This window comes from Rhizobium anhuiense (assembly GCF_003985145.1).
Classification (GTDB): Bacteria; Pseudomonadota; Alphaproteobacteria; order Rhizobiales; family Rhizobiaceae; genus Rhizobium; species Rhizobium anhuiense.
The window spans coordinates 108,628-163,324 of record NZ_ML133523.1; the positions used below are offsets into that span (position 1 = coordinate 108,628).

At 62.0% G+C, this 54,697-nt stretch carries 55 protein-coding genes and 2 pseudogenes (2 of these 57 running past the window's edge); 25 read left to right on the plus strand and 32 right to left on the minus strand.

What is annotated here, in order from left to right; translation table 11 throughout:
* On the plus strand, positions 1-665 hold the end of the coding sequence (zwf, locus tag EEQ99_RS10985; RefSeq protein WP_127430410.1) for a glucose-6-phosphate dehydrogenase. Its footprint begins 853 nt before the window's first position; only the last 665 of its 1,518 coding nucleotides appear in the window; its start codon lies beyond the left edge, outside the window; the stop codon is at positions 663-665.
* A gap of 15 nt (positions 666-680) precedes the next feature.
* Here the strand turns inward: zwf and EEQ99_RS10990 are convergent, their stop codons facing one another.
* From EEQ99_RS10990 to EEQ99_RS11000, 3 genes are all read right to left on the minus strand, one after another.
* Positions 681-1,004 (minus strand): hypothetical protein, encoded by a 324-nt coding sequence (locus EEQ99_RS10990; RefSeq protein WP_025554717.1) that lies wholly within the window; start codon positions 1,002-1,004, stop codon positions 681-683.
* Positions 1,005-1,136: 132 nt separating this feature from the next.
* Positions 1,137-1,592 (minus strand): NUDIX hydrolase, encoded by a 456-nt coding sequence (locus tag EEQ99_RS10995; protein WP_097595749.1) that lies wholly within the window; start codon positions 1,590-1,592, stop codon positions 1,137-1,139.
* A gap of 113 nt (positions 1,593-1,705) precedes the next feature.
* Positions 1,706-2,098, minus strand: a complete 393-nt coding sequence (locus EEQ99_RS11000; RefSeq protein WP_003546502.1) for a hypothetical protein — start codon at positions 2,096-2,098, stop codon at positions 1,706-1,708.
* A 232-nt stretch (positions 2,099-2,330) separates the two neighbouring features.
* Between EEQ99_RS11000 and EEQ99_RS11005 the strand changes: the two genes are divergently transcribed.
* Complete coding sequence (locus EEQ99_RS11005; RefSeq protein WP_097542730.1) at positions 2,331-3,893, plus strand: helicase HerA-like C-terminal domain-containing protein; 1,563 nt, start codon at positions 2,331-2,333, stop codon at positions 3,891-3,893.
* 145 nt (positions 3,894-4,038) lie between these two features.
* Here the strand turns inward: EEQ99_RS11005 and EEQ99_RS34555 are convergent, their stop codons facing one another.
* Positions 4,039-4,227 carry a hypothetical protein gene (locus EEQ99_RS34555; RefSeq protein ID WP_164735921.1) on the minus strand — a complete coding sequence of 63 codons (189 nt, stop codon included), beginning with the start codon at positions 4,225-4,227 and terminating at the stop codon, positions 4,039-4,041.
* Between EEQ99_RS34555 and EEQ99_RS11010 the strand changes: the two genes are divergently transcribed.
* The 5 genes and pseudogenes from EEQ99_RS11010 (at position 4,214) to EEQ99_RS11030 (ending at position 9,791) form a co-directional block, all read left to right on the plus strand.
* Positions 4,214-5,806: an ABC-F family ATP-binding cassette domain-containing protein gene (locus tag EEQ99_RS11010; RefSeq protein WP_127430411.1), complete on the plus strand. Its 1,593-nt coding sequence runs from the start codon at positions 4,214-4,216 to the stop codon at positions 5,804-5,806. The genes EEQ99_RS34555 and EEQ99_RS11010 overlap by 14 nt on opposite strands.
* Before the next feature lie 226 nt (positions 5,807-6,032).
* On the plus strand, positions 6,033-6,635 hold the full coding sequence (locus tag EEQ99_RS11015; protein WP_127430412.1) for a hypothetical protein: 603 nt from the start codon (positions 6,033-6,035) through the stop codon (positions 6,633-6,635).
* A 66-nt stretch (positions 6,636-6,701) separates the two neighbouring features.
* Positions 6,702-6,878 (plus strand): annotated as a pseudogene (locus EEQ99_RS11020) (ABC transporter ATP-binding protein); the annotation flags it as partial.
* A gap of 478 nt (positions 6,879-7,356) precedes the next feature.
* The gene (locus tag EEQ99_RS11025) at positions 7,357-9,315 is read left to right on the plus strand and encodes a methyl-accepting chemotaxis protein (RefSeq protein WP_244604791.1); all 1,959 of its coding nucleotides are present in this window, start codon (positions 7,357-7,359) and stop codon (positions 9,313-9,315) included.
* Entirely contained in the window at positions 9,315-9,791 is a 477-nt protein-coding gene (locus EEQ99_RS11030) for a chemotaxis protein CheW (protein ID WP_127430413.1), read from the plus strand. Before EEQ99_RS11025 ends, EEQ99_RS11030 begins: the two co-directional genes overlap by 1 nt.
* Positions 9,792-9,872: 81 nt before the next feature.
* Here the strand turns inward: EEQ99_RS11030 and EEQ99_RS11035 are convergent, their stop codons facing one another.
* A complete protein-coding gene (locus tag EEQ99_RS11035) occupies positions 9,873-10,865 on the minus strand; it encodes an AraC family transcriptional regulator (RefSeq protein ID WP_127430414.1) in 993 nt (330 codons plus the stop codon).
* On the opposite strand from EEQ99_RS11035, the gene EEQ99_RS34560 reads away from it, so the two are divergent.
* On the plus strand, positions 10,847-11,287 hold the full coding sequence (locus tag EEQ99_RS34560; RefSeq protein ID WP_164735922.1) for a hypothetical protein: 441 nt from the start codon (positions 10,847-10,849) through the stop codon (positions 11,285-11,287). The two genes, EEQ99_RS11035 and EEQ99_RS34560, sit on opposite strands and share 19 nt — an antisense overlap.
* Before the next feature lie 168 nt (positions 11,288-11,455).
* On the plus strand, positions 11,456-12,976 hold the full coding sequence (locus tag EEQ99_RS11045) for an ABC-F family ATP-binding cassette domain-containing protein (protein WP_127430416.1): 1,521 nt from the start codon (positions 11,456-11,458) through the stop codon (positions 12,974-12,976).
* 183 nt (positions 12,977-13,159) lie between these two features.
* Here the strand turns inward: EEQ99_RS11045 and EEQ99_RS11050 are convergent, their stop codons facing one another.
* The 3 genes from EEQ99_RS11050 to EEQ99_RS11060 form a co-directional block, all read right to left on the minus strand.
* The gene (locus tag EEQ99_RS11050; protein WP_029868103.1) at positions 13,160-13,939 is read right to left on the minus strand and encodes a VOC family protein; all 780 of its coding nucleotides are present in this window, start codon (positions 13,937-13,939) and stop codon (positions 13,160-13,162) included.
* 80 nt (positions 13,940-14,019) lie between these two features.
* Positions 14,020-14,484 carry a DUF1579 domain-containing protein gene (locus EEQ99_RS11055; RefSeq protein ID WP_047614219.1) on the minus strand — a complete coding sequence of 155 codons (465 nt, stop codon included), beginning with the start codon at positions 14,482-14,484 and terminating at the stop codon, positions 14,020-14,022.
* 50 nt (positions 14,485-14,534) lie between these two features.
* Positions 14,535-15,263: a DUF899 domain-containing protein gene (locus EEQ99_RS11060; protein WP_127430417.1), complete on the minus strand. Its 729-nt coding sequence runs from the start codon at positions 15,261-15,263 to the stop codon at positions 14,535-14,537.
* A gap of 68 nt (positions 15,264-15,331) precedes the next feature.
* On the opposite strand from EEQ99_RS11060, the gene EEQ99_RS11065 reads away from it, so the two are divergent.
* Together EEQ99_RS11065 and EEQ99_RS11070 are read left to right on the plus strand one after the other, a co-directional pair.
* Complete coding sequence (locus tag EEQ99_RS11065; protein ID WP_063476626.1) at positions 15,332-15,853, plus strand: MarR family winged helix-turn-helix transcriptional regulator; 522 nt, start codon at positions 15,332-15,334, stop codon at positions 15,851-15,853.
* A gap of 7 nt (positions 15,854-15,860) precedes the next feature.
* On the plus strand, positions 15,861-16,454 hold the full coding sequence (locus EEQ99_RS11070) for a LysE family translocator (protein ID WP_127430418.1): 594 nt from the start codon (positions 15,861-15,863) through the stop codon (positions 16,452-16,454).
* An 88-nt stretch (positions 16,455-16,542) separates the two neighbouring features.
* Here EEQ99_RS11070 and EEQ99_RS11075 read toward each other — a convergent pair whose 3' ends face one another.
* Entirely contained in the window at positions 16,543-16,965 is a 423-nt protein-coding gene (locus tag EEQ99_RS11075; RefSeq protein WP_029868108.1) for an organic hydroperoxide resistance protein, read from the minus strand.
* Positions 16,966-17,089: 124 nt separating this feature from the next.
* On the opposite strand from EEQ99_RS11075, the gene EEQ99_RS11080 reads away from it, so the two are divergent.
* Positions 17,090-17,575, plus strand: a complete 486-nt coding sequence (locus EEQ99_RS11080) for a MarR family winged helix-turn-helix transcriptional regulator (protein ID WP_047614211.1) — start codon at positions 17,090-17,092, stop codon at positions 17,573-17,575.
* A gap of 43 nt (positions 17,576-17,618) precedes the next feature.
* Here EEQ99_RS11080 and EEQ99_RS11085 read toward each other — a convergent pair whose 3' ends face one another.
* The 7 genes from EEQ99_RS11085 to EEQ99_RS11115 form a co-directional block, all read right to left on the minus strand.
* Positions 17,619-17,852 (minus strand): hypothetical protein, encoded by a 234-nt coding sequence (locus EEQ99_RS11085; RefSeq protein ID WP_029868110.1) that lies wholly within the window; start codon positions 17,850-17,852, stop codon positions 17,619-17,621.
* Positions 17,853-17,965: 113 nt separating this feature from the next.
* Entirely contained in the window at positions 17,966-18,202 is a 237-nt protein-coding gene (gene rpsU / locus EEQ99_RS11090) for a 30S ribosomal protein S21 (protein ID WP_003569533.1), read from the minus strand.
* A 56-nt stretch (positions 18,203-18,258) separates the two neighbouring features.
* Complete coding sequence (locus tag EEQ99_RS11095) at positions 18,259-18,543, minus strand: hypothetical protein (protein WP_029868111.1); 285 nt, start codon at positions 18,541-18,543, stop codon at positions 18,259-18,261.
* Between the two features lie 235 nt (positions 18,544-18,778).
* Positions 18,779-18,988: a cold-shock protein gene (locus tag EEQ99_RS11100; protein ID WP_003546468.1), complete on the minus strand. Its 210-nt coding sequence runs from the start codon at positions 18,986-18,988 to the stop codon at positions 18,779-18,781.
* Positions 18,989-19,291: 303 nt separating this feature from the next.
* A complete protein-coding gene (locus EEQ99_RS11105) occupies positions 19,292-20,026 on the minus strand; it encodes a L,D-transpeptidase family protein (RefSeq protein WP_029868114.1) in 735 nt (244 codons plus the stop codon).
* A 140-nt stretch (positions 20,027-20,166) separates the two neighbouring features.
* Positions 20,167-20,973, minus strand: coding sequence for a L,D-transpeptidase (locus EEQ99_RS11110; RefSeq protein ID WP_029868115.1), 807 nt, complete (start codon positions 20,971-20,973; stop codon positions 20,167-20,169).
* Between the two features lie 190 nt (positions 20,974-21,163).
* Complete coding sequence (locus EEQ99_RS11115; RefSeq protein ID WP_029868116.1) at positions 21,164-22,084, minus strand: alpha/beta hydrolase family protein; 921 nt, start codon at positions 22,082-22,084, stop codon at positions 21,164-21,166.
* A gap of 28 nt (positions 22,085-22,112) precedes the next feature.
* Here EEQ99_RS11115 and EEQ99_RS11120 point away from each other — a divergent pair, with 28 nt between their 5' ends.
* Positions 22,113-22,838, plus strand: a complete 726-nt coding sequence (locus EEQ99_RS11120; RefSeq protein ID WP_308422504.1) for a nucleotidyltransferase family protein — start codon at positions 22,113-22,115, stop codon at positions 22,836-22,838.
* A 53-nt stretch (positions 22,839-22,891) separates the two neighbouring features.
* On the opposite strand, the gene EEQ99_RS11125 is transcribed toward EEQ99_RS11120, so the two are convergent.
* From EEQ99_RS11125 to EEQ99_RS11135, 3 genes are all read right to left on the minus strand, one after another.
* Positions 22,892-24,517: a cisplatin damage response ATP-dependent DNA ligase gene (locus EEQ99_RS11125; protein WP_127430419.1), complete on the minus strand. Its 1,626-nt coding sequence runs from the start codon at positions 24,515-24,517 to the stop codon at positions 22,892-22,894.
* Between the two features lie 229 nt (positions 24,518-24,746).
* Positions 24,747-25,757 (minus strand): ligase-associated DNA damage response exonuclease, encoded by a 1,011-nt coding sequence (locus EEQ99_RS11130; RefSeq protein WP_048338326.1) that lies wholly within the window; start codon positions 25,755-25,757, stop codon positions 24,747-24,749.
* 70 nt (positions 25,758-25,827) lie between these two features.
* Entirely contained in the window at positions 25,828-26,640 is an 813-nt protein-coding gene (locus EEQ99_RS11135) for an alpha/beta fold hydrolase (protein WP_127430420.1), read from the minus strand.
* A gap of 121 nt (positions 26,641-26,761) precedes the next feature.
* Between EEQ99_RS11135 and EEQ99_RS11140 the strand changes: the two genes are divergently transcribed.
* Positions 26,762-27,733 carry a glycerophosphodiester phosphodiesterase family protein gene (locus EEQ99_RS11140; protein ID WP_063476621.1) on the plus strand — a complete coding sequence of 324 codons (972 nt, stop codon included), beginning with the start codon at positions 26,762-26,764 and terminating at the stop codon, positions 27,731-27,733.
* A gap of 45 nt (positions 27,734-27,778) precedes the next feature.
* Here the strand turns inward: EEQ99_RS11140 and EEQ99_RS11145 are convergent, their stop codons facing one another.
* Positions 27,779-29,647, minus strand: a complete 1,869-nt coding sequence (locus EEQ99_RS11145) for a diguanylate cyclase (protein ID WP_063476620.1) — start codon at positions 29,645-29,647, stop codon at positions 27,779-27,781.
* A 664-nt stretch (positions 29,648-30,311) separates the two neighbouring features.
* On the opposite strand from EEQ99_RS11145, the gene EEQ99_RS11150 reads away from it, so the two are divergent.
* Positions 30,312-31,034: a helix-turn-helix transcriptional regulator gene (locus EEQ99_RS11150; RefSeq protein WP_047614496.1), complete on the plus strand. Its 723-nt coding sequence runs from the start codon at positions 30,312-30,314 to the stop codon at positions 31,032-31,034.
* Between the two features lie 16 nt (positions 31,035-31,050).
* Here the strand turns inward: EEQ99_RS11150 and EEQ99_RS11155 are convergent, their stop codons facing one another.
* Positions 31,051-33,348, minus strand: a complete 2,298-nt coding sequence (locus EEQ99_RS11155; RefSeq protein WP_047614196.1) for a sensor domain-containing protein — start codon at positions 33,346-33,348, stop codon at positions 31,051-31,053.
* Positions 33,349-33,603: 255 nt separating this feature from the next.
* Between EEQ99_RS11155 and EEQ99_RS11160 the strand changes: the two genes are divergently transcribed.
* Positions 33,604-34,971 (plus strand): TIGR03808 family TAT-translocated repetitive protein, encoded by a 1,368-nt coding sequence (locus EEQ99_RS11160; protein WP_127430421.1) that lies wholly within the window; start codon positions 33,604-33,606, stop codon positions 34,969-34,971.
* Positions 34,972-35,147: 176 nt separating this feature from the next.
* Positions 35,148-35,813 (plus strand): glutathione S-transferase family protein, encoded by a 666-nt coding sequence (locus EEQ99_RS11165; protein WP_047614193.1) that lies wholly within the window; start codon positions 35,148-35,150, stop codon positions 35,811-35,813.
* Positions 35,814-35,816: 3 nt separating this feature from the next.
* On the opposite strand, the gene EEQ99_RS11170 is transcribed toward EEQ99_RS11165, so the two are convergent.
* Complete coding sequence (locus tag EEQ99_RS11170) at positions 35,817-36,713, minus strand: LysR substrate-binding domain-containing protein (RefSeq protein ID WP_047614191.1); 897 nt, start codon at positions 36,711-36,713, stop codon at positions 35,817-35,819.
* A 177-nt stretch (positions 36,714-36,890) separates the two neighbouring features.
* Here EEQ99_RS11170 and EEQ99_RS11175 point away from each other — a divergent pair, with 177 nt between their 5' ends.
* Together EEQ99_RS11175 and EEQ99_RS11180 are read left to right on the plus strand one after the other, a co-directional pair.
* Complete coding sequence (locus EEQ99_RS11175) at positions 36,891-37,085, plus strand: hypothetical protein (protein WP_047614189.1); 195 nt, start codon at positions 36,891-36,893, stop codon at positions 37,083-37,085.
* Between the two features lie 38 nt (positions 37,086-37,123).
* On the plus strand, positions 37,124-37,483 hold the full coding sequence (locus tag EEQ99_RS11180; RefSeq protein ID WP_047614187.1) for an MmcQ/YjbR family DNA-binding protein: 360 nt from the start codon (positions 37,124-37,126) through the stop codon (positions 37,481-37,483).
* Here EEQ99_RS11180 and EEQ99_RS11185 read toward each other — a convergent pair.
* On the minus strand, positions 37,468-38,088 hold the full coding sequence (locus EEQ99_RS11185) for a glutathione S-transferase family protein (protein ID WP_047614494.1): 621 nt from the start codon (positions 38,086-38,088) through the stop codon (positions 37,468-37,470). The genes EEQ99_RS11180 and EEQ99_RS11185 overlap by 16 nt on opposite strands.
* A gap of 356 nt (positions 38,089-38,444) precedes the next feature.
* Positions 38,445-38,801 carry an NUDIX hydrolase gene (locus tag EEQ99_RS11190; protein ID WP_047614493.1) on the minus strand — a complete coding sequence of 119 codons (357 nt, stop codon included), beginning with the start codon at positions 38,799-38,801 and terminating at the stop codon, positions 38,445-38,447.
* A 141-nt stretch (positions 38,802-38,942) separates the two neighbouring features.
* Here EEQ99_RS11190 and EEQ99_RS11195 point away from each other — a divergent pair, with 141 nt between their 5' ends.
* Positions 38,943-39,698 (plus strand): DeoR/GlpR family DNA-binding transcription regulator, encoded by a 756-nt coding sequence (locus EEQ99_RS11195; RefSeq protein WP_048338321.1) that lies wholly within the window; start codon positions 38,943-38,945, stop codon positions 39,696-39,698.
* On the opposite strand, the gene EEQ99_RS11200 is transcribed toward EEQ99_RS11195, so the two are convergent.
* Together EEQ99_RS11200 and EEQ99_RS11205 are read right to left on the minus strand one after the other, a co-directional pair.
* Positions 39,673-40,416 (minus strand): hypothetical protein, encoded by a 744-nt coding sequence (locus EEQ99_RS11200; RefSeq protein WP_127430422.1) that lies wholly within the window; start codon positions 40,414-40,416, stop codon positions 39,673-39,675. The two genes, EEQ99_RS11195 and EEQ99_RS11200, sit on opposite strands and share 26 nt — an antisense overlap.
* A 129-nt stretch (positions 40,417-40,545) precedes the next feature.
* Positions 40,546-41,553 (minus strand): asparaginase, encoded by a 1,008-nt coding sequence (locus EEQ99_RS11205; protein WP_127430423.1) that lies wholly within the window; start codon positions 41,551-41,553, stop codon positions 40,546-40,548.
* Between the two features lie 498 nt (positions 41,554-42,051).
* Here EEQ99_RS11205 and EEQ99_RS11215 point away from each other — a divergent pair.
* Positions 42,052-43,262 (plus strand): annotated as a pseudogene (locus tag EEQ99_RS11215) (MFS transporter).
* Positions 43,263-43,287: 25 nt separating this feature from the next.
* Here EEQ99_RS11215 and EEQ99_RS11220 read toward each other — a convergent pair.
* Positions 43,288-43,911, minus strand: a complete 624-nt coding sequence (locus EEQ99_RS11220) for a helix-turn-helix transcriptional regulator (RefSeq protein WP_127430424.1) — start codon at positions 43,909-43,911, stop codon at positions 43,288-43,290.
* Between the two features lie 103 nt (positions 43,912-44,014).
* On the opposite strand from EEQ99_RS11220, the gene EEQ99_RS11225 reads away from it, so the two are divergent.
* Complete coding sequence (locus tag EEQ99_RS11225) at positions 44,015-45,442, plus strand: MFS transporter (protein WP_127430425.1); 1,428 nt, start codon at positions 44,015-44,017, stop codon at positions 45,440-45,442.
* A 56-nt stretch (positions 45,443-45,498) separates the two neighbouring features.
* On the opposite strand, the gene EEQ99_RS11230 is transcribed toward EEQ99_RS11225, so the two are convergent.
* The 4 genes from EEQ99_RS11230 to EEQ99_RS11245 all read right to left on the minus strand — a co-directional run bounded on the left by EEQ99_RS11230 (position 45,499) and on the right by EEQ99_RS11245 (position 49,630).
* Positions 45,499-46,500 carry an NAD(P)H-quinone oxidoreductase gene (locus EEQ99_RS11230; protein ID WP_063476613.1) on the minus strand — a complete coding sequence of 334 codons (1,002 nt, stop codon included), beginning with the start codon at positions 46,498-46,500 and terminating at the stop codon, positions 45,499-45,501.
* A gap of 125 nt (positions 46,501-46,625) precedes the next feature.
* Complete coding sequence (locus EEQ99_RS11235) at positions 46,626-48,464, minus strand: GGDEF domain-containing protein (protein WP_127430426.1); 1,839 nt, start codon at positions 48,462-48,464, stop codon at positions 46,626-46,628.
* Positions 48,465-48,621: 157 nt separating this feature from the next.
* Positions 48,622-48,864, minus strand: coding sequence for a ribbon-helix-helix domain-containing protein (locus EEQ99_RS11240; protein ID WP_047614177.1), 243 nt, complete (start codon positions 48,862-48,864; stop codon positions 48,622-48,624).
* A 169-nt stretch (positions 48,865-49,033) separates the two neighbouring features.
* Positions 49,034-49,630: an HdeD family acid-resistance protein gene (locus EEQ99_RS11245; protein ID WP_127430427.1), complete on the minus strand. Its 597-nt coding sequence runs from the start codon at positions 49,628-49,630 to the stop codon at positions 49,034-49,036.
* Between the two features lie 155 nt (positions 49,631-49,785).
* Here EEQ99_RS11245 and betI point away from each other — a divergent pair, with 155 nt between their 5' ends.
* The 3 genes from betI to betA all read left to right on the plus strand — a co-directional run bounded on the left by betI (position 49,786) and on the right by betA (position 53,727).
* Positions 49,786-50,412 carry a transcriptional regulator BetI gene (gene betI, locus EEQ99_RS11250; protein WP_127430605.1) on the plus strand — a complete coding sequence of 209 codons (627 nt, stop codon included), beginning with the start codon at positions 49,786-49,788 and terminating at the stop codon, positions 50,410-50,412.
* Complete coding sequence (gene betB / locus EEQ99_RS11255) at positions 50,409-51,872, plus strand: betaine-aldehyde dehydrogenase (RefSeq protein ID WP_127430428.1); 1,464 nt, start codon at positions 50,409-50,411, stop codon at positions 51,870-51,872. The genes betI and betB overlap by 4 nt, the downstream gene beginning before the upstream one ends.
* A gap of 202 nt (positions 51,873-52,074) precedes the next feature.
* The gene (gene betA, locus EEQ99_RS11260; RefSeq protein WP_063476608.1) at positions 52,075-53,727 is read left to right on the plus strand and encodes a choline dehydrogenase; all 1,653 of its coding nucleotides are present in this window, start codon (positions 52,075-52,077) and stop codon (positions 53,725-53,727) included.
* 272 nt (positions 53,728-53,999) lie between these two features.
* On the opposite strand, the gene EEQ99_RS11270 is transcribed toward betA, so the two are convergent.
* Positions 54,000-54,697: the 3' portion of an NADH:flavin oxidoreductase/NADH oxidase gene (locus EEQ99_RS11270; protein ID WP_063476607.1), read on the minus strand. Its footprint extends 400 nt past the window's final position; 698 of the gene's 1,098 nt are visible here — the last part of the coding sequence; the start codon falls outside the window, past its right edge; its stop codon occupies positions 54,000-54,002.

The window sequence follows — 54,697 nt, forward strand, 5'->3', positions numbered from 1 at the left end:
CGCATGGCGTGCGCGGCGCCTATGCCGCAGGTCCGCTCAATGGTGCTGAACTTCCGGCCTATCGCGACACCAAGGACGTTTCGTCCGACAGCAGGACCGAGACCTTCGTGGCACTGAAGCTCTATGCCGATACCTGGCGCTGGGCCGGCGTGCCCTTCTATCTGAGAACCGGCAAGGCGCTGACGGCGCGCGACACCGAGATCGTCATCACCTTTCAGCCGGTTCCCTTCGCGCAGTTTCGCGAGACCGACGTCAAGCGCCGCCTGCCGCCGAACCGGCTGGTGATCCAGGTGCAGCCGGACGAAGGCATGAGCATGGAAATCTCGATCAAGTCGCCGGGGCTTTCCGTCGATACCGTGCCGGTCTCTCTCGATTTCCGCTATGCGGACAAATTCGATATCGCCAAGACGACCGGCTATGAATCACTGCTCTACGATCTCTTCATCGGCGACCAGACGCTGTTCCAGCGTGCCGACGGCATCGAGGCAGGATGGGCGGCGGTGCAGCCCTTCCTCGATATCTGGGCTAGGGATCAGAGCGTGCCCGACGCTTACGCGCCGGGCAGCATGGGACCGGCCTCAGCCGACGAATTGATCCAGCGCGACAGGCGAGAGTGGCATGAACTCGGCGTCATTCTGCATCACGACAAGAAGGACGGCAAATAGCGCCCTCCCCTGATGTTACTGATTTCCCTCGTCACGGCATGCGGCGCTGACCGAGGCGCCGCTGTTGCCGCCTTCGGTGGCCAGCGCTCCGCGCGCCTTGCGCGGCGGGCAGCGCGCCCAGTCGACGGGGCCGCTGACTGGCTCATTGTCGATGCTGCCGGTTTCGATTGAGTCGAGCGGGATTATCAGCCCGCTTTGCGTTTCGGCTCCGGGCGCGGTGCCGAGCGGCGGCGTGCCGTCGATCCGGCCGCTGGCATCCATGCCCATGTTCGACTGGGCAAGAACCGGGGCGGAGAGGCTGAGGAGAGCGATCGAGGCTGCTGCAATAAACCTGCGCATGATGCTATTCCTTCTGGTTTCATCGATGCGACAGAAACAGCAGGACGACCTCATTGTTCCCCCCGGAAGCGGGCACTGGCGATCAAAGTTTGGCGATCGGGATATCAGTCCTCTAAACTGGCGATATCAGGCTCAGTCTCGCCAGCGCGACAGCAGTCTTTCGAGACCTGTCGGATAAAGATCGATGCCGGCCTCGCGCAGCCTGTCGCGGCCGAACCAGCGCGCCGTCGCCGCCGTCTCATCGAGTTCGGAATAGCGGATTTCGTCGCGCTCATAGAGGCTTTCATCGGCCAGTTCGATATCGGCGGCGAAGATATATTCGTGGCCGGTCGCGCCATGATGCTCGTAGATGTTTTCAAGCAGATGCCAGGGGCCAACGACGCGGATCGCCGTTTCGAGCTCCTCCTGGAATTCGCGGTGCAGGGCCTCTTCGCGGCTCTCGCCGAATTCGATGGCGCCGCCGAGCGGGCGAACGCCCTTGATACGGCCACTGTCATCCTCCACTTCGGCGGCGAGCAGTTGGTCTTTCCGCCAGGCGAGGCCGATCACCTTCACCCTGATCTGCTGCGACGGGCGCCAGACGGTCATCTGCTCTCCTTCCATTCATTGGGCAGCCAGTGGACAGCGCTTGCTTCAGCCAGTGCTTCCGGCGCAAGAATATAAGCCCCGCGACAACGCGAGGCTCCTGCCGATCAATCGTCTTAGACGAACTGGCTGAGGCCGGGGACGGAAGCGACGACCTCGTCGACCACCTCTTCGCCGGCATATTGCTTGGCGATGGCGATGGTTTCCTTGGCAAGCGAGGTGATCTCGCCCATGCCGAGGCCTTCGCCCATCAGCTGCTGGCCAAGGCCCATGATGCCGCCGCCGCCGAGCGAGCTCATCAGCCCGCCGAGCAGGCCGCCGCCGCCGGCACCTGCCCCATTGAACTGGGCGACGAGATCGGCGCCGCCGGGGATCGCTTCGATCATCTTGGCGACCGGACCATCGGCAGCCTCGCGCTGCAGGAAGCCGAGCATCATGCCGAGCGCCTTTTCGGCCAAGTCGGGCGCAATACCCACGCGATCGGCGATCTGGGTCACAATTTCATTCATCGTCAGCCTCCTGTTATTTTGACGTTAACGTCAACGTTAATGGAAATTCCACAGGAACTCAAGCCGGCCTCTCCGCGGGGGGCACTTTGTCCGGTTTTGCTTTTAATGCAAACAGTTGTCCGCATCCATCTCCCTGCTTATAACAGGGAAACGATGGTTCGATGAAGGCGGCGGGAGAGAACACCGAGCCTTCTGACATAAATGGCGGCAAAGCCCGAAGGGAGCATTCCGAATGATCGAGGAAGGCAAGATTTTCATCGGCGCGAGCCGCAATCCCGATGACAGCATCAACAAGCCGGAATATCTCGACCTGAAGTTCGGCAACCGCCACGGCCTCGTCACCGGCGCCACCGGCACCGGCAAGACGGTGACGCTGCAGGTGCTCGCCGAAGGCTTTTCGCGGGCCGGCGTTCCGGTCTTTGCGGCCGATATCAAGGGCGATCTTTCCGGCATCGCCGCCAAGGGCGAGCCCAAGGATTTCCTGACGAAGCGCGCCGAGCAGATCGGTTTCACCGATTATGAATTCGATCAGTTTCCGGTGATCTTCTGGGATCTGTTCGGCGAGAAGGGCCACCGGGTGCGCACCACCATCGCCGAGATGGGACCGTTGCTGCTCGCCCGCCTGATGGATGCCTCCGAACCGCAGGAAGGCGTCATCAACATCGCCTTCAAGATCGCCGACCAGGGCGGGCTGCCGCTGCTCGACCTCAAGGATTTCAGCTCGCTGCTCAACTATATGGGCGAAAACGCCAGCGAACTTTCCAACCAGTACGGCCTGATCTCCAAGGCCTCGGTCGGCTCGATCCAGCGGGCGCTGCTCGTTCTCGAACAGCAGGGTGCGGAGCACTTCTTCGGCGAACCGGCGCTGAAGATCTCCGACATCATGCGCACCAGCAATAATGGCTATGGCCAAATCTCGGTGCTCGCCGCCGACAAGCTGATGATGAACCCGCGGCTCTACGCCACCTTCCTGCTCTGGCTGCTCTCGGAGCTCTTCGAGGAGTTGCCCGAGGTGGGCGATCCGGAAAAGCCGAAGCTCGTCTTCTTCTTCGACGAGGCGCATCTGCTCTTCAATGACGCACCGAAGGTACTGACCGAACGCGTCGAACAGGTCGTGCGACTGATCCGCTCCAAGGGTGTCGGCGTCTATTTCGTCACGCAGAATCCGCTCGACGTGCCGGAAACGGTGCTCGCCCAACTCGGCAACCGGGCGCAGCATGCATTGCGCGCCTATTCGCCGCGCGAACAGAAGGCGGTGAGGACGGCGGCCGATACCTTCCGTGCGAATCCGGCCTTCGATTGCGCCACCGTCATCACCAATCTCGGCACCGGCGAGGCGCTGGTCTCGACGCTGGAAGCCAAGGGCGCGCCGTCGATCGTCGAGCGCACGCTGATCCGCCCGCCGTCGGGCCGCGTCGGCCCGGTGACGGATGCCGAGCGCCAGCAGATCATGGACAGAAGCCCGGTTCTCGGCGTCTATGACGAGGATATCGACCGCGAATCCGCCTTCGAGCTGCTGGCGGCGCGGGCAAAGAAGGCGGCGGATGCCGATGCTGCCAAGCGGGCGCAGGAAGAGGCGCCTCAGCAGGGCAGCACGACCTCCGGCTGGAGCCTGCCGGGTTTCGGCGGCGGCAATGACGACGATAACCAGGGCCGCGGCCAATCGCGCGGCCGGGCTTCCGGCTACCAGCGCGAAACGGTGGTGGAAGCGGCGATGAAGAGTGTGGCGCGCACGGTGGCGACGCAGGTCGGCCGGGCGCTGGTGCGCGGAATATTGGGGAGCTTGAAGCGGTAGGTTTGCGGCGCGCCGTAAGCCCCTCATCCGCCTGCCGGCACCTTCTCCCCGCTCGCGGGGAGAAGGGGGATGGCCGCAACCTCTCCGTCCCCACCAACCTTTCGCAGGGCACGTCCCCTCGCCCCGTTTACGGGGTGAGGGGTAATCACCCGACGAAGCCGGCCAAGGAAAGCGGGCGGTCAGTTGGCTCTTTGCCTTGAACCTTCCGCCTTTCTTCCCTAAATTCCCCGCCATCGATCATTTCAACAGGATGTGTGCCGCAATGGATTTCAACTCGATCGCAACGCCAGTTCGCCTTGCCAACGAGGAAATCCACATCCATGCCTGCATCCATCACCCTCTCCCAGATTTCATGGTCCGCGCCTGACGGGCGGCCGCTTTTTTCCAATCTCGACCTCAGCATCGGGTCGGAGCGCACCGGTCTTGTCGGGCGCAACGGCGTCGGCAAGACGACGCTGCTGAAGCTCGTCTGCGGCGATATCCAGCCGCACTCGGGGACAATATCCGTCAGCGGCAGCCTCGGCGTGCTGCGGCAGAGCGTTCAGGTGGCGTCTGACGAGACGGTCGGCGATCTCTTCGGCGTCACCGATGCGCTGGCTATTCTGCATCGTGCCGAAGCCGGCGAGGCGACGGTCGACGAGCTGGCATCGGCCGACTGGACGTTGGAGGCGCGCATGGCCGCAGCGCTCAATCGCACCGGCCTCGACGTGGTCGCGCAGACCCCGCTTGCGGCACTCTCGGGCGGGCAGCGCACACGTGCCGGGCTTGCGGCGCTTGTTTTCACCGAACCGGATTTCCTGCTGCTCGACGAACCCACAAACAATCTCGATCGCGATGGCCGCGAGGCGGTGATCGGCCTGATTTCAGGCTGGCGGGCCGGCGCCATCATCGTCAGCCATGACCGGGAATTGCTTGAAAGCGTCGATGCGATCGTCGAACTGACCTCGCTCAGCGCCACGCGCTATGGCGGCAACTGGAGCCATTATCGCGAGCGCAAGGCGCTCGAGCTTGCGGCGGCACAACATGATCTCACTGAAGCCGATAAACGCGTGGCCGAGGTGGCGCGGAAGGCGCAGGCGACGGTGGAGCGTCAGGCGCACAGGGACAGTACCGGGCGGAAGATGGCCGCCAAGGGCGGCATACCGCGCATCATGCTCGGTGGCATGAAGGAGCGGAGCGAAACGACGGGCGGCGACAATGCGCGGCTTGCCGAACGGCGGCGCGCCCAGGCGCTGGAAGAGGCAAAGGCGGCGCGCGAAAAGATCGAGATCCTGCAACCCTTGTCGGTCACCTTGCCGCCGACCGGGCTGCCCGCCAGCAAGATCGTGCTCAGGATGGATGACGTGACATCGGGCTACCAGCCGGGTGATCCCGTCATCCGCGATCTCTCCTTCGACGTGACGGGGCCGGAACGGATCGCCGTCACCGGCCCCAACGGCTCGGGCAAGACCACCTTGCTGGCGCTCATCACCGGCGAACTGGAACCCTGGGCCGGCACCGTCGCCGTCATGACCGCTTTCACGATACTCGATCAGAAGGTCAGCCTGCTCGACCCCTCGGCCTCGATCCGCGACAATTTCCGCCGGATCAATCCGCTTTCCGATGAAAACACTTGCCGGGCGGCCCTTGCCCGCTTCATGTTCAGGGCGGATGCGGCGCTGCAGACCGTCTCGACGCTGAGCGGCGGGCAATTGCTGCGCGCCGGCCTTGCCTGCGTCCTGGGCTCAGCACCGCCGCCGCTCCTGATCCTCGACGAGCCGACCAATCATCTCGACATCGACTCGATTGCTGCGGTTGAGGCCGGACTGCGCGCTTATGACGGGGCGCTGCTGGTGGTCAGCCATGACGAGACGTTTCTCGAGAGTATCGGGATAGAGCAGCGGCTGGAGTTACCGGGTGATGGGGTTAAGTGATTTTAGGGGGGAGCATCGGTGCCTCCCGCCAGCGACGCTCTGACGGCTGCCCTGGGGTATTTTGCCTTTCGGCCTGCCATCAACTCTTCGCTCAATCTCGATTGCTCCACTAGCCCGTTTCGCCATGAAAGGGCTTCCTGTCGCTAGTTCGAAAGCAATACCCTACTTGCAAGATATAACGCATTCAACCTATGACAGTCACCGCCGCGGCTTGGAGGAGAAGGGCATGACTATGGAAGAGGCGATCGGGCATCGTGCAGCCCAAAAGTGGAGCCTTTGGAGAAGCGCCAATATTGGCGTTAGCGTTAGCGCTGTCACCTTGTTACTTCAGGTCGCCAATGGTCGAGGCTTTGAACTAGCAAACTACGCCCACACTCGGAGTGCGGAAACGATTGGCGCTTTAGGTGGGCAGGTTCTCGCCGCACCACTATTATTTGTTGTGATTGCGGCCATACGAAACGTTTTCAAAAGGGGGCAAGCTAAGTCGAACGCAAGTGCCATTCGGGGGGCAATCACGTTCGCGGCGCTCTTTGTCACAATTTTCGCCGGCCTTTTTACCTACGGAGAGTTTGTGTTCTCTCGCGATGAAGCAATCGGTGGCGAAGCGCGAAAATCATTCATAGCTGACACCCAGTTTGCGTGCGTTCAGAAGCAGGCCTCACTCAACCAAGCTATTACCCAGCAGCAAATCCAAACCTATTGCACCTGTTTGACCGAGAAGATGGCCGACATCACGACGTACAAACAATTGGGCACTGAACTGACTGCCAAAGCCCTTGCGGACCTGCAGCAAAAGGTTGGAGCAATAAGTAACCTTTGCCGCCAATGACTTCTGAACGGCCCAATTCTGGTGCAGATATGGTGAGCCATTGCGACACTTCTGGTCACGATGACGCTCCTGATCCTCGACGAGCCGACCAACAATCTCGACATCGACTCGATATCAGCGGTCGAGGCCGCGCTGCGCGCTTATGACGGGGCGCTGCTCCTCGTCAGCCACGACGAGACCTTTCTCAGGAGCATCGGGATAACGCGGCGGCTGGAGCTGACTGCCGCTGGGCTGAGTGGATAAATCAGGAATTGGCGGGTAGACGCGGTGTTAAATCCAGCCCTTTGAAGCACCATCACGACCTCAGCCAAGACAGCCGAGCTTCTGGTTCGCGTGATGTTTGCCTTACAAGATCTGTGTCTTGGCTATCCTGGTCTCCACTCTCCTGTCCAATTCGCGTCGATTAAAGCTGGCGCATTTCTTCACGCAAAATTTTATTAACCAATACAATGGTTTGCTCCAATTGCCAAAAGACGCGATCCACTAGGAGCTTTCTGGTGGCCCGTGAGCGAGGGAACATGTCGGCGAAATGACATCGTCGACAGAGGCGCTCATTTTCACCCGATTGAAGGGCCACCTGAGATCAACGCCGCCCAAGCGTTGGCCGAGAGCATCGCTATTTCACAGGCATGAATGCCTATTCACCGGTTTTCGCCATCCGCGGAAGACGATCCTTTGCGCTTGGCTGCAAGCGAATATTACAGCAATTTAAGGAGTTGATATGCTTTTCTTCAAGAACGCCAGAGTCCGAACAAAGCTTGCCGTATCGTCGGCGGTCGGAATCCTTCTCATCATTTGCATGATCGTCAATCAACAGCTGGCAGGGCGGGATATAGCCCTGGCGAACCAAACCGTTGATCGGGAACAGATCATCCTCAACGGTATCCAGACGGCCTCTCTGTCTCTCGCCGAAATGCGCGTTGCCGCTCGCGATGTCGATTTCGCGATATCTGGTGAGGAATTGCAAGCGGCACTCAATCGAGCCAAAACCGCCAGCCAACAGGCTTGGGATGGCCTCGCCCAACCCATAAGCATTGCCCTGAAGCCCGATGTTCTCAACGATATCCGCAACACCCTCAGAGCCTACGAAGCGTTGATTGCCAAACGTGCCTCTGCGCTGTCTGGCGCCATGGCGAACAAACCAGGGGTGGCACTGAGCCAGACGGACATCTCTGCCGCATTGGCTGTCGTTTCGAACGATGAAATCGGACAGACGATGAATCAAGCCCGCGTCGCAACCGAGGCGTCCATCAAGAATGCGCGCCATTTCACCGAAGAAGCAAAAGCCGCATTGGCTGCGACGGTAGCAAGGGGCGACTCGATTGCGCTGATCGTTGGTGCCTGTGTCGTTCTTGTCCTTCTTGCTTCGGCCATCGGCCTGATGTTCAGCATCGCCAAACCGATCCAGACCATGACGATTGCGATGCGGCGGCTCTCACAAGGCGAGCTCGATGTCGATGTGGCCCAGATCTCGCGTCGAGACGAGATCGGCGAAATGGCAGCGGCAGTCGAAGTCTTTCGCGTAAATGCGCTCACCAACCGGAAGCTGGAACAAGAAGCCGAAGCCAATCGCAACATGTCCGAGGAGGAACGCCGCCGCCAGGCCGATGCGGACCAGCGTCGCGCCGAGGAAATGACGCAGGCGACGGAAGGCCTTGGGGCAGGTCTCAAGCATTTGGCGAGCGGCGACTTGTCGATCCAGCTTTCCGAGCCCTTCGCCTCCGACTTTGAAAGCCTGCGCACCGACTTCAATGCGGCGGTGGCCCAGCTCGCCGGCACGTTGCGTGCTGTTGCTCATGCGACCGGCGCAATCGATACCGGCATACAGGAGATCGGCCAGAGCGCCGAGGATCTGTCGAAGCGCACCGAACAGCAGGCGGCCTCGCTCGAGGAGACGGCAGCGGCCCTCGATCAGATCACCGTCAATGTCAGCTCTTCGACGAAGCGAACCGAAGAGGCGCGTTCGATTGCCACCGAGGCCAATCTGAGTGCGCAGAAATCAGCCCAGGTCGTCTCTCATGCGGAAGAAGCCATGCGCCGCATTGAGGAGAGCTCGCAGCAGATCTCCAACATTATCGGTGTCATCGACGAGATCGCCTTCCAGACCAATCTCCTGGCGCTCAACGCCGGGGTCGAGGCGGCCCGCGCCGGCGAAGCCGGCAAAGGCTTTGCCGTCGTCGCCCAAGAGGTGCGTGAACTGGCGCAGCGCTCCGCTCAGGCCGCCAAGGAAATCAAGGGGCTGATTCAGAATTCGTCGACGGAAGTTGAAAGCGGCGTCAGGCTGGTGCGCGAAACCGGCGAGGCGCTGAACGTGATCGGCGGCTTCATCGGGCAGGTCAACAGCCATATGAACGCGATCGCCACCTCGGCGCGGGAGCAGTCGACAGGGCTGGCCGAGATCAACACCGCGGTCAATTCGATGGACCAGAGCACCCAGCAGAACGCAGCGATGGTGGAACAATCGACCGCGGCAGCCTCAAACCTCGCCCAGGAGGCGGCCAAGTTGCGCGATCTCGTCGCCCGCTTCAGCCTTGAAGGCGCGGCCACCCAGCCACGTGCAGCTGTCTCCGCGAACCGACCGGTGGCTTCGCCCGCCCGCGCGCTCGGAAATAGGCTCGCCAGCGCCTTCGGCAGCAGGACGGCCACAGCTGCAGCTGTGAAAGAATGGGAGGACTTTTGATGCCTGATCAGCATTCCGGCGAGCAGCGCTCAAGCACGGCTCTGGAAATCATCGCCTTCCACCTCGGCGACCAGCAATTCTGCATCAGGACGACCGTGATACGGGAAATCCGGGGATGGGCAGCGGCAACGCCGCTGCCCCATGCGCCGCCGCATGTTCTCGGCGTGATGAACCTGCGTGGCTTGGTCATTCCCGTCATAAACTTGGCAGCGAAGCTCGGTGTGCTCAGTGTCGTCGATACCAGTCGCAGCGCCATCGTCGTCGCCGAGGTCGGCACAAACATCGTTGGCCTGGTCGTTGATCGGGTCTCCGATATCCTGTCGATCAGCGAGAAACTGATCCAGCCTGTGCCTGATCTGGGCGCCGCATTCGATCCTGCCTTCTCACACGGCATCATCCCCCTCGAACAGGGCATGGTTTGCTTCCTGAACCTCGATCATTTGTTCGCAAACCTCGACCTGGCGGACGCCGCCTAGAACAGGATGGTTTTAGGCCGGGTCGGCCTAAAACCTGAATCCTCTTTTAAATTATGCGCATTCACCGGATCGCAGCGCCAGTCAAACAACAAAAGATCGTTTCCTGGTGTCCGATGGATTCTCGCCGTAGGCAGCTCGATAGATGGCGGAAAAGCGACCGAAATGCGAGAAGCCCCACCTCTGGCATATTTCTCTCACCGATTGATGGTTCGACGGATCCAGAAGGTCCTGACGGACCGCCTGCAAGCGCATCGTGCGCAGATAGGCCGCCGGCGTCGTTTGCCTGAAAACGCGGAAGCCGTTTTCAAGTGCGCGAATGGAAACGCCGGCCGCCTCAGCCACCGTCTGCGTTACAATAGGCCGGTCGATATTGGCCTGCATGAAATCGATTGCGCGGCGAACGTGCCGAGGCGCAATCGTCAAAGGCTTCTTGTCCAAAAGCGCCGAGAAGCGATGCGGGATCGTTCGCACCACCAGATCCGCCAGCACTTCCGTCAGGTGCGACATCGCGACCGGCGATTGGAGCAGCAGTCCATTGTCGCGCATCCCAATGGCGAAGGTTTGGACCACCTTGCCGATCAATTGGCCAGATTGGGTGGAAAGATCCATCGCCGGCAACAACTCCAGCGCTCCGGTAAACGGTATTTCAAAGACCGCGGCGATCGTCTTTGAAATTATTTTCCAATCCAGTCGCAGCACGTCTGATAGATGGGGTTCCCCCTTCACGTCAAAACGCTCTGCCTCATGAGAGTTCACCAGGAGCATCCCACCAGGCGTGCCTTCGATTGTTCTTCGGCCAAGCGTTGCAACGACTGCACCGCTGCGAGGTAAAATAATCGATAGCCACTCCGGAGTTTCGGGCGCAGCTTTTAGCTGCCACGGCGACGAATACTGCGCTGAGACCACCGTCACGGTGCCGTCAGATCGGGTATCTGATTTCCAGAGAAATTTTCCTGCCGGGCTAGCGGGCCATGCTTCGAAAGGGCCGAAATTCTCCGTGTGACTCTCAACCATCTGCTCAAAAGTTGACCCTTGGAAGCGGGGCGGGAAGCCAAATGGAGCGTTTTCAGGCATACAAGCTCAATCGAAACGGCCAAGATGTGGCGAAATTGAAAGACAACGCCTCGTCGGCGAAAGACGAGCGATTCTCGCGGGCAGAAAGCAAATCGCGTGCCATATTTTCACAGTGCCCGGACTTAATCTCGTGTTTGTTGTCGCTTCGAATAGACCCAGTTGCTGTGGATCGCCGGGACGGTCGTCAGCTTGAAGGGGGAGCAGCCGAATGGCGCAAGCCAGAGCTCGGGCGACGGTATCTAGACCAGCGGCTTATGGCGGATATCGGCGTCCTTGCGGCTCACTTGCCTCTTTTTGCGGGCAATGTTATTTGGATCCGGCAACCTTTTTTGAGAAAGGAGGATCACGCAATGCAGTATTATTTTCGGTTTAATCGCCAGCGTGGTCCCGTCAACGCCCTGCAAACGCGTTTGCAGGGCTGACCAGAGGCCGTTTCTCGACATCTCTTCCTGGTCTGCCCTTCGTGGCCAATGCGACGCCGTAGCTGACAGCGCGCATTCTTCTCAATTTCCAGGCCCGATACACGCAATCCCGTGATGGCTGAATGCCCCGGATCGCGCGTGATACCCGGTCAAGACCAGAGAACGATCATGACACTCATCAATATCCGCAATCTCGGCGTGACGCTGGGCAATCCGTTGTTTTCCAAGCTCAATCTCGTCGTCAACACAGGCGATCGCATCGGCCTCGTCGCCGCCAACGGGCGGGGCAAATCGACGCTGCTTGCCTGCATCACCGGCGCGCTGGAGCCGAGCGAGGGCGAGATCACCAAGGCGCGCGGGCTGACCGTCGGCCATGTCGCGCAGAATGTGCCGCCGGAGCTTTTCGACACGCCGTTCTATGATGCCGTGCTGCAGGCGCTGCCGGCCGATCAGGCCGAAAGCGAGAGCTGGCGCGTCGACGTGGTGCTGGAATCGCTCGAGGTGCTGGAGGCCATGCGCGCTCGGCCGCTGAAGCAGTTGAGCGGCGGATGGCAGCGGCTGGCCATGCTTGCCCGCACCTGGGTGAGCGAACCCGACGTGCTTCTGCTCGACGAGCCGACCAACCATCTCGACCTTGAAAAGATCGCCCAGCTCGAAGGCTGGTTGAATGCGCTGCCGCGCGACGTGCCGGTGATCCTGTCCAGCCACGACCGCGCCTTCCTCGATGCGACGACCAACCGAACGCTGTTCCTGCGGCCGGAGCAATCGCCGGTCTTCGCCCTGCCCTACACACGAGCGCGCGCCGCCGTGGACGAAGCCGATGCGTCAGAGGCGCGGCGCTACGAGCGCGACATGAAGGTGGCGGAGCAGTTGCGCAAGCAGGCGGCGAAGCTCAACAATATCGGCATCAATTCGGGCAGCGACCTGCTCGTCGTCAAGACGAAGCAGCTCAAGCAGCGGGCGGAGAAGCTGGAGGATGCGGCAAAACCGGCGCATCTCGAGCGCTCGGCCGGCGCCATCCGGCTCGCCAATCGCGGCACGCATGCCAAGGTGCTCGTGACGCTGGAGGATGCGGCCGTGACGACGCCGGATGGGACGCCTCTATTCAAGACCGGCCGGCAATTCATCTGCCAGGGCGACCGCATCGTGCTGCTCGGCCTCAACGGCGCCGGCAAGTCGCGGCTGGTGTCGATGCTGAAGCAGGCGATCGAAAGGCCGGAGACGGCGCGCGACAGCATCAAGGCGACGCCTTCGCTCGTGCTCGGCTATGGCGACCAGGCGCTTGCCGATCTCGCCGACAGCGACACGCCGATTGGCACGATCATCCGCCGCTTCGATGTCGGCGACCAGCGGGCACGGGCCCTGCTGGCCGGCGCCGGCATGACGATCGACATGCAGGCAAAACCGATCGGCCAGCTGTCCGGTGGCCAGAAGGCGCGGCTCGGCATGCTGGTGCTGCGGCTGCCCGAGCCGAACTTCTATCTGCTCGACGAGCCGACCAATCACCTCGACATCGATGGACAGGAAGCGCTGGAGGGCGAACTGATGTCGCATGAAGCGAGCTGCCTGCTGGTCTCACACGACCGCAGTTTCGTGCGGGCGGTGGGCAACCGGTTCTGGCTGATCGAGAAGAAGCGGCTGGTGGAGGTGGAGAGCCCGGAAGGGTTCTTTGCTTCGGTTGCGGGGTGATGGATGGGTGTGATTGGTGTTGGCCGTGTGCCGTGAAGCCACCTCATCCGGCTGCCGCCCTTCTCCCCGCGGGGAGAAGGGACTCGTGGCGACGTCTCGATTCCCCCTTCTCTCCTCGGGGAGAAGGTGCCCGTAGGGCGGATAAGGGGGCTTTACGCCACACCGCCAAAAATGCGGCAAAACCTACCGCTTCGGCGCCACCAGGCAGAAGAAGGCGCCTTGCGGGTCGGTGGCCTGGATGATCCAGCTGCCGCCGGGGACTTCCATCGGGCCGTTGACGACCTTGCCGCCGCCTGAGGTGACGCGTTCGATCGCGGCGTCGATCGCCGGCACGATGAAATAGTAGCACCAGAAGGGCATCGGCATATTGTCCGGCTTGGTCATCATGCCGCCGATCTGCCGGCCACCATGGGCGAAGAGATGGTAGACGCCCATCGGACCCATGTCGAAATCGCTGTGCTTCGTCCAGCCGAACAGCTTGGAATAGAAGGCCAGCGCCTGTTCGCCATTGCCGGCGTAGAGTTCGTGCCAGCCGATATTGCCGGGCGCGTCGAAGGCCAGTTCCGGCCAGGTTTTGTCCATCGGCGCCGGCGTCATGATACAGATCACCGCGCCACCCGGATCGGCGACGACGGCGAAGCGGCCGATGGTCGGGATGTCTTCCGGCGGACGGCGGACCGAACCGCCATTGGCGGCGAAATCCTTGGCCGACTGATCGACGTCGTCGACATCAACATAACCCGTCCAGTTCGGTGGAATGCCCTTGCCCTCGAGTTCGGCCGGAAACTCCATCAGGCCGGCGACGCCGATGCCGTTCGCCTCGAAGATCGTATAGGTCGGCATGCCCTCCATTTTCATCTCGGAGGTCGTCCAGCCGACGACGGAGCTGTAGAATTTCGCAGCAGCCGCTGTGTCGGGGGTCATCAACTCGCACCAGATGAACTTTCCATGCGTCTCGGACATCCTACTCTCCCTTTTTCGACGCTCCTTTCCCGAGGCCTCTTTTTCGAAACCCCTTCTTTCAAGGTCGAGCGCCGTGATTGTCAGATCTTGCGGGCGTAATGTGCTTCCATGAACTGCTTCCAGGAACCGTCAGGCTGCTTGGCGCTGGAGATGAAGGTGCGGTGATCGGCGTCGGTGAAGGTGATCTGCTCGCGGTAATCGGCAAGTCCCTCGCCATTGAAGTCGGGACCTGTCGTATAGAGGTCCAGCACATTGCCGGATGCGTCGAGCTCGCCCTCATAGACCCACATATAGTCCATCATGCTGCCGATCCAGCTGCCGATATATTTGCCTTTTGCGGCGTTGTAGCCAAGCGTCAGGATGCTGGTCGCCTCTTTACCATCCGGCATGCGGCCGGTCCCTTCGGCGACGAACCAGATGCCGTGCAGCGAGCGCACGGTTTCCGTCCAGGGCTCGCTGCCGGTCATATCGGGTGCGGTGACGGTCCATTCGCCGATCAGTCTTTCCAGGAAGGAATGTTCCTTCAGCACTTCAGCGGTCTTCATCGTCCTCTTCTCCCTTGAGTGATGGTGGCGTCGTCTTTCCGCATCCCGGCTCAGTGACAGCAGGATGGCGCCTTCGGGGCCCCCTCATATTCGTCGTGGCGGCGCACGAAATTCATCGTGCTGTCCTCGTTACGGCCCTTCGGGGCGCGGTCGAGGATCATCAAGGTGCCGATCAGTTCTTCCGGGCCGCGGGCATAACTCGAATAGGTATGGAAGACCTCGCCCTTGTCGTTGCGGTAGAAGGCGCTGAGGCCCGGCAGCTCGTCATTGGCATCAGCCGGCGGCATAGGCGTGAAATTGTAAAAGACCTTGTCTTTGGCAAGATCCTCCGGGCTGAAAGAAACGTGATAATCGAAATTGAAATCGCTGCCGAAGGAAGAGACCCAGGGAAATTGCCAGCCCATGCGCCGCTTGTAGGCGGCGATCTTGTCGAGCGGCGCGCGCGAAACGGCGACCCAGGTGACGTCGTGATGGTTCAGATGCGGCAGGGCGCCGTCGACATGATCCGACAGGAAGGAACAGCCGGTGCAGCCGGCATCCCAATCGGGGCCGAGCATGAAATGATAGACCAGCAACTGGCTGCGGCCGTCGAAAAGATCGGCGAGCGATTTCTTTCCCTCCGGCGTGTCGAAGACATAATCCTTGTCGACCTTCACCCAGGGCAGCGCCAGACGGGCGGCGTTGACGCTGTCGCGCAGCCGCGTCGCCTCCTTCTCCTTTACCAGCAGGGCGCGGCGGGCTTCGAGCCATTCTTCTCGGGAAACAACCTCATTCTGCATGGAATGCGCCCTCCTCCGGCACGCTCCTTTTCCTTGACTAATTACATTGATATCAATAGAAATGGAGCATGTCAAATTCGATCGAGATTCCCTTTTCCACGACGCTGATGGTGCGCGACACCTGCCTCTGCCTGCATGTGCAGCGGGCAGCGCGCGCACTTGCCCGGCTGTTCGACGATGCGCTGAGGCCGGCGGGGCTGACCAACGGGCAGTTTTCGCTGATGATGTCGCTGAACCGGCCGGAACCGCCGCCGATGGGACCGGTCGCCGCCCTGCTCGCCATGGACCAGACAACGCTGACGGCGGCGCTGAAGCCGCTGCAGCGCAAGGGCTGGGTCGCAGTGATGGAGAACCCCCGGGATAGGCGCGGCCGGCTGCTGAGCCTCACCGCCGATGGCAAGGCGGCGCTGGCAAAGGCGCTGCCGATCTGGGAAAAAACGCATGCGCTGCTTGACGGCAGGCTCTCGGATGGCGGTTCCGCGCGGCTGCGGCAGGACCTGCAGGCGCTATCATCCATGCCGGCCGAAACGCTGAAGGCCGCTGCGTCGCCGCGGCCGTCCCGTCATAACAGGCGGACAACGGCGGAATAGGCGGGCTATGAGCATCTGGTTCTTCATCATTCCCTTCACACTCGCCGCCGCCCTTCCGGGACCGGCCCAGGGCGCGCTGATCGCGCAGGTGCTTACGCGTGGCGGGCGCTCGACGCTTACCTTCATCCTCGGCATGGTCGCCGGCAATTCGCTCTGGCTGGTGGCAGCGATCTCAGGGCTTTCGGCGCTGGCATTGCGCTTCGAGGCCGCCTTCGTCATCGTCAAATGGCTGGGGGTCGCCTATCTGCTGTTCATAGCCTGGAAGCTCTGGACGAGCGCGCCTGATGGCATCCAGGCGCAGGCGGGCGGCAAGCGCGGCCTGGTCGCCGGCATGCTGCTGACGCTCGGCAATCCGAAGGCGGTGGTGTTTTTCGGGGCGGTGCTGCCACAGGCCTTCGATCTGACGGCGCTGTCGGTATCGCAGATTGCCGTGATCGTCGCTCTCGGCCTTGCGATCGATCTCGGCGTGCAAGTCGCCTATCTCATGGTCGCGGCAAGAGCCCGCGCCTTCATCCGCTCACCACGCCAGATGCGGGCGGTGAACCGGTCGGCGGCAGGGCTGGTGGCGGGTTCGGCGGCGCTGATCGCGATGCGGAGCTGAAATCGAACCGATTTCCCACCAGGTCAATGGCCCTGCCCTGCCGGCAGATTGCGGCAGCCATCGCGGCTGCCGCTTTTCTTAAAGCCGATCAGGCAACCGTGACCGGAACTTCGGTCGAGGTGCGCATGGCGTGGCTGTAGGGGCAGACGATGTGGGCCGCCGCGGCGAGCTTTTCGGCGGTTTCGCGGTCGAGACCGGGGATATTGACCGTCAGCGCCACTTCGATGCCGAAGCCGCCGCCATCTTCACGCGGGCCGATGCCGACCTTGGCGGAAACCGTCGTCTCTTCCGGAATCTTGACCTTCTGCTGGCCCGCGACAAATTTCAAAGCACCGAGGAAGCAGGCGGAGTAACCGGCAGCGAAGAGCTGTTCGGGATTGGTGCCGGTCGCGCCGTCGCCGCCGAGTTCCTTGGGAACGGTCAGCGTCACGTCCAGAACGCCGTTTTCGGAAACGGCGCGGCCTGCGCGGCCGCCGGTGGCAGAGGCTTTGGTCGTATAGAGAATAGGCATGACGATCTCCTTTGATTGGCCCTTCGATCGGGTTGGATTTTCAATATCGCACAATTAAATTGTACGCAAGTGAATTTTGCAAATTGCATTTCGAATTCGAAAAGAGGACAATAAGGCCTCAAGGATGATGGATATGAAAGCGCACACGACGAAGACGATGGAGATACCGCAAGAGGAGAAACGACTGGAAAAGCAGTTGTGCTTCGCGGTCTATGCGACGGCGCATGCTTTCACCCGCGCCTACAAGCCAATCCTCGACCGGGTCGGGCTGACTTATCCGCAATATCTGGTGATGCTGGTGCTCTGGGAACGCAGCGAGTTGCCGGTGAAGACGATCGGCGAGCAGCTCGATCTCGATTCCGGCACGCTGTCGCCGCTGTTGAAACGGCTGGAACAGGGCGGACTGATCAAGCGCATCCGCGACCTGCGCGACGAACGGCAGGTAATCGTGTCACTGACCCCGAGAGGTGAGGCGATGAAGGGGGAGATCGATACGATCATGACGGCGATCGGGCAAGCCGCCGGCTGCACGCTCAAGGAAATGGCCGAGATGCGCGACATGCTGCATCGGCTGCGCGGCAATCTCGCCCACGCCGGCACGGACGGCTGAACGCATCCACCCGGTCAGCCTAAATAAGGGCACCCACCGAGGATTAGGGCCGTCCCGCAGCCGGCTTGGCCGGCGACCGGCGCTTCTTTGCAGGCGGCGCCTTAGGTTCGGCTTCGGCCTCCTGCTGCAGGCGCAGTGCTTTCAGCTTCTCCGTCTTCTTGTCACGAGCCGATGCCTCAGCGGCGATGATGGCGCGCGCCGTATGATCGGTCGCTTCCGCCTTGTCGCGAGACGAGAGCTTGGCGGGATTGAAGAATTCTCCCTTGGTGGCGGTCATGTGCCCCTTTCTCAGGTGATGGCGGCGCTAGAGTCGTGGCTCCGCGGCTGGAACCGCGGCTCCATATTTGGCGCCACGATTCCACGGCAGGCGCCGTGATTCCACGGCTAGGTTTAGCGGGCGCGAAGAACCTTCTTCGGTGCCGGCAGCAGACCTTCGCGCTGCAGCTTCTTGCGGGCAAGCTTGCGCTGGCGGCGAATGGCTTCGGCCTTTTCGCGGGCGCGCTTCTCGGACGGCTTCTCAAAGGCGCTGCGCGCCTTCATTTCCCGGAACAGACCTTCCCGCTGCATCTTCTTCTTGAGCACGCGGAGCGCCTGATCGACGTTGTTATCCCTGACGAGAACCTGCAAAACGATATCCTTCCTGTCGGCGGCAAGGCCGCGCTGTCATAGTAAAAACGGCGGGACTACTTCCCGATCTTGATGCTCGAAAACTTCAGCCATGGCTCGGCGCCATCGGACTTGGCCGCCGCCTCGGGAGAAACCCTGGATGGCGTTTCCCCCGTATCGATATCGGCCTCAGTGATGCGGCGCTCGAAATTCTCCGCATCGAACTGGACCCGATATTGCACATGCCCGTGGTCGTTGGGCAGGATGCTGGAAATCCGGCACCGCTTGTCGGCTTTCGCCGTGCGGGTGAGGCCGGATTTCAGCACGATCATGTCGCCGACTTTATAGTTTGGTCTGCCCATTTCAGCGTCCCTTCGACTCTTCGGCTGCGCAATCGATCAATCAAAGGCCGGGCGATCAAATCAGCAAAGCCAGGCGATCAAAGCAAAAAGGCCGGGCTCGGACCCGACCTCTTCCAGTCACTCAGCCCGCTGCCAATCTTTGGTCAGTTCGCTGCCAGTACATCCGTGGTCAGCTCACTGCCAGCATTTGGTCAGCCCGCCGCCATATTCATGGTCAGCGCAGGCGAATGACAAATCATGCGGCCTGAAGATTATCAGCCGAGTTCTTGCCGGACTTCTTGTCGCGGACGAGATCGTAGCGGATCTTCTGGCCTTCAACGAGTTCGCGCATGCCGGCGCGTTCAACCGCTGAAATGTGAACGAAAACGTCGGTAGAACCATCATCGGGCTGGATGAAGCCAAAGCCCTTGGTGCCATTGAACCACTTGACGACGCCTGAATTCATAACGATCTCCTTTTCAACCGTTTGTGTTCGCCTGCGGAGAGATATCCGACAAGCCGTATCGATGTTGAGAGGATATCTGACGGAGCGCTTCAGCGCGTGGACAAAGGTCGCAAGCAATTCGATACGCACCATGTAGGATATTTATCGAATTAAGCAATGGTATTTCGAAAAATAAAATCCCCTGCCGACGCAAAATGAAAACTCTTGCTCAAGCGAAAGCAGGTGCTTTTGGGCGGAAGCAATGACTTCCTCGGGGAAAAAGATCGATCCGGGGCGGCCGCATTACGGCCGCCCTGGTGATAATTACTGCCAGACGACGATCGGCGCCTTTGTCGGCACGCGGTCGTAGAGATCGATGATATCCTGGTTCATCAGCCGCACGCAGCCCGATGAGACGGCCTTGCCGATCGAGCGCCAGTCGGGATTGCCGTGCAGGCGGTAGAGCGTGTCCTCGCCATTCGAGAAAATATAGAGCGCGCGGGCGCCGAGCGGGTTCTTCAGGCCCGGCTCCATGCCGCCGTTGTCGATCGAATATTTGACGAGTTCCGGCTGGCGGGCGACCATCTCGTTCGGCGGCTTCCAGCGCGGCCATTTCTGCCGCCACTGGATGACGCCCGAGCCCTGCCAGGCAAAACCCTCGCGGCCGATGCCGACCCCGTAACGCATCGCCATGCCATCGCTCTGGACGAGATAGAGGAAACGCGATGGCGTATCGACGACGATGGTGCCCGGCGGCTGGCCGGTGGGATCGACGACGCGCTGGCGATAATAGCGCGGATCGATCTGTTCGTAGGGAACGGCGGGAATGAGAAAGCCGCCGTCCTCGATGGGGCCATACATGACGGCAAGCTCGGCTCCGCTCGGCACGCTCGACGCCCCCGGGGACTGGAACAGGCGCATGGGCGAACGGTAAATGATCGTTGTATCGCCTGATGTCACCGTGTTGGCGCTGGAGGCGCAGCCGGTGAGTGCGGAGGCTGCGGTCAATGCCGAAAAGGAAAGAAAGCTACGGCGGGAAAGATGTCTATCGAAGCTCATGACGCGGGACTGATTTCCTTTGATGCGGGAATCCTGGGATAACGACATCAGTGAATCTATCGGCTTGCGCCAAATAAACCATAGCTTCACGCAGACGTGTCCGGCCTGGGGCAGACGATATGGGTCGCGCTGTTGCAGCGCTACATCACAACGATCTCAGCCTTGGCCGGAACGCGGTCGTAGAGATCGATGACGTCCTGGTTCAGCATGCGCACGCAGCCAGATGAAGTGGCCTTGCCGATCGACTGCCAGTCGGGCGTGCCATGGATGCGGTAGAGCGTGTCCTGCCCGCCCTTGAAGATATACATGGCGCGGGCGCCGAGCGGGTTCATCAGTCCCGGATTCATGCCGCCATTTTCCGCGCCGAAGGGGCGAACCTCAGGCTGGCGCGAGACCATTTCGACTGACGGCGTCCAGCGCGGCCATTTCTGCTTCCACTGGATGGTGCCGCGGCCCGACCAAGCGTAACCGTCGCGGCCGAGGCCGACGCCGTAGCGCATCGCCTTGCCGTTGCCCTCGACGAAATAAAGAAAGCGCGTCTTGGTATCGACGATCACGGTGCCGGGCCGCTCTGTCGTCTGGTAATCGACCTCCTGGCGCAGGAACTGCGGCTGCACGCGGCTGATCGGGATCGCCGGCAGGGTGAAATCCTCGTCGCGAAGCTGGCCATACATCGCCATGTGCACGGGATTGGTGACCGGCAGGCCGTAGGTCTGATGGAACTGGGTCTTGTAGAGTTCGCGCGTCTGCGGCACCGGCTGATCGGGAATGGGCCGCACCCGGCGCGGATCGACGCCGGGCGGCTGATAAAACACCGGCGAGGTTTCCTGGACGAAGCGGGCGGGCGAATCGGCGGCGACATCGGGAATGAGAATGTTGCAGCCGCTCAGCGACGCAACGGCAATCACAAGCCCGGCAATCGGGAAGACCCGGCGCAGAAAATTCATGGAACCACCCTTATCAACGATCGGCAGACAACGACATCTGCCGGGACGATGGCATCTGCGGCTGGCGCGAGGCTGGTGTTGGGGTGGGAAAAGCAAGATCAGCAAACGATGAGCCCGCCACCGTGGGCGGCGGCGGGATCGCAATCAATCATCCGTCACACGTCATCGCTGCTGCCGGTATCGGCAAAACTCAGGCCGCCACCCCGTGGAAGAAGCGGATGCTCTGTTCGATCTCGGCCGGCAGCGCCGAGGTGTGGTTGCCGGCGACGGTATCGGTTTCGATATGGATGCCGGCGGCGCGGGCGCGGCGGGCAAGCAGATCGGCGCGGTCGTTGAAATGGGCCTCTTCGGTGCCGTGGACGACACGGACCGGGCATTTGAAGCTGTGGGCGTAACACAGCGCCGACCGCACCTCGAACTCATGCGCATTGCTGTCGTCGAAGCGGATATCCTGGGGATAGCGGCTGAAGAAGCGGAAAGCATTGGGATTGCCCGAAATCGGCGCCGCGGCACGGAACTTATCGGTGCTCATCGCCGCCAGCATGGTCAGCGTGCCGCCGATGCTGTGGCCGGCGATGAACAGGCGTTCGGGATCGACACCCGGCAGATGCGCCAGGCGCTCGGCGGCGGCGAGCACATCGTCGACCTCGTCATAGAAACCGGAGAAATTGCCCATCTGGCCGTTTTCGCCGCGCAGCGACGGCATCATCACGACATAACCGGCATCCATATAGGGCTTCATCAACTGCCAGTGGCCGATGCCCATGGCATTGCCGCCGTGCAGGAAGAGCACGGCCGGTTTGGCGGCGCGCTCGCGCTTGTATTTCGAAACCCAGGCCGCCAGTTCCAACTCGCCGTAGCCGGAGCGGTAGAAGATCTTGTCTGCATCGGCAGGCGCATTCAGCGGTTCGTATTTGTCGGGCGCCGGGCCCTTCTGCAACAGCTTGGTGCGAAAATGGTGGCGGACTTTGGCATAGTCGCCTTTGGCGAGGCGCGGCTCGTCCGGGACATCGAAGGCGGCCGCCATCCGCGGCAGGACGAATGCACCGGCAAGACCCGCCAGCACGGCACGGCGTTGGAGGAAAAAGGAATTTTGTTCACGCGAGCTCATAACGCAGCACCCAAATCATCTCCCCGGCATGCAAAATCTGCACCGGAAGATCGTTGCCGCCAATACACATGGTGTTGAAAATATTGCCCTGCGTCATTGTTGCGCAGGTTGCCACGCAAACTTTATCGCAACAATCTTATATCGGGAATCGCGTTGGGTAAGCGAAAAGGGGGAATTGACGCTGAATCCGCACATGAAACTCCAGGCGATCATTTCGGACAGTCCGCTTCTCTCGACGGTGCTCGATCACTGGGACCGCATCGGGTTGCCTGATGCGCGATTGGTGGCCGGGGCGATCGCCCAGACAGTATGGAACCACGCCTTTGGCTTTGCCCACGATCACGGCATCAATGACATCGATATTGTTTATTTCGATGGCAATGATCTGTCCGAAAGCGCCGAAGCAGATCACTCTGCCCGTATTCGGGGGCTATTATCCAATCTGCCTGTCTGGATAGACGTGAAGAACCAGGCCAGAGTTCATATTTGGTACAAGGAAAAGTTCGGGCATTCGATAACGCCGTATACATCCACAGATGAGGCGATCACGACCTTTCCGACCACGGCCGCTGCCGTCGGCATTCGCCCCGTGGACAATGGGCTGGATCTGTTTGCGCCCTACGGCCTGAAGGACCTCCTGGCCCCCGTGGTGCGAGCCAACAAGAAGCAGATTACCCGGGAAATCTACGAGAAGAAGATCGCGCGGTGGGGCACGCTGTGGCCGGATCTAGAAATCATCGCCTGGGACCTGTAGGCGGATCGCTTGACGGCTTCTGCCCCAGTCTGCGTCATTCATTATCCATCCAGTCACCCCGGCTTGGCGTCGATCATGGCGATCAGCGTGCGCAGCCGGTCTGCCTCGTAGGAGGGTTTGTCGGGGCGCAGGCGGGCGATGCGGGGAAAACGCATGGCGACACCGGATTTGTGCCGGGTCGAGCGGTTGATGCCCTCGAAAGCCACCTCGACGACGAAGCCGAAATCCCTGTCGGCCCGCACGGCCCGCACCGGGCCGAAACGCTCGGTGGTATTGTTGCGCACGAATTTGTCGAGCACCTCGAGTTCGGCATCGGTAAAGCCGAAATAGGCCTTGCCCACCGGCACCAGTTGCTCGCCGTCCTCGTCGTCGGCCCAGACGCCGAAGGTGAAATCGGAATAATAACTGGAGCGCTTGCCATGGCCGCGCTGGGCATACATCAGCACCGCATCGACATTGTAAGGATTGCGCTTCCACTTGAACCAGGGGCCCTTCATGCGGCCGGCCTGGTAGATGCTGTCGCGGCGCTTGATCATCACGCCTTCGATGACGGGATCGGGCGGGGCGGCGCGCAGGGCGTCGAGTTCCTCCCATGAGGAGAACGGCACGAGCGGCGAGAGGTCGAAACGGTCATGGGGGGCGCGATCGATGATCTCGGTCAGCCGGTCGCGGCGATCGATATAGGAGCGGCCGCGGACATCCTCCTCGCCGTCGAAGAGCAGGTCATAGGTGCGGATGAAGGCGGGATAGTCGCCAAGCATCTTCGCCGTCACCGTCTTACGGTTCAGGCGCTGTTGCAGGTCGGAGAAAGTTCGGGTCGGGCTGTTGGAGCGGGCGGTGCCGCCGACCAGCAGTTCGCCGTCGACGACGCCGGAAAAATTGATCGCGTCGAGAATATCGGGAAAGGCGCCTGAAATGTCGTCGCCGGAACGGGAATAAATCTTGCGCCTGTCGCCCGAGCGGGAGAGCTGGACGCGGATGCCGTCCCATTTCCACTCAGCGGCGTAGCCGGCCGGATCGAGGCCGGCCAGATCGCCCTCCTCCACCGCATTGGCGAGCATGACGGAATGGAAGATCGCCGGTGTGGCCAGCACCGGCTTTTCGCCACCGCCTGCCAGCCATGTGAACAAGGTCTCGTAAGGTGGCTGCAGGCCATGCCAGAGGGTTTCGATCTCGGTCACGTCCTTGCCGCCGAGATCGGCGAGCGCCTGCTTGGCAAGGCGGGCGGAAACGCCGATGCGCATGGCGCCGGTCGCCAGCTTGATGAAGGCGAAACGGCCGGACGAATCCAGCCGGTCGAGCAGGTCGCGGACGAAGCTGCGCACTTCGGTGCGGCCGAGCGCGTTCATGCCGGTGACGACTTCGCCGAGGCGCGGCTGAGCGAGTGCCGAACGGTCGATATCCCTCTCATTGTCCCAGACGAGCGAGATGGTTTCGGCAAGATCGCCGACATAATCATAGGAATAGCGGAACAGCACCTCGTCGATGCGCTCCAGCACCAGTTCGCGCAGCATGGCAGGCTTGACGTTGCGCACCTCCAGCGTGCCGGCAATGGCGGCAAGGCCATAGCCGCGGTCGGGGTCCGGCGTGTCGCGGAAATAATCGGTGAGCAGCTTCAGCTTGCCGTTGCGGCTGGGGGTGAGCACCAGGCGGTCGAGGAGGTCGGCGAAGGCTTTCATGGGCGCCTCCCGGCTCTCGAGGAAAACCCCTCCCCAATGGCGTATGGAAAAGCCCCCTCCCCAAGCCTTCTCCACAAGGGGGAGGAACTATCCTGCGGCAACGCCTCGCCCCAAGGCAACGTCGCTGCATGCAAGGCCGTCAGAGGTAAAATGCGACGGGCGAGGCGCGGCAGCCCTTCCCCCTTGTGGGGAGGGTTTGGGGAGGGATTTTCAGCAACGAACTCCATCCTCAATCCCCCTCGTCCTCATACCCCACCAGATGCAGCGGTTTCGCCTTGATGCCCTGCAATTGGCACCAGCGCACCAGGGCCTCCTCGCGGCCATGCGTCACCCAGACCTCGGCCGGGTGCAGTTCCCGGATCGTTTCCGTCAGTTCCGGCCAGTCGCAATGATCGGAGATGACGAGCGGCAGTTCGACGCCGAGCTGTTTGGCGCGCTGGCGCACCATCATCCAGCCGGAGGCGAAGGCCGGCAACGGTTCGTTGAAACGGCGAGCCCAGCGGTCGGCGAAGGCCGATGACGGACCGATGACGACGGCGCCCCTGAAGGCTGATTTGTCGCGGCTTTCGATGGTGGCCGGCAGCAGCTCGCCGAGATCGATGCCCTCTCCGATATAATAGTCGCAGAGCCTTTCCATGGCGCCATGGATATAGATCGGTTCGGCATAACCGGCATCGCGCAGCAGCCGGATGACACGCTGGGCCTTGCCCAGCGCATAGGCGCCGACGAGATGGGTGCGCTCGGGAAATTGCCGCAGCGACGCCAGCAGCTTGCCGATCTCGTCCATCGGATCGGGATGATGGAAGACCGGCAGGCCGAAGGTCGCCTCGGTGATGAATACATCGCAGGGAACCGGCACATAGGCCTCGCAGGTCGGGTCGGGGCGGCGCTTGTAATCGCCGGAGACGACGATGCGGGTGCCGTTCTTCTCGATGGCGATCTGGGCAGAGCCGAGCACATGGCCGGCCGGATGAAAGCTCACCTTGACGCCGTTGACCAGCAGCGCCTCGCCAAAGGCGGCAGCCTGCTCGCTGGCGCAAAAACCCTCGCCGTAACGCAGGCGCATGATGTCGAGCGTCTGGCGGGTGGCAAGCACGTTCACATGGCCCGGCCGGGCGTGATCGGAATGACCGTGGGTGACGAGCGCCTGCTCGACTGGCCGCACCGGATCGACATAAAAGCCGCCTTCGGGGCAATAGAGCCCTTCGGGGGCGGGATAGAGCAGCGCATCAGGTCTCATGAAACGAGAGATAGCGGGAAATGGGCGCGAGGCCAGAGGGGCTGGAAAAGCTCACGATCGAATGCGCCGCTCACGCCGGTGATCCTATCCCATCGAGGAAGGTGACCACCGCGGCGTTGAACTCGGCCGGCCGCTGCAGCGGCGCGAAATGGCTGACGCCCGGGAGATAGATCATCGCAGCGTCCGGAATGCTGCGGGCCAGATATTCGGCATGGTCGGGCTTGATGAATTCATCATGTTCGCCGAGCACGATGGCGACCGGCACGCGGATCCGGCCGAGGTCGGCCGCGTCATAATTCGGCTCCGTCCGCATCATCAGGCTGACCGCCTCGACAAAAGGATGGAAATCGTCCGGCGTGGCGGACAAGGCGGCATAGTCGCTGGCGTGCCGGCTGAAGCATCGGTCGATGACCGGGGTCGGATGAAATTCCAGCGTGCCGCTCGGATCCATGTTGCAGGCGAAGAAAAAGACGCCCTCAACCCGCGACGGCGCCGTCATGGCCAGGATCAGAGCGATGCAAGCGCCGTCGCTCCAGCCGGCGATCGCCGCCTTATCGATATGGAGTTCGTCCATGACGGCAAGCACGTCGGCAGCCATCAGCTCATAGGCATAGGGCCTGATATCGCGGCTGCTTCTTCCGTGGCCGCGGCTGTCGATCAGCACGACGCGGCGGCGGCTCAGCAACAGTGCCGGGATCTGATAGCCCCAGTTGCCGCTATGGCCGAGGCCGCCATGCAACAGAATGACGGGAGGGCCGGCGCCGTAGCTCGCATACCAGATGCGGGCGCCGTCGTGCTCGACATTGCCTTCGACTGCTGCCGGCGGCAACGGGGCGGCGCCATGCGCTTCAAAATGGATGAGCTCGTCGTCTTGTGGTTCCATAGCGATCAGGCTCCCGTCCGGCAAATAGGCGATGGCATAGAAAAGCCGGAAAAGGGCCCAAGAACAACCGGAATCGCTTTCTAGCCCTTGTGCGTTCGATGCAACCGGAGGGGGATAAATCTTGGGCAGGAAGCTTCTCTATTGCACGGCGGCAATCGCCGCTGCAGCCGCCGGCATCTACCTCAACAATACCAACCTGCTCGCAGAGCATCGGCCGGGAAAACCGGTGCTGCTCGCCCATCGCGGCATCGCCCAGCGGTTCGACGAAACCGATCTGAAGAACGATACCTGCACGGCCGCCCGCATGCTGCCGCCGAAACACGATTATCTCGAAAATACCATCCGCTCGATGCAGGCAGGCTTTGCAGCCGGCGCCGATATGGTCGAGATCGACGTGCATCCGACCACGGATGGGCAATTCGCCGTCTTTCACGACTGGACGCTCGACTGCCGCACCGACGGGCACGGCGTCACGCGCGAGCATTCGATGGCCGACATGAAGAAGCTCGACCTCGGCTATGGCTATACGGCCGATGGCGGCAAGAGCTTTCCCTTTCGCGGCCAGGGCATCGGCATGATGCCGACGCTTGCCGAGGTGCTGACGACCTTTCCGGATCGGCGCTTCCTCATCAACGTCAAGAGCCGCGACCCTTCCGAGGGCGAAAAGCTCGCCGCCGTGCTCAACGGGCTTCCCGCCGCGCGACGGGCTGATATCACAGTCTATGGCGGCGACGAGCCGATCGACGTCCTGCGCCGGCTTTCGCCCGATATCAGGACCGCCTCGCGCAAGAGCCTGAAGGGCTGCCTGTTCGGCTATATCGGCTATGGCTGGAGCGGCGTGCTGCCGGACGCCTGCAAACATCGGATGATGCTGGTGCCGATCAATATCGCGCCGTGGCTCTGGGGCTGGCCGGACCGTTTTCTCAACCGGATGCAGGATGCCGGGACCGAGGTCTTCGTGCTCGGCCCCTATCGCGGCAGCGATTTTTCCACCGGCATCGACGACCCCGCGCAACTGGCGCAGCTGCCGCAAGACTATGCAGCGGGCATATGGACGAACGAGATCGAGGCGATCGGCAAGCTTGCAAAGTGAGGCTCGCTGAGAAAAAGGGGCGAGACGTGTCCGAAGTGTCGGAACTCACGCCGCTCTTGCTTGAACTGCAGCGGCTTCAATACGGTCGCGACCGTGCTTTTTCGCCGCGTAAAGCGCCCGGTCTGCGGCCGCGACCAATTCTGCCGGCGTCGCAAATCGATCCAAGATGTTCGCCACACCGATACTGACCGTCACGATCGTTTTGCTGCTCTCACTGTGCGGGATTGCGCGCCGATGCAATGCCGAGCGCAGCATCTTGGCAAGCCGGACCGCGCCGTCCCTGTCCGTGCCGGGCAGCAGGATGGCGAACTCCTCCCCGCCAAATCGCGCCGCGAGGTCGCAGGGGCGCTTGGCAATCGACCTGAGGACCTCGCCGATCATCCTCAGGCAGTTGTCTCCTTCGAGATGACCATAGGTATCGTTGTAGGCCTTGAAGTGATCGACATCGATCAGCAGCAGGCTGAGAGCGGATTCGGCCCGGCGGGCGCGGGCAAACTCTTCCGAGATCGCCTCGTTGAACACTCTGCGATTGGCAATACCGGTCAATGCGTCGGTGTCGGCCAGCCCTTTCATCTTCATGGCGAGCTGCGTCAGCCGTTCCTCGGAGTGCTTCATCGAGGTGATGTCGGAAACCACCACCAGGGCGGAGCCGTCGGCCGCCAAACGGGTGCGCTGCCTGAGCCAGCGTCCATCGAACATCGGTATGTCACTATCATGGGTCAGGAAAAGCTGGGCTGCTTCCGTCTCTATCCAGTCCTCGCCGGCATCCGGGCCGACGTCGATCCGCTCACCGTTGCGCATAACGGCCTGCAGGATGTCGGTTATAGCAGCGCCGGGCCGTCTGGCATCGGCTGAACGGGGAAAGGCGGCACGATACTGATCGTTGCAAAACACCAGCCGGCCCGCGGAATTGAACATGGCAAGCCCATCGGACATTTCCGTCATCGCTTGGGACAGCACGTTCTTGCTGTCGAGCGCTTCCTGAATGAGGCGCTTTTTCTCGGTGATATCGCGGGTCACGCCGGAAAGTCCGATCAGATCGCCGTGGCGGTTCCGCAACGGGACCTTCGACGTCATGAACCAGCGTTCCCGGCCATTCTCTTGGACGAGCGGTTCCTCGAAGTCGACGATGGGTTCGCCGGTCGCCATGATCTCCTGTTCGTGATCGAAGAACGCTTGCGCCATTTCGCTGGGATAGAGATCGAAATCCGTCAGGCCGACCATCTCCGAAGACTTGGTGCGGTCGTGGTTTCGCGCGACGTTGAGGTTGGTGACGACGAAGCGGCTATTCCGGTCTTTGACATAGTGGAAATCCGGCGCCTGGGTCAGCGCGGCCTTCAAGATATCCCGCTCGAGGGTAAAGGCATGGAAATAGGTAATGACGGATGCCGCGGCCAAGGTCGCGGCGAATTTCACGCCTATGACGGCAAGGCTGACAGTCGTGATATGCGACCAGCCACCTCGATGGAAAATGCTCATCGCCAATGTGACCGCGGCCACCGTTACGGCACAAGCCAGAGCCTTTTTGACATCCGCCGAGCCCCTGCCAAACAGCAAGTGGACCGCCAGTCCAAACACGGATACCAGCATGATCGAGATCAGTGCCGGCTCGACACCGGCGCCACCCATGGAGATCCTCTGCACGGATGTGAGGGCGGCTGTCGTCAGAACCGCCAGCGGACCGCCGTAGACTGCCGAGACCGCCAGCAAGGTCGAACGGAGATCGAGATAATAGCCGCTGTCGACCTCGACGGACAGCAGCATCGACAAGACTGCCCCAAGGCCCATCATCAAGCCGAAACCAAGTTCTGCCTGGACCTTCGACAGGCGGTAGAACTTGTAATGCAGGTGCATCCACACCGAAATGACGAGCGCAACCGCAGCCACATTTCCGATCAAGACTTGCCAGGGCACGACATATTCCTCTAATATTTACAGTTACTTATTACAATTTCATCGATCAAAACGAATTGGCGGAAGACATCGTCGATTGGCGGTCGGTATGCGGTCCCCTCAAAGAGTGCCAGCAGCGCTCCCACGCGAGCTTGCGCTGGACGAGCAATCTGAAGATAAAATCCGGCAAATTCTTTAAGTATCCATTAACCCGGTCATTCACCCATACAGGCTCTTCGAGCCAATCAGGCATAGGAGAAATGTGTCAATAAAATCAATCTGATATAAGCATTCGTTTCGAACGTATCGGTTCGATACAAGATTTGCCGCGGTGGATTTTCTATGCCGACATTGGCGATTTTTCACCGCTTTTGTGCCCGGAAGCCAGAAAGCGCCTTTACGATTTGTTAAGGGCTCGTTGTCTCGTAAGCGTACTTTTCCCGGCAGGTGAGGCCTTGTCTTTTTCTTCCGCTGCCACATGTTGCAGCGTCCTCCAACCGTGTAGAATCCACATCCGATCCGAGCGGATTCGCCCGGCACATTACAGCGTCCCTTGCACGTCTTTCGGACGCGCAAAGGACGCTGTAACACTTTGAATTGCTGCATCATTCTCTGTATCGATTGCGATTTGAGGAATGAGGCGGCCGTCGCCAAGCGCCCGGATGCGGCGGCTGATGGAGAAGACATGAAGCTCGAGGCCGAATTCAATCGAATCGAGGAAGTCGCCGCAGGCTTCAACACGCATTACGAAGTGTTCAAATATATGAAGGGTCTCACGCAAGACCTTGGAATGAATGCCTTCCTGTTCATGACGCTGCCGACCGTCGACATCCTCGAAATCGGCGCGACGAAGATCATCACCAATTGGCCGGCGGAGATGGTGGATTTCTATGACGCCCATAACCTGATGATCGACAGCCCGGTCATCCGCCGGATGCTGAGATCGACCAGCCCGTTCAACTATGACGTCGAAGCAATCAATACCAATCGCGGCGAAGGCAAGAAGTCGACGGTCATCGAGCTGTTCAACCGATACGGCATGGAAAAAGGCGCCTATTTTCCTGTCCACGATGCCGCGGGCGGACGCGGCGCCATGTCGATTTCAGGGTCGCGGAATTTCAGCATGATCGAGATGGCGAAGCTGCTGTTCATCGCCACGCTGATCTACGACCGGCTCTCGCAGCTGACATTGAACGAGAAACACAAGCCCATCGAGTTTACGGCGAGCGAGCTGGACTGCCTGAGGCTGACCGCCGGCGGCAGGAAAGGCAATGAAATTGCCAAACTTCTCGATCTCTCCGAAAACGCGGTGAACAATCACATCGGCAGCGCGATCAAGAAACTGGGATGCACCACGCGAACGCAGGCCGTCGTCAGCGCTCTGCGGCTCAATGTCATTCGCGTTTAGAAATCAAGGCGGCCGATTAGAGGCTGCGCGCCTTCAGCAATGCCGGGATCTCCTCCGGAGAGACGGGCTTGGAGAAGCGGTAGCCTTGCGCCTCCTCGCAATGCGCGTGGCGCAGGAAATCCATCTGGGCATCGGTTTCGACGCCTTCGGCCAGCACCGAAAGCTTCAGCGTCTGCGCCAGTGAAATGACGGCCGAGGCGATGGCGACGGCGGTCTTGTCGCCCGGCAGGGCCTCGACCAGCGAACGGTCCATCTTCAACCGGTCGAAGGGGAAGGTCTTCAGTGCCGCAAGGCTGGAATAGCCGGAGCCGAAATCATCGATCGACAGGCGCACACCCAGCGCCCGCAGCGATTCCATCATGGCAAGCGCGCGCTCGGCATCCTGCATCACCACGCTTTCGGTGACCTCAAGCTCCAGCCAGCGCGACTGCAGCCGGTGGCGATCGAGCGCCTCGGCGACATGGGTGGCGAAATCCGGATCGGCGAACTGCTTGGCCGAGACGTTGACGGCGATCGTCAGCGGCGTCAGGCCCATATCCTGCCACTGGCGCGCCTGGCGGCAGGCCTCGTTCAGCACCCAGAGGCCAAGGGGGACGATCAGGCCGGTCTCTTCGGCGAGCGGAATGAAATTGACCGGCGGCACCCTACCCTTGGCCGGATGGTTCCAACGCACCAGCGCCTCGAGCCCGGTGATGCGGCCGGTGGCGACATCGACCTGCGGCTGGTATTGCAGGAAGAGCTGGTCGCCGGTGATTGCCTGGTGCAGTTCCTCCTGTTCGCCAAGCGGCATTCCGACGGGCGTGCTGCCGCCCTCATGATGCTGCAATGTGTTGCGACCGAGCTCCTTGGCGCGGTACATGGCGCGGTCGGCATTGGCGAGAAGCTCTTGCGAGGTGGCGCCATCGAACGGGAAGGCAGCAACGCCGATGCTGGCGGTGACGGTGAGCTCGCCATCCTCACCGCGGATCGGCCGGTTGATCGCCTTCTGCAGCTCGCGAAGGCGGCGCGTGATGCCGGCATCATGGCTCGACTGGTGGACGAGCACCACGAGGAATTCATCGCCGCCGAGACGCACGACCATATCGGAGGCCCGCACGCTGTTGGCCATGCGGGCGGCAACCTCCTTCAGCACCTCGTCGCCGGCGGCATGGCCGCGGCCGTCATTGATATCCTTGAAATTGTCGAGATCGATATAGGCGACGGTCACCTTGCGGTTGTTGCGCCGGGCCTGGTCGAGGATATTGGCCAGCCGCTCCTTGAGGAAAGCCCGGTTCGGCAGGCCGGTGAGATCGTCATGATGGGCCATGAAATGGATGCGGTCATCGACGCGCTTGCGCTCGATGGCGATGCCGGCGATGTGGGTGGCGAGCGCCACCAGCGTCATCTCATGCTCGGTGGGACGGCGGACTTCCCTGGAATAGAGCGCAAAGGTGCCGAGCACGTTGTTCTGCGAGGTGGCGATCGGCGTCGACCAGCAGGAGCGGAAGCCGAACGGCGCAATCAGCGCGCGAAAATCCTCCCACAGCGGATCGACCATCACGTCCTCGACGATGACGGTCTGACCGCGCCATGCGGCGGTGCCGCAGGAGCCGACCTTGGGACCGATCGTGACGCCGTCGATCAGGCGGCTATAACCGCCGGGCAGATTGGGAGCGGCGCCGTGATAGAGCCTGGTGCCCTCGCTGTCGAGCAGCAGCACCGATCCGTCGATCCCCGTCAGCTGCGATTCGATCATCAGCACCAGCGCCTCGAGGATCATCGGCAACGGCTCGTTGCGGGCGATCATTTCGAGCAGTTTCGCCTGGCCGCGATGGAGATCCTCCTGAAGCTTGCGCTCGGTGATATCGCGGGACACGCCGATCAGACCGACGACCTCGCCGCGATCGTTGCGCAACGGTATCTTCGAGGTCAGCCGGCATATCGGTCTTTTGCCGCCGGGAAGGATGTAGGATTCCTCCATGTCGATGCGGGCTTCGCCCGTCGCCATGATCTGCTGCTCGATATCGAAATGGTGGCGCGCCGTTTCGAAATCGAACAGGTCGAAATCGCGCTTGCCGGTGATCTGCGCCGCGCTCTGCACGCCGAGGCTGCTGGCGGTGACGGCATTGGCGAAGACAAAGCGGCTGTCACGATCCTTGACGTAGAGGAAATCCGGAAGCTCGTGGACGATTTCCTTGAGGCGCAGGTTCTCGATGCCCTCGGAAAGATGATGGGCGGTCGATGCCATCATCGCCTCCGTCGCGGCGACGATGCGCCGCGTTTCGGCTGTCAGGGCATCGGTCGATTCCCATCGCCTGGCACTCGGTTCGTGCATAACGCCATTCTCCCCCGCGGCCGAAGGCCGTATCCCGCCCTTGTCATCGTAGAATTTCCCTTCAAAGTAGTCCTCATTTCCTTCGGCTTGCTTAAATGAAAGGGTGAACAAGACGACAATATAAGCGGCGATATCCTGCCGTCGGCGGCGGCTACACCTGCAATTTCGCTCACCTCTGCCAAGCTTGTACCAAAAGAATACATGCCCACCTGGCACGTTTCCTGCTACGGGCGCGTTATGACAGGAGTGCGCCGAATGCCTTCACGCCGCGATATGCTTCTCTTTCTCGCTGCCTCGGCGGTGGCGGGAGGGGCATCGCGCGCGCTTGCCTCGCCGCTGACGGCCGCCGCCCAGCCCGATCTGCGCGGTGCGATCGACGCGGTGGAATATCGCGCCGTTCCCGAAAGCGGCGACCGCAAGACCCGCAACCTTGAGCAGATGATCGAACGGGCGGCGCGCGAGAACGTGCCGGTCTTCCTTCCGCCCGGCACCTACCGGATCTCCAATCTCACCCTGCCCGACAATACCCGTATCACTGGCGTGCCCGGCGCCTCGCGGATCGTCTACACCGGCGAAGGCCACCTGTTTTCGGCCGAAAACGTGCGCCGCATCGAGCTTTCCAATCTCGTCATCGACGGCGGCAATCGCTGGCTTGGCGATTACGCCGGCGCGCTGCTGCAATTTACCAGCGTCGACGAGGTGCTGATCGACAATTGCGAGATCGGCGGCAGCCGCAAACACGGCCTGCAACTGGAACGCTGCGGCGGGCGGATCGAGCGCAGCCGCATTTCGGGTGCGGCCCAATCCGGGCTTTACGCGGTGGAATCGGCAAATCTTTCGGTCACCGGCAACACGGTTTCGGATTGCGGCAATGGCGGCATCCTGGTGCATCGCTGGAAGAAGGCGGAGGACGGCACCGTCGTTTCCGGCAACCGCATCTCCAACATCCGCGCCAATGACGGCGGCACCGGCGAAAACGGTAACGGCATCAATATCTTCCGTGCCGACGGCGTGATGGTGACGGATAACCATATCTCCGACTGTGCCTTCACGGCGATCCGCGCCAATTCTGCCTCGGACATCCAGATCAACAGCAACCAGTGCCGGCGCTCCGGCGAGACGGCGATCTATGTCGAATTCGCCTTCGAGGGCGCCGTGGTTTCCGCCAATATGATCGACGGGGCGGCAAACGGCATTTCGATCGCCAATTTCGACGAAGGCGGCCGGCTGGCGAGCGTCACCGGCAATGTCGTGCGCAACCTGACGCTGAAGGGTCCCTACACCCACGAGGTCGGTTTCGGCATCGGCATCGCGGCGGAGGCCGATACGCTGATTTCCGGCAATGTGATCGAGGGCGCGCCGCGCTGGGGTCTGCAGATCGGCTGGGGTCCGTATCTGCGCAACGTCGTTGTCACAGGCAATGTGGTGCGCAAGGCACCCGTGGGATGCGCCGTCTCGGTGGCCGACGGCGCCGGCACCGCCGTCATCACCGACAACATCTTCCAGGAGACCACAGAAGGCGCAGTTTTAGGCTTCCAGTGGGAGAAGAAAGTCTCCGCCGAGATGGCAGGCGGCGGCTCGCCTTATGCGCAACTGACCATCGAGCGCAACCGCGTCTCGTGACCGTTTAGACAATTCCAAGCAAAAGCGCTTCGCGCTTTACCTGGCAAAACCGCTATACACGTTTGCTGGAGTTGCCGAGGCCATCAAAAGCTTTCATCATCCCATCAGCCACAGGGACTTTTCCCACGCCGATCCGGCATTTACGGTCCCGCGGACAATATCGAGGGGATACGTTCATGCTGACAATCTACGGGGTCTATCGGTCGCGCGCTTCCCGCGTCTATTGGATGGCGGAGGAGCTTGGGCTCGAATTCCGCTCGGTGCCAGTGCTGCAGGCAAGGCGGCTTGCAGATCCGCTGGCGGAGGATGCGCCACTCAACACGCGTTCGCCTGAATTCATCGCCGTCAATCCGATGGGGCAGATCCCCAGCATTCGGGACGGCGATCTCGTCATGCACGAGTCGCTGGCGATCAATCTCTACCTCGGCCGCAAAAACGGCGGGCCGCTTTCCGGTCAAACCGTCGAAGAAGACGGATTGTTGACGATGTGGACGGTCTGGGCGGCGGCAGAGGTCGAGCCGCATACGGTGCGGATCGTGCTCACCTATGATAATGGGCTTGAAAACAGCGAAGGCGGCAAAGAGACGATCGCCGTCGCCTGCCGCTCGCTGCGCAGGCCGCTAAAAGTTCTCGAAGGCCATCTTGCCGGCCGGCCATGGATCGTCGGCGACCGCTTCACCGTCGCCGACCTCAACCTCGCCGAAGTGCTGCGCTACGCCCAGAGCGAGGAGGCGCTGTTCCAGGCACATCCGAATATCAAAGCCTGGATCGAGCGCTGCCAATGCCGCCCGGCCTACAAGGCGATGCAGGCGACCCGCGGCAAAGAGCCGATCGAGGTGTGAGGACTACCGGAAGAGAGCCAGTGTGCCGGCCATTTCCTCGCGGATCCAGGCCTTGAAATCCTTGACCTTCTTCGGCTCGCGTGTGCCTTCGGCGGTGACGAAATAGTGGCCGAAGCCGGTCGGCGCGCGAATGCCGAAGGGGGCGGCGAGCCGGCCTTCGGCAAGCGCGAAGGCGGCCAGGGTCTGCCAGGCAAGCATGACGCCCTGGCCGGCGATCGCCGCATCGAGGCAGAGCGAGGCATCGTTGAAAACGTGGCGGGTCGAAAGCGTCGCACCCGATAGCCCGGCCTCACGCATCCAGACCTCCCAGGTGAACATGGCGTGGCCATCGATGATGGCGGGCAGTTCGAGGATATCGGCGGGCTCTTTCAATTTCGCCGCCATCTCGGGCGAACAGACGGGAAAGACCTCCTGCTCCAGGAGCAGTTCGGCCTTCACGTCAGGCCATTTGCCGTTGCCGACGCGGATGCCGATATCGACGTCGCAAAGCGCCGGGCTGACGAGGTTGGTGGTCGCATCCAGCCGCAGCTTGATGTCTGGGTGGCGCTCGGCGAAGCGATCGAGCCGGCAGACCAGCCAGCGGGCGGCGAAAACCGGCGCCACCGATATGGTCAGGATGGTATCGTCCTTGCGGTTTGCGATCGACACCGCCGCCGAAAGCCGGGCGAACCCCTCATCCAGCGCCAGGAGAACCGGTCGGCCGGCTTCGGTGACGATCATTCCCCGGGCGGTGCGCTCGAAGATCACCTGGCCGAGCTGGGCTTCGGCTTTGATGACCTGCTGGCTGACGGCGCCGACCGAGACGCCGAGCTCCTCGGCGGCGGCCTGGAGCGAGCCGAGACGGCCGACGGTTTCCAGCGCCCGCAGTCCGTTGAGATGGACGGTATTCAGATTCTTCATATAGTTTTTCTATAACGGCTCCGCTTTAATCTCAATTGAAATTCTGCCTGGAGAGGCCGACATTGCAAGCATAGGCAATCCATTCGAACTCAGTGCGTGAGGCGGACAAGATAGTTCAGCAGGCGGAAGCCACTTTGCGATCATCCTTCTACGCCACCGAAGAAAGCGAGGCCTGCCATGTCATTGCTGAAGTTTTTCTTGAGACCTGCCCTTGCCGTCGGAAGGGCAGACATTGTCCCGGCCTGGAAGGACGATCCGTTGCGGCATCCCGAGGTCGAACGCATGTCGATGCGCGAAATTGCCGATCTGCCGCTCGGGATACAGGCGGGCTTTCCCAAAGAGGCCAAGCCGCCGCTGGCGAAATGCGCGTGAAAACGTGGTAGGTTCGCCCCGGCAGAAAGGGCGGAACCATGGCCGGTGATGTCGATGCGATCTTCGAACGGCTGAAGCGGCTGACGGCGGAAGCCGGGCTGCCTGATGTCGAGGAGAGCACCTCCTATGGCAATCCGGCGCTGAAGGTCGGCGGCAAGAGTTTTGTGGCGGTGAAGAACGCCGAGACGATCGTCATCTCGATTTCGCTCGACGACAAGGACCACTTGTTGGAGATGGCGCCCGACGTGTATTTTCAAACCGATCATTATGTCGGCTGGCCGCATCTGCCGGTGCGCGCCGCCATGATCGGCGACGCGGAATTGCGGTTGCGGCTGATCGGCGCCTGGCTGTTCCGGGTGCCGAAGAAGCTTGCTGCCCGCTATCAGGCCCGATCGTAGGCCAGCGCCCGCTGGACGGCGGGGCGCTGCAGCATGCGGGCGTGATGGTCGCTCGCCTTTTCGAAGCGGGTGGGATCGACGCCGTCGGACGGCAGCCAGTCGGTCATGACGAAAAGATAGGGATCGGCGATCGAATAGGCCTCGCCCATCACCCATGGGCCTTCGAACATCGTCTGCTCGATCAGTGTGAAGCAATCGGCCATGTTTTGCGGCACTTTCGCTTTCATCGCTTCGATGGCGGCCGGCTCGTCGGCCCAGCGGGAGCCGCGCGGGCGATGGGCATGGTTCACATGCACGGTCGAGCAGATATAGCTGTTGAAGGACTGGAGCCTGGCCAATTCGAAGACATCGCCAAGCGGCGCCAGCTTGGCGGCCGGGGCGCTCTGGGCGATATAAGCCAGGATCGCCGGCGTTTCCGTCAGCACGCCGCGATCGGTGACAAGTGCCGGCACACGGCCCTTCGGGTTGATCTTCAAATAGTCCGGCGAACGCTGCTCGCCATCGCGCAGGCTGATCTTCTTTACGTCGAAGGCCAGGCCGGATTCTTCCAGGGCAATAAGGCTTGCGAGCGCACAGGTTCCCGGCGCGTAATACAGTGTCAGCATGTTCGACTCCCTTTCGGCGAGGGTTATAGCGTAGCGGTGGGTGCGCCGGAACTGGGGGATTGGGTTTTGATCCTCCATCGGGACAAGGGTGGGTGCGAGTGTGAGGGCATGATCGGTGTGCCGTGCCGCGCCCCTCATCCGGCTGCCGCCACCTTCTCCCCGCGGGCGGGGCGAAGGGGGATAGCCGCAACCTCGCGGTTCCTCACTCACCTCTCGCAGGGCACGTCCCCTCGCCCCGTTTTTACGGGGGTCCGAAGGATGGGGCGAGACGAGTGGCTCGACCCCGGTAAGGTTAGGGTGAGGGGCAGATTTTGCACGTCAACTCGCCTTGTCAGCTAACGCAGCCAGGCCCACCCTCACCCGCAGCCCGGCACATCCTCCAGCCGGTGCCAGACGGGGATGCCGCGCTCCCTGGCGATGCGCACGTCGTTATCAGCCCCCTTGGAATCGCCGGGCAGGCGCAGCACGCCCTCGCAGAGCTGCAGCAGCCGGCCGGCGACCGGGTGGAAGATTTCTTCGTAGAGCGCGTCGCCGACCGATCGGCCGCCGGCAGCGTGCCAGATCGGCAGGGCCACCCATTCGCCGATCATCGGCACGTGGCCGGCTGCAAACAGTGCGTGCGAGGGTTCTTCCAGCCGCTTCAGGTTGGCGGCCATCTTCTCCGGGTCGTCGCCCGTTCCGGACCGGTAAGGCCCGGCAATCAAAATCAACATGATCCACTCCATTCGCCCCGCCTGTGCAGGAGCACTCCCGGCCTCATGCACGGGATGTCGTGAAAATGCACGATATTTCTTGAATGTCGAGTCACTTCGTGCAATATCGGGTGATTATGTTTAACTTCGTGCAGAGAGCCCATGCTGACGACGCAACGCAAGACCCTCATTCTCGATATCCTGCGCCGTGACGGACAGGTGATCGCCAAGCGTGTTGCCGAGGATTTCGCGCTTTCGGAGGACACGATTCGCCGCGATCTCCGGGAAATGGCGGCGGAAGGTCTGTTGAAACGGGTGCATGGCGGAGCGATGCCGCTGGCGCCTGACCTGCCTGACTTCACTGCCCGGCGCAGCGTCTCGTCGCAGATCAAGGCGCGGCTGGGGGCCGCGGCGGCGGCGATGGTCAGGCCGGGACAGATGATCTTCCTCGACGGCGGCACGACGACGGCGGAGATCGCCAGGCACTTGCCGCGCGACATGCCGCTGACGGTGGCGACCCACAGCCCGACGATTGCCGCCGAACTGGAACACCACCCCACAGCCGAGGTGATCCTCACCGGCGGACGGCTCTACAAACATTCGATGGTCGCGACCGGCGCGGCGGCGATGGCGGCAATCTCGCAGCTCCGCCCCGATCTTTTCTTCCTCGGCGTCACCGCCGCTCACCCCGTGCACGGGCTTTCCACCGGCGATTTCGAGGAAGCGGCGATCAAGCGGCATATCGCCCACTGCGCGGCCGAAACCCATGTGCTGCTGACCGAGGAGAAGTTCGACCTCGTCTCGCCCTGCCCGGTGCTCGGCATTTCCGAGGTGGCAGGGCTGATCGTGCCCATGGAGATGACGGCAGAGCGGCTGAAACCCTATCGCGATCTCAACGGCGCGATCGCCGCAGCATGATGGCCCTGCGCGAGGGTTGTTGCCGCGCCGTGGCATGCGGCAGCAGGCTGGCGGCAAGAGCCGCGATGAAGGCCGCCAGCACGGCATAGGCCGGCGCCATGCTGCCGGTTCCAAGGGTGAGCACGGTCTGCAGATATGGCTGCGCCAGCGCGATGACGACGGCAAGCGCCGGCATGTCGAGCAGTGTCCCGGCGATCCGCGACAGCTCCGACATGAAGGCTGCGCCAGCAAGCGCGCCGTAGACCGCCGTCAGGCGGATTGTGCGGCGCAACGGCACCGAGGCGGCAAGCGGCAGCGTGTCACCATCCTCGAGCACAAGCGTGAGATAGACGACGAAAGCCGCCAGGAACAGGAAGGCGACGGGCAGTGCGGCGAGGGTGGCGGGCTGCGTCAGAGCCGCCGCATCCGCGGCCAGGAAGAGAAGGATCGGCGTGGAGGCGACGAACCAGACGGTGACGATTGGCCCCCAGAACCAGAGGAGCGAGAGCCTGTGAAGACGCAGCAGCGTGGCGACGAAGAGCACGCCGATCGCGGTCCAGATGCAGGCGGGTTTGAGCACGCCCGATATCAGCCGGAGGGTCGGCTGGCAGGCGCCGGCCATTTCTCCGCAGCCGGACAGCTGGATGGTGAGCCAGGTGATATAATCGAGGCTCAGCGCGGCGAATAGGAAGATGCCGATCCCCATCAGCATCCACCAGAGATAGCGGCCTGCAAACATGCCCTGCCCTCATGGCTTCCAGGACTGTGCTCACGCCGCCGCGAAGGGGTGCATCCGCGATCGCGGGACGTACCCTTTTATATTAGGTAATTCTTATTTTTCTAATAACTTATATATGCAGAGCCACGCTCATCCGGCCAAGGCGGAGGTGACACTGATATCGCCGACATGGATGCCGTTCCAATTGCGCATCGGCAATGCGGCATGGGCCATCAGGCCCGCATGCACCTCGCTCTCCGTCTCGAAGAAGCGGGCGAGCGTCGCCGCCACCATGGCTTCGGCAGCACGGGTCGTGCCGTCCTCGCATTTGAGCGCAATCGCGATGCCCTTTTCCGGGATCGCGGCGCAGAAGACACCCTCGGCACCGGTTTTGACGAAGATGCGGCCGGGGGCGATCTGCATCAGCTCCGTGCAGGCGCGGCCGGAGCCGGCGACATAGAAGGGCTCGGCCATGCAGGCTTCGATCAGCCGGCGGGATGCCCTGGCGCGCAAGGGCTCCAGGCCGCCGCCGGTCGCCATTTTGGCAAAGCCGTGGGCCAGGCTGCGCAGCGGCACGGCATAGGTCGGAATGGAGCAGCCATCGGTGCCGCAGCTTTCCGCTCCGAGCACGGCGCCGGTCAGGCTTTCCATCGCCGCGCGGATCTCGACCTGCAGCGGGTGCTGGTAACCGACATAGCCCTTCGGATCGATATTCTGATGGCAGCAGGCGCAGATAAAGCCCGCATGTTTTCCCGAGCAATTGTTGTGCAGCGCGGTCGGCGCATCGAGCGTGCGGGCCTGATGGATCAGGACCTTCTGACTCATCGACCAATGGGCGCCGCATTCCAGCGCCTCGGCATCGCGACCGGCCCGCAACAGCATCGAAGCGGCCAGCGCCACATGCGCGTCCTCGCCATTATGCGAGGCGCAGGCCAGCGCCAATTCCTTGTCGCCGAAGCCATAGGCATCGGCAGCACCACTCTCGACCAGCGGCAGCGCCTGCATCGCCTTGCAGGACGAGCGCGGGAAGATGGCGGCCTCGATATCGCCCAGCGAAAGGACAAGCTTGCCGTCACCATCAACGACCGCCACCGCGCCGCGATGGCGGCTTTCGACGAGCAGGCCGCGGGTGACTTCGACAGTGACGGGATTGGACATGAGCTTTTATCCGGATGCTGGCGGGGTTGCGCAGTCCATAACGCGTCACGCGGCGAAAGCCAACGGGGTTGACGTTTTGCCCGGGTTTAGATGGCTAGGCGGGTGCCTGCTGATAGTGCCGGCTCTATATGTGGCTGGACGTCACCGCACCCTCCGTCATCCTCGGGCTTGACCCGAGGATCTACGCTGGCCTCGACCGGTAGCGGGCATGGATCCTCGGCTCAAGGCCGAGGATGACGGAGAGTGGGGTAAGCTTTGTGGCCAGTACAGCAACGATAGAGGGAATCGGAGCGGAAGTGCGCCCCTCCCAGGCATCGAGTTTGGACGCCTCGAGACATCTGGTCGCGAAATTCTGAGGTAGGCGTTCAGCCCTGTTGCGGGCTTGGACGCGATCACATCGTGCGGACATCCATCACAAAAATTGACGGAGATGATCGAAAACTATCGTTTCTCTGATATCTCAGATGCAGCTAAGAGTGGTGCATCAGGAACCGCGCCATGCCCTCGACTTTTTCATTGATCCTTCGCGACAACAGGATCCGCGTCCCGACCATGACGCTCGTCGCGCTCGCCTTCACCTATGCCTCGACCGTGCCCTACCAGTCGATCATCGGGATCAATGAACTGGGCTTGAGCAACGGCGCCTATTCGGCGCTGGTGTTCTTCTCGGCGATCGTCAACGTCACGACGAGCCTGACGCTCGGCATCTGGTCGGACAGGCTGAAAGAGCGGCGGCCGCTGGTGCTGGGGCTTTCCGTCGCCGGCATGCTGGGCTTCGGGTCGATCGCGATCGTCCACAGTCCCGCAGTCTTCATCTTCTCCACGCTGCTGCTGGTGCCGATGAGCAACTCCACCTATTCGCTGCTGTTTGCCAGCCTGCGCGCCAGGACCAACCAGATGGAGCGCGGCCAGGGTGCGGCGATCACCGCGACGGTGCGGGCACTCTATTCCGGCTCATGGGCGCTGGCGCCGGGGATGATCGGCCTTGCTCTCGTCAGTTCGCCGTCGATGACGCCGGCCTATGGGATCGCGGCGCTGGCAAGCTGCACCTGCTTCTGCCTGTACTTCTTCTTCGCGCCCGGAAATGGCGCCGCCGGCCCTGCCCCCGATCATGTCGGCTTCCTTGCGTCGCTGAAGCGGATCTTTGAGCCTTATGTGCTGTCGCGGGTCATCGTCATGTCGATGCTGTTCGGGCTGCAGCGGCTGAACGGCATGCTCTCGCCGCTGATCATCACCCATGCGGCCGGCGGCACCGTAGTCGATGTCGGCTTCATGGCCGGGCTGACGGCCTTTCTCGAAATGCCGTTCATGGTGATGTGGGGCTTGGCGCAGCGCCGCTTCCGGACTGTGCATGTGCTCGCCTCGGCGCGCTGATCTACTGCGTCTATCTCTCGCTGCTCGGCTTTGCGTCCGCGCGCTGGCACATCTATGCGCTGCTGCTGGTCAATGCCTGCGGGGTGGCAGCGATCCTCAGCGTGCCAATCACCTATCTGCAGGACCTGATCGCCGATCGGCCGGGGCTCGGAAGCTCGCTGATCTCGCTGAACACCTTCATCGGGGTTGGCATCAGCGCCGGCCTCTTCGCCTTCGGCACCGCGATCACCGATTATTCCGGCACCGCTTTCGTCGGTGCGGTCGCGGGTCTGGCGTCGATCGGAGCCCTGCTCTATCTCGAAAGCAGCAAGCGTCAGGCGCGGCAGCCGGCATGAAGTGCGACGTTCCGAACAATCCGCCTCAACGCGGCGTGATGCGATAGGCGCAGCGGCGGGCGCCGAGGAGGATGTGTTCGCTGCGCTCGACATCGGCGCCAAGGACGGTGCGGAAGGTTTCGAGTTCGGAGCGGCAGAAGCCGGCGCAGGCGGTGGCGGCGGCGCAGATCGGGCAATGGTTTTCGACCAGTATGTAGGCGCCGTCCGCCTCCTGCCAATGATCGGCCATATAGCCTTCGCGGGTGCGGATGCCGGCAAGCCCCTCGACGCGGGCAGCAAGGTCGCCGGCAGTCTCCAGCTCTTTCCGATAGCGCTGCAGCGTCTCGGCCTCGCGGGCGGAGATGACGGTATCGAGGGCTGCGGGTCCGAGCTGTTCGACCAGCGTGCCGAGCAGGTTTGCCGTCAATTCGGCGTGACCATCGGGAAACTGGCGATTGGCGCTCGCTGTGAGCTGCCAGAGCTGGCGCGGCCGGCCCCTGCCGGTGGCGGCTGTTGTGACCGGTTCCACCAGCCCCTCCTCCGCCATCTTCGAAAGCTGCTGGCGAGCGGCCTCGCCTGAGATGCCGAGCGCATCGCCGATCGCCGCGGCGAGCTGCGGGCCGTCGGTCTTGATCAGGATCAGAATGCGGTTGGCAGGGGACTGGCGCATATTTTTCCAAGTCAAGTCTTGTTTAATTTGAGACGGCATGCAATTTTCCAATTTATAACTTGGAAAATAATCCTTCGCCAGTCAAAATCTCGGGGATTCTCCCATGTCGAATATCGACCAGACCGCAGCTCTCTCGAATCCTAGCTCCGTCTTTCGCCTGTTCCTGCCAGAGCACCTGCCGGCAACGCTGATGCTGGCCGGCGGCGTGATGCTTTACGCCGTCGAGAGTTACATCATGGCGACGATCGCGCCTTCGATCGTGCGCGATATCGGCGGGCTCGCGCTGTTTTCCTGGGTCACCAGCCTGTTCGTGGCGGCTGCCGTGCTCGGCTCGATCTTCGTCGCCATGCGGCCGCGAGGGATCGGGCTTCGCTCCGTCTATGTGATCGCAGCACTGGTCTTCGGCGTCGGCAGCCTGATTGCCGCAGCCGCCCCCTCGATGCCGGTGGTGCTGGCCGGACGCGCCGTCCAGGGTCTGGGAACCGGGGCACTGGCCGCGCTCGGCTATGCCTTCATCCGCTTCGTCTATCCCGAGCCGCTCTGGCCGAAGGCCTCGACGCTCTATGCGGCGATCTGGGGTGTGGCGACCGTCATCGGACCGACGCTCGGCGGTTTCTTTTCGTCCGGCAGCCACTGGCGCTACGCCTTCATCGTGCTTGTGCCGCTCGGCCTGCTGATGGCGGCGCTGGCGCCGCGGCTGTTGCCCGAAGTCGAGGACGATCGCGAGCAGGCGAAAACGCCGGCTGCGCAGATCGGGCTGCTGCTGGCGGCCGTGCTGATGGTCAGCGCCGCCGGCGCGATCGAGACGACGGGCGCAAAAGCGACGCTGATTGCCGCCGCGGTCGCCGCCGTCGCCGGCATGTTTCTCATCGAGAGGCGAAGCGCGAGCCGGTTGCTGCCCTCCGGCGCCGTCAGCCTGTCCCGGCCGATTGCACGGGTCTATCTGACGATGTTCGCCCTGACGGTCGTGCTGGTCAGCGACGTCTTCATTCCCTATTTCCTGCAGACGCTGCATGGGGTGACGCCACTCCTATCGGGTTATCTGGTGGCGCTGGTCGCCCTCGGCTGGACATTCGCGGCCTTCCTCAGCGGCTCGCTGACCGGCGGCCGAGCCTATGCGGCGATCGTCATCGGCGCTCTCATCGAGGCGGCGGCGACCGCGTTGCTCGCCGTCTTCCTCGGCAGCGACAATCCGGAAGGGCACCTGCTCCTCATCGTGCCGGCGGCAATCGGCATGTTCATGATGGGCTTCGGCATCGGTCTCGGCTGGGCGCATCTCGTCGCCATGGTCCTGAGGCTCGTTGCCGACAATGAGCAGGACAAGGCCTCTTCGGCGATCCCGACGATGAGTTCGCTCGGCGGGGCTTTCGGCGCGGCCTTCTCAGGGGTCATTGCCAATGGCGCCGGCCTCGTCGATCCGGGCGGTATTGCCGGCAGCATCTCGGCGGCCCACTGGCTCTATCTGCTGATGGCGCTGCCCGGCATCGTCGCGATTGCGGCGGCGATGACGCTGAGAGACCGCCGGAATTGAAAGAGGCGCCTCGGGTTCGGGGCGCCTTTTCACAATTGAACGCTGTGCCTTGTCCACTAACCTCGGACGGTGAGCACGATCTTGCCGATATGGTTGCCGTCCTCCATCAGGCGGTGCGCCTCCACGACCTCTTCGAAGGCGAAGACCTTGTGGATGACCGGGGCGACGGTGCCGGCTTCGAGCAGCGGCCAGACCTCCGAGAGCAGATCGTCGCGGATGGCGCGTTTTTCCTCCGCCGTGCGCGGGCGCATGGTGGAACCGGTGACCGTCAGGCGCTTGACCATGATCGGCGAGAGATTGACCTTTTCGGCGATCGCACCGCCGAGGAAGGCGATGATCGACAGGCAACCGTCCCTGGCGAGCGAGGCGAGGTTGCGCTCGAAATAGGCTGCACCGATCATGTCGAGGATGATGTCGACGCCCTCACCGGTCTCGGCCTTGATGACCGCGGCGAAATCCTCGGTCCGGTAGTTGATCGCGCGTTTGGCGCCCAGCCTTTCGCAGGCCTCGCATTTCTCCTTCGAACCTGCCGTCGCGTAGACTTCGGCGCCGAAGGCGCGGGCAAGCTGGATCGCCGTGGTGCCGATGCCGCTCGTGCCGCCATGGATCAGCACGCTCTCGCCTTCCGTCAGCCCGGCCATCTGGAAGAGATTGGCCCAGACGGTGAAGAAGGTCTCGGGAAGAGCCGCCGCCTTGACCGCGTCATAGCCTTTGGGAAAGGGCAGGATCTGGCCTGCCGGCAGCAGGCAATATTCGGCGTAGGCGCCGCCATTGGCAAGGCCGCAGACCTTGTCGCCCACGGCGTAGCCGGTGACGCCTGGGCCGATCGCGACGATTTCGCCGGCAAGTTCCAGGCCGAGGATCGGGCTCGCACCCTTGGGCGGGGGATAGCTGCCCTGGCGCTGGGCGATATCCGGACGGTTTACGCCGATGGCCTCGGCGCGCACGAGAATCTCACCTTCACCAGGCACCGGCAGCGGGCGTTTGCCGATCACCATCACCTCCGGCCCGCCGAAGGACGGCAGATCGACGAAGTGCATTTCCTGAGGCAGTGACATGTCGCGGCCCTCCTGATCCCGAATGTTCGGAATAGATCAGCCCCGGAGGCTTGGGAAGGCTGGAAGTGGCAAGGGCGTCAATTCGCCTCGGCCACTGCATCAGTGCTACAGCGTCCTTTGCGCGTCTAGAAAGACGCGCGGCGCTGTAGGAGGTGGAAGACGAGCCCTTCCTCGCTTTCCTTGGCGGCCGACTTGATGATGGCGATCTCGGCGCTGACGCGGTTGATATCGTCGATGACGAGGCCTTCCGGCAGTTCGATAACGCCGATCGAGCAGCGCATCAGCGGAAACAGGGCTTCGGCGCCGGTGCGGTCGTGACCGAGGATGCGGCCGGCGGCCCGGTCCTCGTCGGAATAGAGATCGCGCACATCGTCGTGGAAATCGCTGATCAGCCGGTCGAGGATCTCCTTCAACTCCTCCTCGGTCCAGCCGACGACGCCGATAAAGAAATCGTCGCCGCCGACATGGCCGAGGAAATGGCGCTCGGCGAAGAAATAGCGGCGCATCAGCGCGGCAAACAGCGAGATCGCGTGGTCGCCGAGATGGAAGCCGTAGGCATCGTTGAACGGCTTGAAATTGTCGAAGTCGCAATAGCAGAAGTGGCGGACCTCATCGCCGTCGCGGCCGGACTGGCGCATGAAATCGCGGATGGCGCGATTGCCCGGCAGGCCGGTCAGCGGGTTCTGGTCCTGGGCGGTCTTCAACTGCTTCTCGTTGATGACCTTGATCAGCGAGGCGGCGGAGACGACGCCGGCATAACGCATATTGTCGGTCAGGATCAGGCAGTTGCTGCCCTCCATATTGGCGAAGATCGCCATCAGCTGCTCGGCATCGCTATCGAGGCCGACGATCGGCGCCATCTCGACGAAATGCGAGATGGAGCGCTCATACATCTTGTTCTTCAGGAGATCGCGGCCGAAGGGCTGGTAGATATATTCCTTGAGGTGATGCTCGTGGATGATGCCGCGCGGCTCGTCATTGGCATTCAGAACCGGAAAGAAGGCCTGGCGCGGATTGCGGCGGAAGAGTTCGAAGACGCTGTCAATGCTGTCGTTCTCATAAACCGTCGGCAACAGTTCGATCTGCTTGCGGATGAGGATTTCGTCGAGCGATTGGCTGCCCCGCTTGCTCTTGCCGAGCTCCTGCAGATGCGGGAATGACGGCGTCAGCTCCGATATATGCGTCGTCGGGCGGGAGATGAACCAGCCCTGGACGAGGTCGACGCCGTATTCGCGGCAGGCGATGAATTCGGCCTCGGTCTCGATCCCTTCGGCGATGACACGGGTACCGAGCACATGGGCGATGTTGACGATGCTCTTCAACAGATGGCGCTTGCGCGGGCTGCGGTCGATCTCGGCGACGAAATGTCGATCGATCTTCAGGTAATCGACGGCATAGTCGCAGAGCAGCTTCATCTCGCCGTGACCGACGCCGAAATCGTCGATCGCCAGCTTGAAACCGGCCTTGCGCAGCCTGGACACCAGGGCGGAAAATTCCGGCACGCTGGTATTGTCGAAACGTTCGGAGAATTCGAAGCAGACTGAGGATGGCGGAATATTGGCCTTGCGCAGATGCTGCAGCAGGTTCTCGACCAGGCGTTCGCCATGCGGGATCAACCGGACGTCGAGATTAAGGAACAGCGTGGAGGTCGCAAAATTCGACAGCGTGGCGAATTTGGCGAGCGCCCGGCTGGCGAGCATCTGTTCGAGCTGCAGCAGTTGGCCGAGCTGATGGGCCTCGTCGAGGAGTTCGACCGGCGTGTCGTAGCCGATGCGTTCCTGGCCTCGCATCAGGGATTCATAACCGAAGACCGTGCCGGTGCCGGCCTCGACGATCGGCTGGAAGGCGTTCTCGACCACGAGCTTGGCAAGCGTGATGATTTGATCGCTGGCGTAGCGGCGCAGAACACCCGGCTCGAGGGTAGCAACCAAAGACATGTCGGTCTTCACGTGGCCGGTCTTCATTGTGGCGGATCTCCACTGTGACTTGTTCTTTTCGTCCGGAACATGCCGCAGAAGGATCAACGAACTCTTTCGCCAGTGTGAAGGTTTTATGAAACGCGCAGAGACTCGCCGCGCGTTCCGCGTTTATTCAATTTTTCAAATGCAATCAAATGCTTGCTCAGGCGGAACGACGGCGCTCCGCCTCGTGATCGGCGAACATGTCGGCGACGCATCTGCCGCCGGATGGAGCGCCCTCATCGTCGAGGACATCGTCGCGGAATTCGTTGAGCTTGCGGGCGGTATCCCACAGGCGCAGCGCTTCGCGGACGACCTCGCTGCTCGAGGCATAGCCGCCATTGTCGACGGCGGCGCGGATACCCGCTGCCTGTTGCGGAGAGATGGATACGGTGACCATCGGCATGAACTTCCTCCCTTTTCTGATCAGGCAGAACCCTGCCTCTGGGGGACGCATGACCATTTTCAGCATTCTCGGCAATACCAGCCGGTGCCTTGGTGCATTCGCACGTAGCCGGTCCTCTGTCTTTGGACCGGCATTAACCCTTAAAGTCTAATCCCCTGTCATCCCCTTGTCAAAAAGAACGGTCGGAAAGCGACGCCGGAGCATCACTTTCCACAGCCCCACTGCGGATGCCGAGGCCGAAGGCAATCATCGTCCAACCCTGGATAATGAGGTCGGCGGCCAGGAACAGGCCGAGGATCCAGAGACTGTTCACCGGCCAGCCAAGCGCAATGACGAAACCGGCAAGGGCGGTGATGACGCCGCTTGCGACGATCCAGCGCCAACCCTTGGTGGGCTTCATGCGCATGCCGACCCAGGTGCGGAAGACGCCGGCGATGACGAGGGTTAAAGAGAGAAACAGAGTCAGCGCCACCGAGGTGAGGATCGGATTGATGAAGGCGCAGATGCCGGCAAGCAGGTAGAGCAGGCCGCTCAGCACCCAGAACAGCGCGTGATCCCAGCCCCGCACCTGGAAGGCATGGACGAGATAGATCACGCCGCCGAACAGCATGAGCATGCCGACATAGTAGACCGAGACGACGGTGGCGAGCATCAGATTGCCGAGCGCGATCAGACCGCAGACGAGCAACAGCACGCCGAGGCCGACGAACCAGATCCATTTCGACTGCAGCGAAGATGTCGGTGTTCCCTCAAAGACATCGGCCATGATGCACCTCCTGAGATTTGGAATATGTTGCAGCAATTTTTCACGGAAAGATCTGCGCCAGATCAAATCGAGAAAGATTTTTATTGATTGATCAGTCAATCAAAAATAACCTGCTTCAAATTTTTACAGGAGCTGGCAGCTTGCCAAAGGTCGGAATGGAGCCGGTGCGCCGCAAGGCGCTTGTCGATGCGGCGCTGCGGGTGATCGGCGATCACGGCTCGCTTGCCGTCACCATGTCCGACATTGCCCGGCAGGCCGGCGTGTCGCCAGCCCTGGCGCATCATTATTTCGGCAGCAAGGAGCAATTGCTGATCGAGACGATCCGCTCGCTTCTCCGACAGCTGCGCAGTGATACGGTGGCAGCACTCAAGGCGGCCAGAACGCCGCGGGCGCGGCTTTCGGCCGTCATCCGCGTCAGCTTCCACGCCGACCAGTTCGCGCCGGAGACGATTGCCGCCTGGCTCGCCTTCTACGCCGAAGCGCAGCGCTCGGAAGAGACCCGCCGTTTCCTGGTGATCTATGCCCGGCGGCTGCGTTCCAATCTCTTGGCCGATCTGAAAGCACTCCTGCCGGCTGACGCCGCAGAACGCATCGCCGAAGGCGCTGCGGCGATGATCGACGGGCTCTATATCAGGCAAAGTCTGAAATCAGCGCCGATCGGCATCGAAGCCTCGATCGCGCTGACCGAGGATTACCTGAATGCGCTCCTGGCCACCGCCTCCCCTTCCTCCCGAGGGGAGAAGGGACGACCCCATCGAACCACCCAAGGACAAATGACATGAAAGCCCAGCCGAAAGCCTCGCACTTCATCGACGGCGAATATGTCGAGGATACCGACGGCACCGTCATCGAGAGCCTCTATCCCGCGACCGGCGAAGTGATCGCCCGGCTGCATGCCGCAACGCCTGCGATCGTCGAGCGGGCGATCGCGGCGGCCAAACGCGCCCAACCGGAGTGGGCGGCGATGAGCCCGATGGCGCGCGGGCGCATCCTGAAGCGGGCGGCCGACATCATGCGCGAGAGAAACCAGGCACTCTCCGAACTGGAAACGCTCGATACCGGCAAGCCGATCCAGGAGACAATCGTCGCCGACCCGACCTCGGGTGCCGATGCCTTCGAATTCTTCGGCGGTATTGCGCCGGCCGGTCTCAACGGTTCGCAGATCCCGCTCGGCCAGGACTTTGCCTATACCAAGCGAGTGCCGCTCGGCGTCTGCGTTGGCATCGGCGCCTGGAACTATCCGCAGCAGATCGCCTGCTGGAAGGCTGCACCAGCGCTTGTCTGCGGCAATGCCATGGTGTTCAAACCGTCCGAGAACACGCCGCTCGGCGCATTGAAGATCGCCGAGATCCTTTATGAGGCGGGACTGCCGAAGGGGCTCTTCAATGTGATCCAGGGCGACCGCGACACCGGGCCGCTGCTCGTCAACCATCCCGACGTCGCCAAGGTATCGCTGACCGGATCGGTGCCGACGGGCCGCAGGGTCGCGGCGGCGGCGGCCGGCAACCTCAAGCATGTGACGATGGAACTCGGCGGCAAGTCGCCGCTGATCGTCTTCGACGATGCCGATCTCGATTCGGCGGTCGGGGGCGCGATGCTCGGCAATTTCTATTCGACCGGCCAGGTCTGCTCGAACGGCACGCGCGTCTTCGTACAGAAGACGATCAAAGCCGAGTTCCTGAAGCGGCTGAAGGCCCGCACCGAGGCGATGCTGATCGGCGATCCGATGGACGAGGCGACGCAGATCGGCCCGATGGTCTCCTGGGCACAGCGCGAGAAGGTGATCTCCTACATCGAGAAGGGCAAGGCCGAGGGCGCAACGCTGATTGCCGGCGGCGGCATTCCGAACAACGTCTCCGGCGAAGGCTATTACGTGCAGCCGACGGTGTTTGCCGATGTCACCGACGACATGAGCATCGCCCGCGAGGAGATCTTCGGGCCGGTCATGTCAGTGCTCGATTTCGACGCGGAGGACGAGGTGATCGCGCGGGCCAATGCCAGCGAATTCGGCCTTTCCGGCGGCGTCTTCACCGCCGACCTCACCCGCGCCCACCGCGTCGTCGACCGGCTGGAGGCGGGCACGCTCTGGATCAACACCTACAATCTCTGCCCGGTGGAAATCCCCTTCGGCGGCTCGAAACAATCCGGCTTCGGCCGCGAGAATTCGCTGGCCGCGCTGGAGCATTATTCCGAGCTGAAGACGGTCTATGTCGGCATGGGCCCGGTGGTGGCGCCTTATTGAAGGAGTGAAGACCCCTCCCCACAAGAGGGAGGGGCCAATCCGGGGCACCGGTTCTGCCCTCCTTCCATCGCATCGCTTACGGCGCTGATTTTGAGGTGAGGCAGTGCCGCAAGTTAAGCCCTCCCCCTGTGGGGAGGGGTTTGGGGCGGGGTCTTAATGTCCGGGGTCTTCGGAACCGTTGCAAAGAATCTAAGGGAACGTCATGCAACAAGCAGATTTCGTCATCATCGGCTCGGGGTCGGCCGGTTCCGCCCTCGCCTATCGCCTGTCGGAAGACGGCAAGAACAGCGTCCTCGTCATCGAGGCGGGCGGCAGCGATTTCGGGCCGTTCATCCAGATGCCGGCAGCCCTTGCCTGGCCGATGAGCATGAAGCGGTATAACTGGGGTTATCTCTCCGAGCCGGAGGCAAACCTCAACAACCGGCGCATCACCGCGCCGCGCGGCAAGGTAATCGGCGGCTCCTCCTCGATCAACGGCATGGTCTATGTGCGCGGCCATGCCGAAGACTTCAACCGCTGGGAGGAACTCGGCGCCAGCGGCTGGGCCTATGCCGACGTGCTTCCCTATTTCAAGCGGATGGAGCATTCGCATGGCGGCGAAGAGGGCTGGCGCGGCACGGACGGGCCGCTGCACGTGCAGCGCGGCGGCTTCACCAATCCGCTGTTCCGCGCCTTCATCGAGGCCGGCAAACAGGCAGGCTTCGAGACGACGGAGGATTACAACGGCAGCAAGCAGGAAGGTTTCGGGCTGATGGAGCAGACCATCTTCGGCGGTCGCCGCTGGTCTGCCGCCAATGCCTATCTGAAACCGGCGCTGAAGCGCGATAATGTCGGGATCGTCTACGGCCTGGCGCGGAAGATCGTGATCGAGGACGGACGCGCCACCGGCGTCGAGATCGAACGCAAGGGCAAGATCGAGGTGGTGAAGGCGAACCGCGAGGTGATCGTCTCGGCCTCCTCCTTCAATTCGCCGAAGCTCCTGATGCTGTCGGGCATCGGTCCCGGCGGCCATCTGCAGGACATGGGCATTGAAGTCAAAGCCGACCGGCCGGGCGTCGGCGCCAACCTGCAGGACCATATGGAATTCTACTTCCAGCAGGTGAGCACCAAGCCGGTGTCGCTCTATTCGTGGCTACCATGGTTCTGGCAGGGCGTGGCCGGCGCGCAATGGCTGCTCTCGCGTGGCGGTCTCGGCGCCTCCAACCAGTTCGAAGCCTGCGCCTTCCTGCGCTCGGCACCGGGGCTGAAGCAGCCCGATATCCAGTATCATTTCCTGCCGGTGGCGATCAGCTATGACGGCAAGGCGGCGGCGAAAAGCCACGGCTTCCAGGTCCATGTCGGCTACAACCTGTCGAAATCGCGCGGCAGCGTGAGCTTGCGCTCCGCAGACCCCAAGGCCGATCCGGTGCTGCGCTTCAACTATATGAGCCATGCCGAGGATTGGGAAAAATTCCGCCACTGCGTGCGCCTCACCCGCGAGATCTTCGGCCAGAGCGCCTTCAACGACTATCGCGGCCCGGAGATCCAGCCGGGCGAAGGCGTGCAGAGCGATGAACAAATCGACGCCTTCCTGCGCGAACATCTGGAAAGCGCCTATCACCCTTGCGGCACCTGCCGCATGGGCGCCAAGGACGATCCGATGGCGGTGGTCGACCCGCAAACGCGGGTGATCGGCGTCGACGGCCTGCGTGTCGCCGACAGCTCGATCTTCCCGCACGTCACCTATGGCAACCTGAACGGGCCGTCGATCATGACCGGAGAAAAGGCGGCCGACCATATCCTCGGCAAACAGCCGCTGGCACGCTCGAACCAGGAACCGTGGATCAATCCGCGCGCGGCCGTCAGCGACCGATGAGAAACCAACATCAGTGAAGGACATTCAGGCCGGCACGACGGAATTCGTAAGCAAGATCGTCGGTCCCGACACGTTCGCCCGAACCGTCGCTGTCGCGGTGAACGTGCCTGAGATGTCGTATCAAGGAAATCCTGCTCCGGCCACGGCTCAACCGTCTGACGTGAGGCGCGATGTGTCTATGACATCGCAACCGTGAATCAGCGGCCGTGCTTCGCGTTTTTTCAAAGCGAAGAGAACGAGGGGCCCTCAACGAGTCCGAGAGCCCCGATCACTCAGGCAGTGCGGTAGGCGGCGAGCCAATGTGCGTAGGGGGCAGGCAATGTCCAGGACGGACGCTCGACACCGAGCTTGCGCGCGGCCGCGTAGGGCCAATGCGGATCGGCGAGCATCGCCTTGCCGACCATCACCAGGTCGAGCTGTCCGCTTCGGATGAGCTCGTCCGCTTGCTCCGGCTGAGTGATGTTCCAACTCGCCGCACCGGGCAGGGCTGCCGCCTTCCGGACCCGATCGGCGTAAGGCGCGATGAACCCCGGGCCCCAGGGAATATTGGCGGCGGGGGTCGAGAAACCGAGGCTGACGTCAATGAAGTCGAGGCCGGCCACTTTGAATTTTCCGACGAGTTCTATCGCGTCCTGCAGGGTTTCCTCGTCACGGCCATCAAACTCGATGACGCCGAAGCGAGCCGTCAGCGGACGATCCTCGGGCCAGACCTCACGAACGGCCGCCAGCGTCTCCAAGAGGAAGCGTCCGCGGTTATCGGCGCTGCCGCCATATTCGTCGTCACGCTGGTTTGAATGCGACGAGAAGAAGCTTTGGCCGAGGTAGCCATGCGCAAAATGCAGCACGAGCCAGCGGAATCCGATGTCACGCGCGCGGATCGCCGCAGCGACAAAGTCGCCACGGACGCGATCGATGTCGGCCTTCGTCATGGCGCGCGGCACCTTCTTTAAGCCGCCGCCGAATGCGATGG

Coding starts and splice junctions, on each gene's coding strand:
- EEQ99_RS10990 (WP_025554717.1), bottom strand. CDS start 1,004: ATGCGCAGGTTTATTGCAGCAGCCTCGATCGCTCTCCTCAGCCTCTCC.
- EEQ99_RS10995 (WP_097595749.1), bottom strand. CDS start 1,592: ATGACCGTCTGGCGCCCGTCGCAGCAGATCAGGGTGAAGGTGATCGGC.
- EEQ99_RS11000 (WP_003546502.1), bottom strand. CDS start 2,098: ATGAATGAAATTGTGACCCAGATCGCCGATCGCGTGGGTATTGCGCCC.
- EEQ99_RS11005 (WP_097542730.1), top strand. CDS start 2,331: ATGATCGAGGAAGGCAAGATTTTCATCGGCGCGAGCCGCAATCCCGAT.
- EEQ99_RS11010 (WP_127430411.1), top strand. CDS start 4,214: ATGCCTGCATCCATCACCCTCTCCCAGATTTCATGGTCCGCGCCTGAC.
- EEQ99_RS34555 (WP_164735921.1), bottom strand. CDS start 4,227: ATGGATGCAGGCATGGATGTGGATTTCCTCGTTGGCAAGGCGAACTGG.
- EEQ99_RS11015 (WP_127430412.1), top strand. CDS start 6,033: ATGACTATGGAAGAGGCGATCGGGCATCGTGCAGCCCAAAAGTGGAGC.
- EEQ99_RS11025 (WP_244604791.1), top strand. CDS start 7,357: ATGCTTTTCTTCAAGAACGCCAGAGTCCGAACAAAGCTTGCCGTATCG.
- EEQ99_RS11030 (WP_127430413.1), top strand. CDS start 9,315: ATGCCTGATCAGCATTCCGGCGAGCAGCGCTCAAGCACGGCTCTGGAA.
- EEQ99_RS34560 (WP_164735922.1), top strand. CDS start 10,847: ATGGAGCGTTTTCAGGCATACAAGCTCAATCGAAACGGCCAAGATGTG.
- EEQ99_RS11035 (WP_127430414.1), bottom strand. CDS start 10,865: ATGCCTGAAAACGCTCCATTTGGCTTCCCGCCCCGCTTCCAAGGGTCA.
- EEQ99_RS11045 (WP_127430416.1), top strand. CDS start 11,456: ATGACACTCATCAATATCCGCAATCTCGGCGTGACGCTGGGCAATCCG.
- EEQ99_RS11050 (WP_029868103.1), bottom strand. CDS start 13,939: ATGTCCGAGACGCATGGAAAGTTCATCTGGTGCGAGTTGATGACCCCC.
- EEQ99_RS11055 (WP_047614219.1), bottom strand. CDS start 14,484: ATGAAGACCGCTGAAGTGCTGAAGGAACATTCCTTCCTGGAAAGACTG.
- EEQ99_RS11060 (WP_127430417.1), bottom strand. CDS start 15,263: ATGCAGAATGAGGTTGTTTCCCGAGAAGAATGGCTCGAAGCCCGCCGC.
- EEQ99_RS11065 (WP_063476626.1), top strand. CDS start 15,332: ATGTCAAATTCGATCGAGATTCCCTTTTCCACGACGCTGATGGTGCGC.
- EEQ99_RS11070 (WP_127430418.1), top strand. CDS start 15,861: ATGAGCATCTGGTTCTTCATCATTCCCTTCACACTCGCCGCCGCCCTT.
- EEQ99_RS11075 (WP_029868108.1), bottom strand. CDS start 16,965: ATGCCTATTCTCTATACGACCAAAGCCTCTGCCACCGGCGGCCGCGCA.
- EEQ99_RS11080 (WP_047614211.1), top strand. CDS start 17,090: ATGATGGATATGAAAGCGCACACGACGAAGACGATGGAGATACCGCAA.
- EEQ99_RS11085 (WP_029868110.1), bottom strand. CDS start 17,852: ATGACCGCCACCAAGGGAGAATTCTTCAATCCCGCCAAGCTCTCGTCT.
- EEQ99_RS11095 (WP_029868111.1), bottom strand. CDS start 18,543: ATGGGCAGACCAAACTATAAAGTCGGCGACATGATCGTGCTGAAATCC.
- EEQ99_RS11100 (WP_003546468.1), bottom strand. CDS start 18,988: ATGAATTCAGGCGTCGTCAAGTGGTTCAATGGCACCAAGGGCTTTGGC.
- EEQ99_RS11105 (WP_029868114.1), bottom strand. CDS start 20,026: ATGAGCTTCGATAGACATCTTTCCCGCCGTAGCTTTCTTTCCTTTTCG.
- EEQ99_RS11110 (WP_029868115.1), bottom strand. CDS start 20,973: ATGAATTTTCTGCGCCGGGTCTTCCCGATTGCCGGGCTTGTGATTGCC.
- EEQ99_RS11115 (WP_029868116.1), bottom strand. CDS start 22,084: ATGAGCTCGCGTGAACAAAATTCCTTTTTCCTCCAACGCCGTGCCGTG.
- EEQ99_RS11120 (WP_308422504.1), top strand. CDS start 22,113: ATGCAAAATCTGCACCGGAAGATCGTTGCCGCCAATACACATGGTGTT.
- EEQ99_RS11125 (WP_127430419.1), bottom strand. CDS start 24,517: ATGAAAGCCTTCGCCGACCTCCTCGACCGCCTGGTGCTCACCCCCAGC.
- EEQ99_RS11130 (WP_048338326.1), bottom strand. CDS start 25,757: ATGAGACCTGATGCGCTGCTCTATCCCGCCCCCGAAGGGCTCTATTGC.
- EEQ99_RS11135 (WP_127430420.1), bottom strand. CDS start 26,640: ATGGAACCACAAGACGACGAGCTCATCCATTTTGAAGCGCATGGCGCC.
- EEQ99_RS11150 (WP_047614496.1), top strand. CDS start 30,312: ATGAAGCTCGAGGCCGAATTCAATCGAATCGAGGAAGTCGCCGCAGGC.
- EEQ99_RS11155 (WP_047614196.1), bottom strand. CDS start 33,348: ATGCACGAACCGAGTGCCAGGCGATGGGAATCGACCGATGCCCTGACA.
- EEQ99_RS11160 (WP_127430421.1), top strand. CDS start 33,604: ATGCCTTCACGCCGCGATATGCTTCTCTTTCTCGCTGCCTCGGCGGTG.
- EEQ99_RS11165 (WP_047614193.1), top strand. CDS start 35,148: ATGCTGACAATCTACGGGGTCTATCGGTCGCGCGCTTCCCGCGTCTAT.
- EEQ99_RS11170 (WP_047614191.1), bottom strand. CDS start 36,713: ATGAAGAATCTGAATACCGTCCATCTCAACGGACTGCGGGCGCTGGAA.
- EEQ99_RS11175 (WP_047614189.1), top strand. CDS start 36,891: ATGTCATTGCTGAAGTTTTTCTTGAGACCTGCCCTTGCCGTCGGAAGG.
- EEQ99_RS11180 (WP_047614187.1), top strand. CDS start 37,124: ATGGCCGGTGATGTCGATGCGATCTTCGAACGGCTGAAGCGGCTGACG.
- EEQ99_RS11185 (WP_047614494.1), bottom strand. CDS start 38,088: ATGCTGACACTGTATTACGCGCCGGGAACCTGTGCGCTCGCAAGCCTT.
- EEQ99_RS11190 (WP_047614493.1), bottom strand. CDS start 38,801: ATGTTGATTTTGATTGCCGGGCCTTACCGGTCCGGAACGGGCGACGAC.
- EEQ99_RS11195 (WP_048338321.1), top strand. CDS start 38,943: ATGCTGACGACGCAACGCAAGACCCTCATTCTCGATATCCTGCGCCGT.
- EEQ99_RS11200 (WP_127430422.1), bottom strand. CDS start 40,416: ATGTTTGCAGGCCGCTATCTCTGGTGGATGCTGATGGGGATCGGCATC.
- EEQ99_RS11205 (WP_127430423.1), bottom strand. CDS start 41,553: ATGTCCAATCCCGTCACTGTCGAAGTCACCCGCGGCCTGCTCGTCGAA.
- EEQ99_RS11220 (WP_127430424.1), bottom strand. CDS start 43,911: ATGCGCCAGTCCCCTGCCAACCGCATTCTGATCCTGATCAAGACCGAC.
- EEQ99_RS11225 (WP_127430425.1), top strand. CDS start 44,015: ATGTCGAATATCGACCAGACCGCAGCTCTCTCGAATCCTAGCTCCGTC.
- EEQ99_RS11230 (WP_063476613.1), bottom strand. CDS start 46,500: ATGTCACTGCCTCAGGAAATGCACTTCGTCGATCTGCCGTCCTTCGGC.
- EEQ99_RS11235 (WP_127430426.1), bottom strand. CDS start 48,464: ATGAAGACCGGCCACGTGAAGACCGACATGTCTTTGGTTGCTACCCTC.
- EEQ99_RS11240 (WP_047614177.1), bottom strand. CDS start 48,864: ATGCCGATGGTCACCGTATCCATCTCTCCGCAACAGGCAGCGGGTATC.
- EEQ99_RS11245 (WP_127430427.1), bottom strand. CDS start 49,630: ATGGCCGATGTCTTTGAGGGAACACCGACATCTTCGCTGCAGTCGAAA.
- betI (WP_127430605.1), top strand. CDS start 49,786: ATGGAGCCGGTGCGCCGCAAGGCGCTTGTCGATGCGGCGCTGCGGGTG.
- betB (WP_127430428.1), top strand. CDS start 50,409: ATGAAAGCCCAGCCGAAAGCCTCGCACTTCATCGACGGCGAATATGTC.
- betA (WP_063476608.1), top strand. CDS start 52,075: ATGCAACAAGCAGATTTCGTCATCATCGGCTCGGGGTCGGCCGGTTCC.